Source organism: Thioclava sp. JE_KL1 (genome assembly GCF_009296265.1).
Classification (GTDB): Bacteria; Pseudomonadota; Alphaproteobacteria; order Rhodobacterales; family Rhodobacteraceae; genus Thioclava.
This window is the reverse complement of sequence record NZ_WBJS01000002.1, coordinates 445,442-501,480: the sequence shown is the minus strand read 5'-3', so window position 1 is coordinate 501,480 and position 56,039 is coordinate 445,442. Positions and strand designations below refer to the sequence as shown.

53 protein-coding genes and 3 tRNA genes (2 of these 56 running past the window's edge) are annotated in these 56,039 nt (G+C 64.0%); 20 read left to right on the top strand and 36 right to left on the bottom strand.

What is annotated here, in order from left to right; translation table 11 throughout:
- Both F8R15_RS05185 and F8R15_RS05180 read left to right on the top strand, forming a co-directional pair.
- Positions 1-362, top strand: the 3' portion of a protein-coding gene (locus tag F8R15_RS05185; RefSeq protein WP_216644105.1) for an MFS transporter. Its footprint begins 934 nt before the window's first position; 362 of the gene's 1,296 nt are visible here — the last part of the coding sequence; its start codon lies beyond the left edge, outside the window; it ends in the stop codon at positions 360-362.
- Positions 363-494: 132 nt separating this feature from the next.
- A complete protein-coding gene (locus F8R15_RS05180) occupies positions 495-2,333 on the top strand; it encodes a heavy metal translocating P-type ATPase (RefSeq protein WP_152843811.1) in 1,839 nt (612 codons plus the stop codon).
- Positions 2,334-2,381: 48 nt separating this feature from the next.
- On the opposite strand, the gene F8R15_RS05175 is transcribed toward F8R15_RS05180, so the two are convergent.
- The 5 genes from F8R15_RS05175 to F8R15_RS05155 form a co-directional block, all read right to left on the bottom strand.
- A complete protein-coding gene (locus F8R15_RS05175; protein ID WP_152843810.1) occupies positions 2,382-2,855 on the bottom strand; it encodes a glycine zipper 2TM domain-containing protein in 474 nt (157 codons plus the stop codon).
- Between the two features lie 147 nt (positions 2,856-3,002).
- Positions 3,003-3,079 (bottom strand) — tRNA-Arg (locus tag F8R15_RS05170).
- Between the two features lie 41 nt (positions 3,080-3,120).
- Complete coding sequence (locus F8R15_RS05165; RefSeq protein WP_152843809.1) at positions 3,121-3,588, bottom strand: GNAT family N-acetyltransferase; 468 nt, start codon at positions 3,586-3,588, stop codon at positions 3,121-3,123.
- A gap of 68 nt (positions 3,589-3,656) precedes the next feature.
- The gene (locus tag F8R15_RS05160) at positions 3,657-4,478 is read right to left on the bottom strand and encodes a lytic transglycosylase domain-containing protein (RefSeq protein ID WP_253732395.1); all 822 of its coding nucleotides are present in this window, start codon (positions 4,476-4,478) and stop codon (positions 3,657-3,659) included.
- Between the two features lie 128 nt (positions 4,479-4,606).
- A complete protein-coding gene (locus F8R15_RS05155; RefSeq protein WP_152843807.1) occupies positions 4,607-5,455 on the bottom strand; it encodes a hypothetical protein in 849 nt (282 codons plus the stop codon).
- Positions 5,456-5,614: 159 nt separating this feature from the next.
- On the opposite strand from F8R15_RS05155, the gene F8R15_RS05150 reads away from it, so the two are divergent.
- From F8R15_RS05150 to F8R15_RS05135, 4 genes are all read left to right on the top strand, one after another.
- Positions 5,615-7,687, top strand: coding sequence for a [FeFe] hydrogenase, group A (locus tag F8R15_RS05150; RefSeq protein ID WP_152843806.1), 2,073 nt, complete (start codon positions 5,615-5,617; stop codon positions 7,685-7,687).
- Between the two features lie 190 nt (positions 7,688-7,877).
- On the top strand, positions 7,878-9,128 hold the full coding sequence (locus F8R15_RS05145) for an efflux RND transporter periplasmic adaptor subunit (RefSeq protein ID WP_152843805.1): 1,251 nt from the start codon (positions 7,878-7,880) through the stop codon (positions 9,126-9,128).
- Entirely contained in the window at positions 9,125-9,829 is a 705-nt protein-coding gene (locus F8R15_RS05140) for an ABC transporter ATP-binding protein (protein ID WP_152843804.1), read from the top strand. The genes F8R15_RS05145 and F8R15_RS05140 overlap by 4 nt, the downstream gene beginning before the upstream one ends.
- The gene (locus F8R15_RS05135) at positions 9,829-11,034 is read left to right on the top strand and encodes an ABC transporter permease (RefSeq protein WP_152843803.1); all 1,206 of its coding nucleotides are present in this window, start codon (positions 9,829-9,831) and stop codon (positions 11,032-11,034) included. Before F8R15_RS05140 ends, F8R15_RS05135 begins: the two co-directional genes overlap by 1 nt.
- A 70-nt stretch (positions 11,035-11,104) precedes the next feature.
- On the opposite strand, the gene F8R15_RS05130 is transcribed toward F8R15_RS05135, so the two are convergent.
- Both F8R15_RS05130 and F8R15_RS05125 read right to left on the bottom strand, forming a co-directional pair.
- Positions 11,105-11,635: a hypothetical protein gene (locus tag F8R15_RS05130; RefSeq protein WP_078570066.1), complete on the bottom strand. Its 531-nt coding sequence runs from the start codon at positions 11,633-11,635 to the stop codon at positions 11,105-11,107.
- A gap of 355 nt (positions 11,636-11,990) precedes the next feature.
- Positions 11,991-12,302, bottom strand: coding sequence for an ETC complex I subunit (locus F8R15_RS05125; RefSeq protein ID WP_078520323.1), 312 nt, complete (start codon positions 12,300-12,302; stop codon positions 11,991-11,993).
- 413 nt (positions 12,303-12,715) lie between these two features.
- On the opposite strand from F8R15_RS05125, the gene uvrB reads away from it, so the two are divergent.
- Complete coding sequence (gene uvrB / locus F8R15_RS05120) at positions 12,716-14,899, top strand: excinuclease ABC subunit UvrB (protein WP_152843802.1); 2,184 nt, start codon at positions 12,716-12,718, stop codon at positions 14,897-14,899.
- Positions 14,896-15,654, top strand: a complete 759-nt coding sequence (locus F8R15_RS05115) for a DUF6782 family putative metallopeptidase (RefSeq protein WP_152843801.1) — start codon at positions 14,896-14,898, stop codon at positions 15,652-15,654. The genes uvrB and F8R15_RS05115 overlap by 4 nt, the downstream gene beginning before the upstream one ends.
- 3 nt (positions 15,655-15,657) lie before the next feature.
- Here F8R15_RS05115 and F8R15_RS05110 read toward each other — a convergent pair whose 3' ends face one another.
- On the bottom strand, positions 15,658-16,257 hold the full coding sequence (locus F8R15_RS05110) for a rhodanese-like domain-containing protein (RefSeq protein ID WP_078541906.1): 600 nt from the start codon (positions 16,255-16,257) through the stop codon (positions 15,658-15,660).
- Positions 16,258-16,333: 76 nt separating this feature from the next.
- On the opposite strand from F8R15_RS05110, the gene F8R15_RS05105 reads away from it, so the two are divergent.
- Entirely contained in the window at positions 16,334-16,798 is a 465-nt protein-coding gene (locus tag F8R15_RS05105) for a YdcF family protein (protein ID WP_152843800.1), read from the top strand.
- A gap of 15 nt (positions 16,799-16,813) precedes the next feature.
- On the opposite strand, the gene F8R15_RS05100 is transcribed toward F8R15_RS05105, so the two are convergent.
- From F8R15_RS05100 to F8R15_RS05085, 4 genes are all read right to left on the bottom strand, one after another.
- A complete protein-coding gene (locus F8R15_RS05100) occupies positions 16,814-17,086 on the bottom strand; it encodes a hypothetical protein (RefSeq protein ID WP_078570063.1) in 273 nt (90 codons plus the stop codon).
- Positions 17,087-17,188: 102 nt separating this feature from the next.
- Positions 17,189-17,506 (bottom strand): antibiotic biosynthesis monooxygenase, encoded by a 318-nt coding sequence (locus F8R15_RS05095; protein ID WP_078520328.1) that lies wholly within the window; start codon positions 17,504-17,506, stop codon positions 17,189-17,191.
- Between the two features lie 162 nt (positions 17,507-17,668).
- Positions 17,669-18,712 (bottom strand): TRAP transporter substrate-binding protein, encoded by a 1,044-nt coding sequence (locus tag F8R15_RS05090; protein WP_152843799.1) that lies wholly within the window; start codon positions 18,710-18,712, stop codon positions 17,669-17,671.
- 272 nt (positions 18,713-18,984) lie between these two features.
- Positions 18,985-19,173 carry a hypothetical protein gene (locus F8R15_RS05085; RefSeq protein ID WP_172976163.1) on the bottom strand — a complete coding sequence of 63 codons (189 nt, stop codon included), beginning with the start codon at positions 19,171-19,173 and terminating at the stop codon, positions 18,985-18,987.
- Positions 19,174-19,485: 312 nt separating this feature from the next.
- On the opposite strand from F8R15_RS05085, the gene F8R15_RS05080 reads away from it, so the two are divergent.
- Positions 19,486-20,790, top strand: a complete 1,305-nt coding sequence (locus F8R15_RS05080; RefSeq protein WP_152843797.1) for a UDP-glucose/GDP-mannose dehydrogenase family protein — start codon at positions 19,486-19,488, stop codon at positions 20,788-20,790.
- Between the two features lie 139 nt (positions 20,791-20,929).
- On the opposite strand, the gene F8R15_RS05075 is transcribed toward F8R15_RS05080, so the two are convergent.
- Entirely contained in the window at positions 20,930-22,120 is a 1,191-nt protein-coding gene (locus F8R15_RS05075; protein ID WP_152843796.1) for an NAD(P)/FAD-dependent oxidoreductase, read from the bottom strand.
- Positions 22,121-22,219: 99 nt separating this feature from the next.
- Between F8R15_RS05075 and F8R15_RS05070 the strand changes: the two genes are divergently transcribed.
- Positions 22,220-22,294 (top strand) — tRNA-Gln (locus F8R15_RS05070).
- 503 nt (positions 22,295-22,797) lie between these two features.
- Here the strand turns inward: F8R15_RS05070 and F8R15_RS05065 are convergent.
- The 4 genes from F8R15_RS05065 to F8R15_RS05050 all read right to left on the bottom strand — a co-directional run bounded on the left by F8R15_RS05065 (position 22,798) and on the right by F8R15_RS05050 (position 27,309).
- A complete protein-coding gene (locus tag F8R15_RS05065) occupies positions 22,798-23,838 on the bottom strand; it encodes an HlyD family secretion protein (RefSeq protein WP_152843795.1) in 1,041 nt (346 codons plus the stop codon).
- Positions 23,839-23,842: 4 nt separating this feature from the next.
- Positions 23,843-25,618, bottom strand: coding sequence for an MFS transporter (locus tag F8R15_RS05060; RefSeq protein ID WP_152843794.1), 1,776 nt, complete (start codon positions 25,616-25,618; stop codon positions 23,843-23,845).
- Complete coding sequence (locus F8R15_RS05055) at positions 25,615-26,094, bottom strand: MarR family winged helix-turn-helix transcriptional regulator (RefSeq protein WP_078541919.1); 480 nt, start codon at positions 26,092-26,094, stop codon at positions 25,615-25,617. Before F8R15_RS05055 ends, F8R15_RS05060 begins: the two co-directional genes overlap by 4 nt.
- A gap of 150 nt (positions 26,095-26,244) precedes the next feature.
- On the bottom strand, positions 26,245-27,309 hold the full coding sequence (locus F8R15_RS05050) for a putative sulfate exporter family transporter (protein ID WP_216644104.1): 1,065 nt from the start codon (positions 27,307-27,309) through the stop codon (positions 26,245-26,247).
- 115 nt (positions 27,310-27,424) lie between these two features.
- On the opposite strand from F8R15_RS05050, the gene F8R15_RS05045 reads away from it, so the two are divergent.
- Positions 27,425-28,321 carry a LysR substrate-binding domain-containing protein gene (locus F8R15_RS05045; protein WP_152843793.1) on the top strand — a complete coding sequence of 299 codons (897 nt, stop codon included), beginning with the start codon at positions 27,425-27,427 and terminating at the stop codon, positions 28,319-28,321.
- On the opposite strand, the gene F8R15_RS05040 is transcribed toward F8R15_RS05045, so the two are convergent.
- From F8R15_RS05040 to F8R15_RS05025, 4 genes are all read right to left on the bottom strand, one after another.
- Positions 28,305-28,685 (bottom strand): response regulator, encoded by a 381-nt coding sequence (locus F8R15_RS05040; protein ID WP_078600020.1) that lies wholly within the window; start codon positions 28,683-28,685, stop codon positions 28,305-28,307. The two genes, F8R15_RS05045 and F8R15_RS05040, sit on opposite strands and share 17 nt — an antisense overlap.
- On the bottom strand, positions 28,669-32,085 hold the full coding sequence (locus F8R15_RS05035; RefSeq protein ID WP_368731003.1) for a CheR family methyltransferase: 3,417 nt from the start codon (positions 32,083-32,085) through the stop codon (positions 28,669-28,671). The genes F8R15_RS05040 and F8R15_RS05035 overlap by 17 nt, the downstream gene beginning before the upstream one ends.
- A gap of 166 nt (positions 32,086-32,251) precedes the next feature.
- Positions 32,252-32,815, bottom strand: a complete 564-nt coding sequence (locus tag F8R15_RS05030) for a PAS domain-containing protein (RefSeq protein ID WP_078548156.1) — start codon at positions 32,813-32,815, stop codon at positions 32,252-32,254.
- A 106-nt stretch (positions 32,816-32,921) separates the two neighbouring features.
- A tRNA-His gene (locus F8R15_RS05025) sits at positions 32,922-32,998 on the bottom strand.
- Between the two features lie 130 nt (positions 32,999-33,128).
- Between F8R15_RS05025 and F8R15_RS05020 the strand changes: the two genes are divergently transcribed.
- Positions 33,129-33,338 (top strand): DUF6324 family protein, encoded by a 210-nt coding sequence (locus F8R15_RS05020; protein WP_078520339.1) that lies wholly within the window; start codon positions 33,129-33,131, stop codon positions 33,336-33,338.
- A gap of 3 nt (positions 33,339-33,341) precedes the next feature.
- Here F8R15_RS05020 and F8R15_RS05015 read toward each other — a convergent pair whose 3' ends face one another.
- From F8R15_RS05015 to F8R15_RS04990, 6 genes are all read right to left on the bottom strand, one after another.
- Entirely contained in the window at positions 33,342-33,800 is a 459-nt protein-coding gene (locus tag F8R15_RS05015; RefSeq protein ID WP_152843791.1) for an MmcB family DNA repair protein, read from the bottom strand.
- A 375-nt stretch (positions 33,801-34,175) separates the two neighbouring features.
- The gene (locus F8R15_RS05010; protein ID WP_152843790.1) at positions 34,176-34,520 is read right to left on the bottom strand and encodes a hypothetical protein; all 345 of its coding nucleotides are present in this window, start codon (positions 34,518-34,520) and stop codon (positions 34,176-34,178) included.
- Positions 34,521-34,642: 122 nt separating this feature from the next.
- The gene (nusB, locus tag F8R15_RS05005; RefSeq protein ID WP_232621793.1) at positions 34,643-35,083 is read right to left on the bottom strand and encodes a transcription antitermination factor NusB; all 441 of its coding nucleotides are present in this window, start codon (positions 35,081-35,083) and stop codon (positions 34,643-34,645) included.
- Between the two features lie 74 nt (positions 35,084-35,157).
- Positions 35,158-35,703: a 6,7-dimethyl-8-ribityllumazine synthase gene (locus tag F8R15_RS05000; RefSeq protein WP_078600026.1), complete on the bottom strand. Its 546-nt coding sequence runs from the start codon at positions 35,701-35,703 to the stop codon at positions 35,158-35,160.
- A 3-nt stretch (positions 35,704-35,706) separates the two neighbouring features.
- Positions 35,707-36,864 carry a 3,4-dihydroxy-2-butanone-4-phosphate synthase gene (gene ribB / locus F8R15_RS04995; protein WP_152843789.1) on the bottom strand — a complete coding sequence of 386 codons (1,158 nt, stop codon included), beginning with the start codon at positions 36,862-36,864 and terminating at the stop codon, positions 35,707-35,709.
- Positions 36,861-37,484 carry a riboflavin synthase gene (locus F8R15_RS04990; RefSeq protein ID WP_152843788.1) on the bottom strand — a complete coding sequence of 208 codons (624 nt, stop codon included), beginning with the start codon at positions 37,482-37,484 and terminating at the stop codon, positions 36,861-36,863. Before F8R15_RS04990 ends, ribB begins: the two co-directional genes overlap by 4 nt.
- A 208-nt stretch (positions 37,485-37,692) precedes the next feature.
- Between F8R15_RS04990 and F8R15_RS04985 the strand changes: the two genes are divergently transcribed.
- From F8R15_RS04985 to F8R15_RS04975, 3 genes are all read left to right on the top strand, one after another.
- The gene (locus F8R15_RS04985; protein WP_152843787.1) at positions 37,693-38,979 is read left to right on the top strand and encodes a capsule biosynthesis protein; all 1,287 of its coding nucleotides are present in this window, start codon (positions 37,693-37,695) and stop codon (positions 38,977-38,979) included.
- A gap of 85 nt (positions 38,980-39,064) precedes the next feature.
- Positions 39,065-40,189: a polysaccharide biosynthesis/export family protein gene (locus tag F8R15_RS04980; protein ID WP_098411750.1), complete on the top strand. Its 1,125-nt coding sequence runs from the start codon at positions 39,065-39,067 to the stop codon at positions 40,187-40,189.
- The gene (locus F8R15_RS04975; RefSeq protein ID WP_152843786.1) at positions 40,189-42,204 is read left to right on the top strand and encodes a capsular polysaccharide biosynthesis protein; all 2,016 of its coding nucleotides are present in this window, start codon (positions 40,189-40,191) and stop codon (positions 42,202-42,204) included. The genes F8R15_RS04980 and F8R15_RS04975 overlap by 1 nt, the downstream gene beginning before the upstream one ends.
- Here F8R15_RS04975 and ribD read toward each other — a convergent pair.
- From ribD to dnaG, 8 genes are all read right to left on the bottom strand, one after another.
- Positions 42,174-43,277: a bifunctional diaminohydroxyphosphoribosylaminopyrimidine deaminase/5-amino-6-(5-phosphoribosylamino)uracil reductase RibD gene (gene ribD, locus F8R15_RS04970; protein WP_368731002.1), complete on the bottom strand. Its 1,104-nt coding sequence runs from the start codon at positions 43,275-43,277 to the stop codon at positions 42,174-42,176. The genes F8R15_RS04975 and ribD overlap by 31 nt on opposite strands.
- Positions 43,274-43,744, bottom strand: a complete 471-nt coding sequence (nrdR, locus tag F8R15_RS04965; protein ID WP_075774214.1) for a transcriptional regulator NrdR — start codon at positions 43,742-43,744, stop codon at positions 43,274-43,276. The genes ribD and nrdR overlap by 4 nt, the downstream gene beginning before the upstream one ends.
- Before the next feature lie 142 nt (positions 43,745-43,886).
- Complete coding sequence (locus F8R15_RS04960) at positions 43,887-44,303, bottom strand: secondary thiamine-phosphate synthase enzyme YjbQ (RefSeq protein ID WP_152843785.1); 417 nt, start codon at positions 44,301-44,303, stop codon at positions 43,887-43,889.
- Positions 44,303-44,626 carry a hypothetical protein gene (locus tag F8R15_RS04955; RefSeq protein WP_078570046.1) on the bottom strand — a complete coding sequence of 108 codons (324 nt, stop codon included), beginning with the start codon at positions 44,624-44,626 and terminating at the stop codon, positions 44,303-44,305. The genes F8R15_RS04960 and F8R15_RS04955 overlap by 1 nt, the downstream gene beginning before the upstream one ends.
- Positions 44,627-44,720: 94 nt before the next feature.
- Entirely contained in the window at positions 44,721-45,440 is a 720-nt protein-coding gene (locus F8R15_RS04950) for a hypothetical protein (protein WP_152843784.1), read from the bottom strand.
- Positions 45,441-45,629: 189 nt separating this feature from the next.
- Positions 45,630-45,998: a hypothetical protein gene (locus F8R15_RS04945; protein WP_152843783.1), complete on the bottom strand. Its 369-nt coding sequence runs from the start codon at positions 45,996-45,998 to the stop codon at positions 45,630-45,632.
- 63 nt (positions 45,999-46,061) lie between these two features.
- A complete protein-coding gene (rpoD, locus tag F8R15_RS04940) occupies positions 46,062-48,077 on the bottom strand; it encodes an RNA polymerase sigma factor RpoD (protein ID WP_152843782.1) in 2,016 nt (671 codons plus the stop codon).
- A 182-nt stretch (positions 48,078-48,259) separates the two neighbouring features.
- Positions 48,260-50,239: a DNA primase gene (gene dnaG / locus F8R15_RS04935; protein WP_152843781.1), complete on the bottom strand. Its 1,980-nt coding sequence runs from the start codon at positions 50,237-50,239 to the stop codon at positions 48,260-48,262.
- Positions 50,240-50,615: 376 nt separating this feature from the next.
- Between dnaG and F8R15_RS04930 the strand changes: the two genes are divergently transcribed.
- From F8R15_RS04930 to F8R15_RS04920, 3 genes are read left to right on the top strand one after another with little or no spacing between them, the layout of a single operon-like run.
- Positions 50,616-52,466: a TadE/TadG family type IV pilus assembly protein gene (locus tag F8R15_RS04930; protein WP_152843780.1), complete on the top strand. Its 1,851-nt coding sequence runs from the start codon at positions 50,616-50,618 to the stop codon at positions 52,464-52,466.
- 16 nt (positions 52,467-52,482) lie between these two features.
- Positions 52,483-53,067: a TadE/TadG family type IV pilus assembly protein gene (locus tag F8R15_RS04925; protein ID WP_152843779.1), complete on the top strand. Its 585-nt coding sequence runs from the start codon at positions 52,483-52,485 to the stop codon at positions 53,065-53,067.
- Between the two features lie 3 nt (positions 53,068-53,070).
- The gene (locus tag F8R15_RS04920) at positions 53,071-53,742 is read left to right on the top strand and encodes a TadE/TadG family type IV pilus assembly protein (RefSeq protein WP_152843778.1); all 672 of its coding nucleotides are present in this window, start codon (positions 53,071-53,073) and stop codon (positions 53,740-53,742) included.
- 21 nt (positions 53,743-53,763) lie between these two features.
- Here F8R15_RS04920 and F8R15_RS04915 read toward each other — a convergent pair whose 3' ends face one another.
- Positions 53,764-55,422: an NAD+ synthase gene (locus F8R15_RS04915; protein WP_152843777.1), complete on the bottom strand. Its 1,659-nt coding sequence runs from the start codon at positions 55,420-55,422 to the stop codon at positions 53,764-53,766.
- 228 nt (positions 55,423-55,650) lie between these two features.
- On the opposite strand from F8R15_RS04915, the gene F8R15_RS04910 reads away from it, so the two are divergent.
- Positions 55,651-56,039, top strand: partial view of an MORN repeat-containing protein gene (locus tag F8R15_RS04910; protein ID WP_152843776.1) — the beginning only. 1,099 nt of this gene lie beyond the right edge of the window; the window shows 389 of its 1,488 coding nt (coding positions 1-389); it begins with the start codon at positions 55,651-55,653; its stop codon lies beyond the right edge, outside the window.

The window sequence follows — 56,039 nt, the reverse complement described above, 5'->3', positions numbered from 1 at the left end:
CGATCGGGCTGCTGGCGCTGGTCGCATGGCCGCTGCACGAGTGGATGCTCGTGTCGGGCGGCGCATTGCTGCCCGTGGTCGTCGCACATGCCGTGACATTCCTGCTGTTGGCCGTGCCGCTGGGCTCCGGCCCCGCCCTGTTCGCGGAGATGTTCCCCGAGCGGGACCGGCTCTCGGGCTATTCCGTCGCCTTCAATATCGGCCTCGGCATTTTCGGAGGCCTCACGCCGATGATCGCCACGAGCCTCATCGCCGCGACCGGCATGGTCACCGCCCCCGCGCTCTACATGCTCGTGGCGGGTTTGATCGCTGTGGTCGCGCTCGTCTTCACTCCGGATCGCAGCCGCGCGCCCTTGCGCTGACCGAAGCACTCCCGCGAAACCGAATTGGAGGCTGGACCGATCACCGGGATGCGCTATCACGGTGACGGCGCGATCGGTTTGCAGATGTGAGGCGCCATCGACCGTGAGACGTGCAGAAGGACCACAGACCGGATGGAACAGCGCGGAACCGACCGTCTGAAACTCGCCCTCCTCGCGCTCGCCGTAGCGGCGCTGGTGGTGGGTCTCGCCTTCTGGGCGGTTGGCGCGGACGCCTTGGCGAAAGCCAGCTGGATCATCGGCGTCGTGCCCACGCTCGCCGCGCTTGTCTTTGAGATCTCCCGCAGCCTCCGGCGCGGCGAAGTCGGTCTGGATATCGTGGCCGCGCTCTCGATGACCGCCGCGCTTGTCTTCGACGAGACCCTCGCCGCGGCGGTCGTCGCGGTGATGTATTCCGGCGGCACCTTTCTTGAGAGCTTCGCCGAAGGCCGCGCCCGGCGCGAGATGCACGACCTTCTCTCGCGTGTTCCACGGACCGCGACCCGGCATCGCGATGGCGGGCTGGAGGATATCCCGCTCGACGAGATCGCCCCCGGGGATCGGCTGCTGATCCATCAAGGCGACGTGGTGCCGGTGGACGGAACATTGGCCTCCGAGACGGCCTTTCTGGACACCTCGGCACTGACCGGGGAGTCTCTGCCGGTACGTCTGGCGCATGGGGCCGACATAATGAGCGGCTCGACCAATGCAGGTGAGGCGTTCGATCTGTTGGCAGTGCGGCCTGCGAAGGACAGTACCTATGCCGGGATCGTCCGGCTGGTCGAGGAAGCGCAGGCCTCCAAGGCGCCGATGTCGCGCCTCGCGGATCGCTGGTCGCTGGGCTTTCTCGTGGTCACGCTCGCCATCGCCTTCGCGGCGTGGTGGTTCACCGGAGACCCAATCCGGGCCGTCGCCGTGCTCGTGGTCGCCACGCCCTGCCCGCTGATCCTCGCCGTGCCGGTCGCTCTGGTGGCGGGCCTTTCGCGCGCGGCGCATTACGGCGTGCTGATCAAGGGGGCGGGGCCGCTCGAGACGATGGCGCGCATCGGCACGCTGGTCCTCGACAAGACCGGCACCCTGACCGAAGGCCGCCCGCAGATCGTTTCCATCGATAGTCACGACGGGATGGAGGAGGACGAGATCCTGCGCCTTGCCGCCGCCCTCGATCAGGCCTCGAAACACCCGGTGGCACAGGCGATCGTCACCGCCGCGAAAGAACGCGGCTTCACCCTGCCCGTCCCGTCGGATGTGGCGGAAATCGCAGGCGAAGGTGTCGTGGGCCATGTCGAAGGGCGCAAGGTCATCGTCGGTGGCGACGACTTCGTGGCGGCACGCGTCGGGCGCAAACCGGGGGACCACCCGACGATGGCTGCCGGGGCGGTTCTCGTCGCCGTTGCCGTGGACGGGCGTATGGCCGGGCATCTGGTGATGGCCGATCCACTGCGCGACGATGCGGGCGCCATGCTCGACGGGCTGCGTCACGAGGGGATCGAACGGATTCTGCTCGCCACCGGCGACCGGACGGATGTGGCTGAACGCGTGACCGAGGGGCTCGGCCTCGACGGGCTGCGCGCGGGCCTCACACCGGACCAGAAGGTGCTCCTCGTGCTGTCCGAGCGCAAGCACGGGCCGGTCATGATGGTGGGCGATGGCGTGAACGACGCGCCCGCGCTTGCCGCGGCAGATGTCGGTGTCGCCATGGGCGCGCGCGGGGCCGCCGCCTCGGCCGAAGCGGCCGATGTGGTGCTTCTCGTCGACCGGATCGATCAGTTGCGCGCGGGCATCGAAATCGCCGCATCCTCGCGGCGGATCGCCTTCGAGAGCGTCGCCGCCGGGATCGGCCTCTCGGTGCTCGGCATGATCGCGGCCGCCTATGGCTACCTCACGCCGGTGGAGGGCGCCATCTTGCAGGAGGCGATCGACGTTGCCGTGATCCTGAACGCCCTGCGCGCCCTTAGGATCAGGCCCAAGTGAGGACGCAAAACGACGTCGCACCCTCACTCAAAGCTGTGCCCGTCGGCGTTATCGCAGGTAAACCTGATTGCCGCTGCGCACGACGCTCACCCTGTCGCCGACACGGAACTGGTTCGACATCTGGATGACGGTGATCGAGCCACCATTGTCGAGCCGCACGGTCCACGCATAGGACGTGTAGGTGCCGCCTTGGCTGGCGACGTTGCTGCCGATAATTGTGCCCGCGATCGCGCCCGCGCCGGTCATCACGTCCTTGCCGGTCCCGGAGCCGAACTGGTGCCCGATCACCGCGCCGACGAGGCCGCCCGTGACCGCGCCGACGATCTGGTCGCCGTCGGTGGTGCGGCGCATAGTGACCGGCTGCACCGAAACGATGCGACCATATTCGATGCTGTCATAGCTGTAGGTGGTGCGCGGGCCGGGACCCGGACCGGCATAGGGGCCATTCGCATAGGGACCCGGCGTCGGGTTGCAGGCGGCGACGCTCAGCGCCGCAGGCAGAACAAGAAGAAAAATACGCATTTTGAACCTCCATGGTAGCTCCGCCGCATGTCTGTGACATCCGGGCGTAAAAGAAGCTTGCCGCGATTCAGACCGCGTTTCCTTGTTTTCGGACAATGAGGTTGAATAAGTCGCAGGCGGAGGCCGCGTCGCAAGAAGCGAGGATTTTGGCGATCCCTCGAGGACTCGAACCCCGAACCTGCTGATTAGAAGTCAGCTGCTCTATCCAGTTGAGCTAAGGGACCGCGTGGCCCCTAAATGCGCGATCGGCGCGCGTGGTGCAAGTTCAGATCGCGCGCATCAGGAAGACGGAATTCGGATCGGGCTGGTAGCCGACATAGGGCCCGCATTCCGCAAAGCCCGCGCGCAGGTAAAGCTGGCGCGCCGGGGCGAAGGAGTCCTGCGATCCGGTCTCGAGATAGAGCCGCGCCATGCCTTCCTCGCGCGCGGCGTCGATCAGCTGCTCCAGCATCCGCCGCGCGAGCCCCTGCCCGCGCATCTCGGAGAGAATATGCATCGATTTGATCTCGCCTTCATCGGGCGCGATGCGCTTCAGCGCGCCCATGCCCACCGGGCGCCCCGCCTGACGCATCACGAAGAACGAAATGCCGGGCGCAGCCAGCGCATCTGGCGGCAGCATATGGATCGACTCGGGCGGCGTATCTTCGTGCATCGCCGCCGCGTGGCGGGCGTGAAGCTCTGCAAGATCCGCGCCCAGCGGGGTTTCGCGCGCGATTTCGATCGTGTCTTCCATGGGGCACCCTCATCCGTGTCGGCGGCAGATTAGGCGCGACGCGCACCAGCCTCCAGCGCGAAAACGCCTTAGTTGCGGATGACTTTGCAGAACCCGCCCTGTCCGCGAATTTTCTCGCAGGTCGCCAGCGCCTCCTTGCGCGAACCTGCCGGGACTTGCGCCGTGTATTGCGCGCGTCGGCCAAACCCCGGCATCACCGCGCGCACGAAACGCAGCTTGGCGTCACCAATCGCGCCGGAATGACGCGCGGCGGCCCGTTTCCCGAACACCTCGGCCGATCTCTGGGTGCGCCCGGCGGCCACGATCACGCCCCAGGGCGGGACAGGATCGCGGAATTCCCGGATCGCCCTGCCCTTCGCCAGTTTGGTGCAGGCCACAAGGAAAGGCGTCTCCCCGTCAAGCCGGTAATCCACCGTCTCGGGTGGTGCGTCGCGCCAATCCTCCGCGGAATGGCCAGTGATTGCGCGCACATAGGCGCGGGTCTCGCCCGCAAGCCCGCCGGTCTTCGCGATGAACCCCGCCGCGCGGTCCTCGCCGCCGTTATAGCCGATCGCCGCGAGACCGGGATTGCCGAAGCGCGTCGCCATCTCGGCCAGATAGCGCGCCGAGGCTTCGATCGCTTCGGCCGGATTGAACGGGTCTCCAAGCGCGCGCAGCCGCGCCGTGCCGGGCATGAACTGCGCGATCCCCTGCGCACCCGCCGGGCTGATTGCCGCCGGATCAAACCGGCTTTCGCGCCAGAGAAGCCGTGCGAAATAGCCCGGGTCGATCCCCGCCTCCTGCGCCGCGTTTTCGATAAGCCCGCAGGTATCGGCGAAATAATCTTTCAACCCGATGCAGCGGCGTCCGTCCTCGGTACAACGCAGGTCGGGCGCTGGAGGGCCGATCATCGCCCGCGCAGGTTGCGCGTTCAGCGCCCCCGCGAGGACACAGAAAAACAGGGCTGAGAGGAGGGCTTTCATCACTGAAAATTAGCGGGAATTCCGGCATGGCGCCAGAGCGACGTCGAGGCCGAGCCTTAGTCGCGCAGCACACCGGCGGCGGCGAGCACTTTGCGGTCCGGGCGCCAGATATCGCGGTGTGGCGTCGCGAAGGCGCGCGTGGAGAAGCTGGCCGTCACGCCGCGATCGCGCAGGAAGGCCCGGTCGATCGCCTCCTCTTTCGCGACGTCTATCGGCAGCGGATAGGCTTTCAAGCTATAGCCGTGAAAGCCCAGCTTTCCCTCCGGCCCAAGATCGCGATGCGCGCCCGCCATGAAGATCAGCGTGCAGGCGGAATAGCAGCGTTTCGTCACCTGCGTGTTCAGCCCCCGCGCCAGCACGCGTTGCGCCAGCGCCCGCGCGGCGAAAACCTGACCGCCGGCACTGTCGAGATCGACCGCCGAGACGCCCGTCGCCGGGGTTGCCTCGAACCGCCCCAGAAGATCGTAGCCGATATCGCCGGTCAGATAAGCGACGCCGTTGCGCACCTCCAAAGGCTGCGGCCCGGCATAGGCGATCGGCGCCAAGGCAGTGGTCTGCCGCGCGGCCTGATCGAGCGCATGGGCCACCGTCACAACCGCGACCGCCACCACCGCCACGCGCCCCGCGAGCAGCACATGGCCCCGCGCCTGCGCGTCGATCCAATGCGACAGGCTGCGCCACGCCCCCACCAGCTGCCACAGCGCCAGTGTCATATCCGCGAGGAACAGCAACGCGAAGAACGGCATCGAGAGCGGCGACGACAAGGCTTGCCACAGCTCGGCGACAGCCAACCGTCCGCCGATCAGCACCACGACGAGCGCGATCCAAGGCGGGCAATCGCCCTGCCAGTAGCTGCCGAGACCCCAGTGTGAGGCGGGCTGAAATATCCGGGTGGCTCGGGCCATTTACGCCGTCCTTTCGAGCACCATCGGCTTTCAGTGTAGCACGACTGACCCGAAAATTGGGAAACTGCTGGAAAGGACGCGATTGCGGGCGGGCCGAAGGCGGGACTTCTGCGGCGAGCCATGCCTCTGCTATACTAAAGAGACGGGAGGTTCCTTCGCATGATCACGCTTACGATCAACGGGCGGCACGTCGAAGTCGATGACGGCACCAGCTTGCTGGAGGCGGCGAAGCAGGCTGGCATCCATGTCCCGACCCTGTGCTATTACCCCGGCTTGCCCGCCCATGCCGTGTGCCGCATTTGCCTCGTGGAGATCGAGGGCACGCCGAACCCGCAACCGGCTTGTCGCACGCTGGCAAAGGATGGCGATGTGGTGGCGACGGATACCGAGGCATTGGCGGCCTTTCGGAAAGCCGATGCGCAATGGCTGCTCGCGCGTCACCCCAATGACTGCATGCGCTGCGAGGTGAACGGGGCGTGCCAGCTGCAGCGTCTCGTCCATGAGAACCAGTGGGAGGAGCGTTGGCCGAAGATGCCCGCCGGGGCGCCTGCTGCCTCGGAAGAGCTTGCGAGTGATCACACATCTCCCAGCATCTGGCGCGATCTTTCGAAATGTATCGAATGCGGGTTGTGTGCGGAGGTCTGCGGCGACGCCGTCCAGAACCAGAATGTCATAGGCTTCGCCAATCGCGGATTTGACCGCCGCCCTGTCACGGTCTTCGATGTGCCGCTGTCGCAGACCAATTGCATCTCCTGCGGCCAGTGCACGCTTGTCTGCCCTGTCGGTGCGCTGATTGAGGCGCCGCATTGGCACGCGGTGCTGCAAACGCTCGACGCCCATCGGCGCGTCTCCGTCGTTCAGGTGGCCCCGGCGACGCGCATCGCCATCAGCGAGGAATTCGGGCTGGAGCCGGGCACCGTCAGCACGGGGCGCCTGATCAATGCGCTGCGGCTTTTTGGGTTCGATTACGTGTTCGACACCAATTTCGCCGCCGATCTGACGATCATGGAGGAAGGCACCGAACTTCTGTCGCGGCTCAAAGCCGGGACGGAGCTGCCGCTGTTCACCTCCTGCTGTCCGGGTTGGGTGAATTGGGTCGAACTGAATCGCCCCGATCTTCTGCCGCATCTGAGCACGACCAAATCCCCCCAGCAGATGCATGGCGCGATCGCGAAACGGGGCCGCTTTGCACGGTCTCTGGGGCCCGATTTCGCAGAGGGCAAAGCCGAGCCCTATGTCGTGAGCGTGATGCCCTGCACCGCCAAGAAGGACGAAGCCCAGCGCCCCGGCGTCTCTGGCGACGTGGATCATGTGCTCACCACCCGCGAACTGGCGCGGATGATCCGGTCGCGGGGCATCCCGTTCGGGGCGCTCTCCGAGGACGGGCAATTCGACAGCCCGCTGGGCGAGAGCACCGGGGCCGCCCAGATATTCGGCGCCTCCGGCGGGGTCATGGAGGCGATGGTCCGCACGGCTGCGCATTTCAAAGGGATCGAGCACGATCTGCCGCTGGAATGGGAAGCGCTTCGCGGTGTTCGTGAGGGCGTGAAGACCGCGACCATTCCCGGCGTCGGCACGGTGGCCGTGTGCAACGGGATCGCGTCGGCCCAGCGCATGCTGGAAGACGAGGCCTGGCGCGACGACTATGTCGCCATCGAGGTCATGGCCTGCGTCGGCGGATGCCTCGGCGGCGGCGGCGAGCCGAAATCCATGGACCCGCATATTCTGCAAAAACGCGCCAAGGCGATCTACAGCGTCGATGCGAAGGCACCGCGCCGCCGTTCCTATGAGAATGCGGATGTGCAGGCGCTTTACGACTCGGAACTGGGCGCGCCGAACTCGCCGACCGCGCATCGCCTGCTCCACACCCATTACGCCGCCAGACATTCCAAGCGCTCGCTGCTGATGCGCTTTCTGGATTGCGTGGACCGGCGCGACGGTGCAGCGGCCGCAAAGCTGTTTCATCCCGACGGGGTTTGGTCGACCGCGTCTCCCTTCGGCGTTCTGACCGGCGCGGACGAGATCGCGGGGCTCATCAACGCGAAGCTTCCGCCGAACCTGCGCGGCGCGAAATATGCGCGTCACCAGATGGAGAGCGCCTCGGATATCGACGATCTCATGGTCCTCGCCCCCGACGGGAGCCGCAGCCGCTTCGATCTGGAGCTGAGCACCGTGGAAGCTGACGGCTATTCTCAGACGGTGATCCAGACCCTCACGCGCACCGTCCGTTGACACTCTCCTGCGCAGGCTTTCCGCGCAGCGGGCGAAGACAAGTCACAAATTCATCGCCCCAGCGATCACAAGCGCGTTTCTTTTTCCTTTCTTGTTCTAGAGCAAAGCCATAGCGGGCGACGGGGTTCATTTTCTCGAACGTAATACTCCCGCCCGAGCTTGCGGGGAGAGAAACCGGAACGGATGAACGATGCCAAGCCAGAGCCGCGACGAAATCGAGAAAATGCTGTCCACTGCGAAGAGTGGACGCCCTTGGCGGTTCTGGGCTTTCGGCGCGGGTGCTGTCGTGATCGCGATCGGCGCGTGGCTCTGGCTCGCGCCCTCCGGCGACACCACGGGCACGAGCTATGTGACGCAAGAGGTCACGCGCGGCGATCTGACCGTCACCGTCACCGCGACCGGCACGGTGCAGCCCACGACGGAAGTCGAAGTCTCCTCGGAGCTGTCGGGCACGCTGGAGAGCATCGATGTCGATTATAACGACGAGGTCAAAGTGGGTCAGGTCCTCGCGCGGCTCGACGATACGAAATTCAAGGCGCAGGTCGCCAATGCCGAAGCCGCACTTGCGGCCGCCAAGGCGCAGCTAGCACAGGCTGAAGCCACGCAGAAAGAAGCGACGGCGCTTTATGAGACACAGGCGGAACTGGACCGGCGCGGCGTCTCGACCCATAGCACCTTCGTCACCTATATCGCGCAGCGCGATCGTGCCGTGGCAGCCGTTCAGGCCGCGAAAGCGTCGCTGACGCTGGCCGAGGCGAACTTGGCGTTGGAGAAGGACGATCTGGAGAAATCGGTCATCCGGTCCCCGATCAATGGCGTCGTTCTGGACCGCAATGTCTCGGCCGGTCAGATCGTGGCCGCCTCGCTGTCCGCACCCACCCTGTTCACGCTGGCCGAGGACCTGCGCCGGATGCAGTTGCTGGTCGATATCGACGAGGCGGATATCGGTCAGGTGGCGGTCGGCAATGATGCGACATTCACCGTCGACGCCTATTCCGGTCGTTCCTTCCCGGCGACGATCACCCAGGTGCGCTACGCCCCCGAGACGACCGACGATGTCGTGACCTACAAGGGCGTGCTGGCGGTCGACAACTCAGATCTTCTCCTGCGCCCCGGCATGACCGCGACGGCGACGATCACAGTAGACGAGGCGAAGGACGCGCTCCTGATCCCGAATGCGGCGCTGCGCTACGCGCCCCCGCAAGAGGTCGCAGATGCGGGCAATGGCGCGAGCGGACTCATCGGCCTCGTGATACCGAGCCGCCCGAGTTCGGAGAGCGGCACGGCGAGTGGCAAATCCGTCTGGGTTCTTCGCGACGGCACCCCCGTCGAAGTGGCGGTCACGCCGGGCGCGACGAATGGCAAGTTCACGATTGTCACCGCGGGCGATCTGGCCGTTGGCGATCAGGTGATCACCGATCAGCGGGATGCATCGAAATGAGTGAGCCGCTTCTCGAGCTGCGCGGGATCGAGCGCCACTATGGCCATGACGAAACCCTCGTGCGCGCCCTCGATGGCGTCGACCTTCGCGTCGAACCTGGAGAATTCCTTGCGATCATGGGGCCCTCGGGGTCGGGAAAATCGACCGCGATGAACATCATCGGCTGTCTCGACCGGCCGACCGCGGGGAATTACCTGTTCAACGGTGTCGAAGTCGCGACCCTGAACCGCGATCAACGGGCCTTGCTGCGCAGGCATTACCTCGGGTTTGTCTTTCAGGGCTACAACCTGCTGCCGCGCACAACCTCGCTGGAAAATGTCGAACTTCCCCTGATCTACAAGGGGATGCGCAAGGCCGAGCGTGTGGCGCGGGCCCGTCAGGCTCTGGCGCGGGTCGGGCTGGAGGGGCGCGAGGATCACACGCCGTCGCAGCTCTCGGGCGGTCAGCAGCAACGCGTCGCCATCGCGCGGGCGCTGGCGGGCGAGCCGATGGTGATGCTCGCCGACGAGCCCACGGGCAATCTCGACACCAAACGCAGCGTCGAGATCATGAACCTGATGCAGGACCTCAACCGCGAGTCCGGGCTGACCATCGTGATGGTCACACATGAGGAGGACATGGCCGCCTATGCCTCCCGCCTCGTCGTCTTCACCGATGGCCGCGTCGTGCGCGACGAGAAGATGCACGAAGGAGCGCTGTGATGCTCTGGGAAACCATCCGCCTCGCGCTTACTGCGATCATCCGCAACGCGCTACGGTCCTTTCTCACCGTGCTGGGCGTGGTGATCGGGGTCGCCGCCGTCATCGCGATGGTGACCGTCGGGCAAGGCTCCTCCGAGCAGGTCTCGGCCAATGTGGAATCGCTCGGGACGAATGTGCTGGTCGTGCGCTCGGGGGCGCGGATGATGGGACCCGGATCGCGCGATACCGCCCCGCCCTTCAAGCTTTCGGATGCAGACGCGCTGGAGGACCTGAGCAGCCTCTCGGCCGTCGCGCCTGTCGTCTCGACCGCAGCCACGGCGGTCTTCGGCAACAACAATCGCACGACATCGATCACTGGCACGACGTCGCCCTATCTCGAGATCGGCGGCTGGACGATCGCGCTCGGGCGCAGCTTCACCCCGGCGGAGGACCGCAGCGGCGCCAATCTTTGCATCATCGGCGAGACCGTGCGGACAACCCTGTTCGGCGCGACCGATCCGACCGGCGAGAAGATCCGCATCAAGTCGATCTCCTGCGAGGTGATCGGCGTGCTGAAATCCAAGGGCGCCGGGTCCTTCGGGCAGGATCAGGACGACCTCGTGCTGATGCCGGTCCGAACGGTGCAAAGGCGGCTGATGGGCAGTCAGGACGTCTCTTCGATTTCGCTTCAGGTGGCCCGGACGGCCTCCGTGGAGCGGGCGACCTCCGATATCGAGGCCCTGATGCGCGAGCGCCGCCGCATCGCGATCGGCGAAGACGACGACTTCTCGGTCTTCGACATGGCCGAACTGAGTTCGATGCTCAATTCGGTCAATTCGGTTCTTACCGGCCTGCTCTCCTCCGTCGCGGCGGTCAGCCTGCTCGTGGGCGGGATCGGCATCATGAACATCATGCTGGTCTCGGTGACCGAGCGGACCCGCGAGATCGGTATCCGCCTCTCGGTCGGCGCGCAGGCCCATCAGGTCTTGATGCAGTTCCTCGTCGAAGCTGTGGTGTTGTCGGTTCTGGGCGGGATCATCGGGATCCTCTTCGGCCTCGGCCTCGCCTATGTCGCGGCGCAGATCATGGTGATCCCCTTCTCGCCCAGCCTGAACGTCATCGCCCTCGCCTTCGGCTTCTCCGCGGTGGTGGGCATGGTCTTCGGCTACTTTCCGGCGCGGCGGGCGGCCCGGCTCGATCCGATCGATGCGCTTCATTATCAGTAGATGTCAGGCACAAAAAAGCCCCCTGCCGCGTAGGACAGGGGGCTTCGGGATCATGTATCGTCAAAGGTGATCAGGCGTTGTTGTCGACCACGACGATCAGATTGCCTTCGGCGTTGATATACGCGGCAGCGACATCCTCGGGCGTGTAATCGGTGCCATCGAAGACGCTGGACGGAAGCTGGCTGTAATCGGCATCCACGTCAGCGCCCATTGCGTTCTCGAGAGCCGCGGAGCCATTCTCTGCGCCTTTACCCTTCAGGTCGGACAGAGCGACGATCTTGGCTTCGCCATCGGTTCCCACTTCATAATCGGCGAACTGGTCGGTGGACGCAGCGCCATTGGCCTGAAGGTCCGCGACGAGCTGACCATAGGTCTTCACCGACCCATCTTGGCCCATTCCACCATTCGAGCCCGCAGTCGTTGCGGCATCCGTCGATGCGCCCATATCCGCGCTTGCGCCGACATCAGCGCCTGCAGCCTGCGCCGAGACCGATGCGCCAGCGTCCGTTCCGGTGGATACGTCAGCCTGAGCCAGGGCCGCAACGGGCGCGGCAGTGGCCAGAATACCTGCGAGAGCGATCGACTTGATGGTGTAGGTCATAGTGTTCTCCTTGCATTTCATGCGCCGACCGTCAGCCGGCAGACAGAGAACACTGCAGAAAGATCACCGTTCCTGAGCGCGAGCAGGCTCGGAAAAACTCTGCTCAAACGTCGAAAATCGTGAGCGCGATAATGCCAAGGAACAAAGCGACGGGCTCTTGGGACGGAACGCAGAGCTACGTCGGAAATTCGGGCCACGTTGGAACCTGCGCGAGACCGTCGGTGGCACAGGTTGGAACGCAGGAAGAAACCGAAACGCAGCCTGACGCCCCAGCTTCATTCACGTGGAAAACGGGTGATCGCGGTGCGGAAAACTCTCCCTTGGCAGGGAAAGCTTTCGCCGCTGGCGCAGGTATTCAGTGCGTCCAGTTCGCGCGGCGGTCGGTGGCGAAGTTCTCGCCATAGCCGCGGGCGCGGACATTCGGGGCGCGCTTATGCGGCTCCGTCACGACGTAATCGATGCCCTTTTCCTTGGCATAGGCTTCGGCCGCCTCGCGGGTCTCGAAGCGCAGCCGCACTTGCGCCTGCGTGTCATTGGAGCTGGTCCAGCCCATCAGCGGGTCGATCTCACGCGCGTCGGAGGCGACATAGTCGAGATACCAGAACCGCGTCTTCGCGGTGCCCGATTGCATGGCGTTGCGGGCGGGTTGGTAGATGCGCGCGCGCATGGGCAAACTCCTCTGCGATACCTCTGACTTTTCTTAGTGCATCTGAGACAAATCGCAAGCCCCGGAGCGCAAAGCCGAAAGAGGCGCGGCGATCGTGCATGACATTCCAGCCCCTTCGATGACGCCGCCGCCCGCCGTGCCGGGAGGATACCGAAAGCACCGGTAAGGTGAGGAACTGCCGACCGGCTGGGGAGCAAAGGGTGGGGGTGGTGCGCCGGCCGGCAGTCTGATGCTGCTTGCAATAGGCAAGATGCGCGCGACCCGCCACGAATTCAAGCGAAACAGAGACGCAAGCCACTGTTAAATATAGACAATTCGAAACTCTGCGTTAAGCCTTCCGTAACGCCTTTCGCAAACCCTTGAATGCGAACGAAAAGAGGACAACTTTGGGGGGCAAGCAAAAGGTCTGCGCGATGCCTCACAACAATACCAATCTGCCCTCCGAACGCCCCGACGTGCTCACCCGCCCCAAGCTGGAAGGCGGCAAGCGGTTCGTGATGCAGACTCAGTTCAACCCGGCCGGCGACCAGCCGACCGCGATTGCGGAGCTGTCTTCCGGCGTCGAGGCGCTCGAACGCGATCAGGTGCTGCTGGGGGCGACCGGCACGGGCAAGACCTTCACCATGGCCAAGGTGATCGAGGAAACCCAACGCCCCGCGATCATCCTCGCGCCGAACAAGACGCTGGCCGCGCAGCTCTACGGTGAGTTCAAGAGCTTCTTCCCCGACAACTCGGTGGAATATTTCGTCTCCTACTACGACTACTACCAGCCCGAAGCCTATGTGCCGCGCTCGGACACCTATATCGAGAAGGAATCGCAGATCAACGAGCAGATCGACCGGATGCGCCACTCGTCCACACGGGCGCTGTTGGAGCGCGACGACGTGATCATCGTGGCCTCGGTCTCGTGCATCTACGGTATCGGCTCGGTCGAGACCTATTCGGCGATGACGCAGGATCTCAAGACCGGCGATCTGATCGAGCAGCGCAAATTCATCAACGAGCTAGTGGCGCAGCAATACAAGCGACTCGATGCGGCCTTCCAGCGCGGCGCGTTCCGCGTGAAGGGCGACACGGTCGATCTGTGGCCCGCCCACTTGGAGGACCGCGCCTGGCGATTCTCCTTCTTCGGCGAGGAACTGGAGGCAATCACCGAATTCGACCCGCTGACCGGGGCGAAGACCGACAGTTTCGACCAGATCCGCATCTACGCGAACAGCCACTACGTCACGCCGCGCCCGACCCTGCAGCAAGCCGCGAAGGGCATCCGCAAGGAGCTGGCGCTCCGGCTGAAGCAGCTGGAAGAGGAAGGCAAGCTGCTGGAGGCGCAGCGCCTCGAACAACGCACGAATTTCGATCTGGAGATGCTGGAGGCAACCGGCGTCTGCAACGGGATCGAGAACTATTCGCGCTATCTCACCGGTCGTGCGCCCGGCGAGCCGCCGCCCACCCTCTTCGAATTCATCCCCGACAACGCGATCGTCTTCGCCGATGAGAGCCACGTCACCGTGCCGCAGATCGGCGGCATGTATCGCGGGGACTATCGGCGCAAATTCACGCTGGCCGAACACGGCTTCCGCCTGCCGTCCTGCATGGACAACCGCCCGCTGAAATTCGAGGAATGGGACGCGATGCGCCCGCAATCGGTCTTCGTCTCGGCAACGCCCGCTGCATGGGAGCTGGAACAGACCGGCGGCGTCTTCACCGAACAGGTCATTCGCCCGACCGGCCTTCTGGACCCGATCGTGGAAATCCGCCCGGTCGAGACGCAGGTGGATGATGTGCTCGATGAGATCCGCACCGTCGCGGCGCGCGGCTATCGCACACTCGTCACCACGCTCACCAAACGCATGGCCGAGGACCTGACCGAATACCTGCACGAACAGGGCGTTCGCGTGCGCTACATGCACTCCGACATCGACACGATCGAGCGGATCGAGATCCTGCGCGACCTGCGCCTCGGGGCCTTCGACGTGCTGATCGGGATCAACCTCTTGCGCGAGGGTCTGGACATTCCCGAATGTGGGCTTGTCGCGATCCTCGATGCCGACAAGGAGGGCTTCCTGCGTTCGGAAACCTCGCTGATCCAGACCATCGGCCGCGCCGCGCGGAACTCCGAGGGCCGCGTCATCATGTATGCCGACAGGATCACCGGCTCGATGCAGCGCGCGATGGACGAGACCGACCGCCGCCGCGCCAAGCAGATCGCCTATAACGAAGAACACGGCATCACACCCGAGACGATCAAGAAGAATGTCGATGACGTTCTGGCCGGGCTCTATCAGGGCGACACCGACATGTCGCGCGTCACCGCCAAGGTCGATGCGGTCAAACCCGGTGCGAACCTGCAGGCGCATCTGGATGACATGCGCGCCAAGATGCGCAAGGCCGCCGAGGATCTGGAATTCGAGGAAGCCGCCCGCCTGCGCGACGAGGTGAAACGTCTGGAAGCGGTGGACCTCGCCGTCCACGACGACCCGCTCGCGCGGCAATCGGCGGTGGAGGCCGCGAGCGAGGCCGCCGTCAAGGCGCAGGGCCGGTCGACGGCAGGACGGCCGGGTCAGCGCGGGGGTGTGAAGGGGAAGAAGGGGCGGTGAGGCTCGTCCGGCACATCGTCCTGAGCGCCTGGCTCGGTGTGATGACCGGACCGGCGCACGCCCAGATCCTCACTTGCGCCGCCCCACCCTTCGATAAGCCACCCGAAATCGCAGCGCTCGTCACACAGCTGCGTCCCGCCCTCGACCGCTGGCCGAGCCTGCATGTCGCGCTCTTTCAAGACGCTGGCGAGCTGTGTCTCGCCGACACGCTGCACGATGCGCGGGGATATTTCGAGCCGCGCTCCTCCCGGCTCGTGATCGCCACCGACATGGCACCCGCCCTGCAAAAGGCAGTTCTGATCCATGAATTGCGCCATCTGGAGCAGAAATTCCACGGCTCCTGTCCCGATCCGAACCTGTCGATGAAGGAAAATGCCCGCGCGATCTTCGCGATGGAGGCGGACGCGACGACCTTCAGCCTCGCTGTGGCTTGGGATCTGCGCGAAGCCGGGATGCCCGACGCCTGGGACGCGCTTGCAGGATGGCCGATGCAGGACGATATCGCCGCAGCCTTCGAGACAGAAATGGGCCGCTCGGACGATCTCATCAGTGCGGCCAGCGCCGCTTTCACCCAGTGGTACGCGAATGACGAACGACGCGAGCTATACTACCTCGCGTCGTGCAGCGATTATCTCGAGTCCCGCGACCGGGAACACAGAATGCTCAGCTATGATCGGCTTTCCAGCAGCTTCTTCGACTCGCTTTGTCGGCTCCCCGATGGCGAGGCCTACCCTTGCGCAGAACCCGACAAATAGGGATCAGCCCCCGCTGACCGTCAGCCCCAGCAGCCGCCATTGCTGCATCCCGCCGCGGTAGTAATAAATCTTTTCCGCCGGGAAACCGGCTTCGATCATGCGGCGTGCGGCAGTAGGCGACTGGCCGCACCACGGGCCGTTGCAGTAAAGCGCGACCGATTTCACGTCCTCGCCGTCGCAGATGAAGCCTTCGAAATCGGGCTGACAGCCAAGCTCGCCCAGACGGTCGGGGGCTTCCATATAGGGAATATTGATCGCACCGGGGATCGCGCCGCCCTCGAAATCGCGGGTCACCCGCCCGTCGACGACCACCACGTTGGGATCCTTGAGAAACTCCAGCATCTCCAGCTCCCCCACTGGGGTCACGCCGGGGGCCGGGATCATCGGCTGGATGCAGAAGCTCGGACAGGGGCGCGAGGTCTTGGCCCAATCACCTTCCAGCTTGTTCTCGTTATCCTGAATCCGCTTGATCTCGACCGGGCCCTTGGCAGTGTCGACCGTGACGGACATCACGTCGGGGCGAATATTGACCGGCTCGGCGAAAGCGGGCTCGACCAAAACAGGCGCGGCAGCCAGCAGCGCGGCAAGAAAAATGAAACGCATGTTAACCTCCCTTTTTCGTGATCATAACACGACTGCCAGCCTTGTCGCCGGCAGTGTGAAACTTTAGCTCAACGAAATGAGAGCGATTTTGATCCTTGGTGCAGCGGTTTGGGCAGAGGGCCTCCCCTCACCCAGCTTGCAACGGCGCACACGGCACGCGGCGGCGCTGTGGCAGGCGGGCGCGGCGGAGCGGGTGATCTGTTGCGGGGGTGTCGGGCGGCATCCGCCGAGCGAGGCGGAGGTGATGGCCCGGATCTTGCGCGCGGAAGGCGTGGAGGCCGAGGCGATCTTTCTCGAAGATCGCTCGACCAGCACTTACGAGAATATCGGCTTCGCCCGGGCGCATCTGGAGAGCGACGAGGTGATTGTCGTCACCGATCCCTACCACGCGCCGCGCGCGGTGATGATCGCGCGGCAGATGGGGCTGCGGGCGCGCGCGGACTGCCCGCCGCATCGGGCGAGCGCGAAGGCTCGCGCCCGTGAAGGGTTCGCCTACCTGAAGCTGGGATGGTGGCTGGCGCGCGGCGGGCCTTTGCCCTAATCCGCGCGGCCCGCGTCAGTCGAGGATCATCTTGCCGATGACCAGCACGATGACTGCGCCGACAAGCGCGATGGCAATGATCGCAAGCAACCCACCCGCCGCGAGCACCGCCCCGCCCAGAAGGGCGACGATGAAGGGGGTGATGAGGGCGCCGACCACGCCGATCGCCAGATAGGCGGCCTTGTGACGCCCGCCCGAGACGACGCTCGCGATCCAGCCCGCCAGAAGACCTGCGAGCACGAGAAGGATCAGCCCGACCGTGCCGATAGCTTGCAGAACGCTTTCCATGATGTCACTCCGATATGTCTTTTCACAACAACGCGAAGAGCGCCCCGAAGTTCCCTCTCCACGCGACCAATTCGGCAGCGCAGCAATACGCATGCCGGTCCGTCAGAAATCGGCGGAAACCTCATACATCACCGGCTCGAAGTTGCGGCACAGCGTGTAGATCACGCGGTTGCGCGAGATCATCTCGGGGCTGCGCAGCATCGCCTGATAGTCGCCCCGCTCGTTCCATTTCGAATAGGTCGCGATCCGCGTGCGCGCGTCGTTCATATGCAGGCCCGCGCCGATGAAACCGGGCGCTTTCGAGATCACCTCGGAATAGGCGGCTTGCAGCTTCTCCATCAACTCGTCAGCTGTGGCGGGCGTCATCTCGAAGGTACAGATCACGGTCTGCCCTTTGAAATCGCTGGTAATCTCGGTCATGGGCGGTCCTCCTCGGCATCATGCTCGCACAGAAGCGCGCAGAAATCACCGCTCTTTTGCGGACCTGCGTCAGAGTGGCAAAAGCGCGAGCGCCGGGACCGCCACGATCAGCGCGATGCAGATCAGATCGGCGCCCACGAACCAGCTCACCGCGCCCCATCCTCAGAACGAATGTTTCTCGATCAGAGCGCGGGCGGAGCTCAGTAACTCTTCACCCGGCACCCCCTTCTCCTCCATCTCGGCAACCCATGCGTCAATCACCGGCTGCGAGGCGTCTTTCCAGATCGACGTATCCTCGGCCGGGATCGTGATGATCTCATTGCCCAGATCCATCGCGGCCTGACGCGAGGGGATATCCTCGGCCTGCTGCAAGTGTCCCGCCTGCGCCGAGAACTCAACGCCCGAGACGCTGTCGATCGCGGCCTGCAGATCGGGGTCGAGCGCGGCGTAGCGGTCCTTGTTCATCGCGAGAATGAAGCTCGCCGTATAGATCGAGGGGCCAGCGAATTGCGTGTGGTGATGGACCAGCTCGCCGATCCGCAGCGAGGCCGAGACCTCCCAAGGCAGGAGCGCCCCGTCGATCGTCCCGTGCGAGAGCGCCTCGGGGACAGCCGGAACCGGCATCTCGACAGCCGTCGCGCCGAAATGCTCGAGCAGCTTCGTCGTCACCCGCGACGGGCCGCGCAGTTTCAGCCCTTCGAAATCGGGGATCGCGCGAACGGACTTGTTCGCATGGATCACGCCCGGCCCGTGCACCCAGGTGCCCAGCAGGTGAATGTCGCGGAAATCCGTATCGACCATCTCCGCCTGCGCCAGCTCCCACAGCGCAGCAGACGCCGCCTCGGCTTCAGCGACCAGGAAGGGAAGCTCCATCACCTCGGTGCGCGGGAACCGTCCCGGCGTGTAGCCCGGCAGCGTCCAGACGATGTCGACAACCCCGTCAGTGACCTGATCGATAAGATCGGTCGGCTTCCCGCCCAGCTGCATCGAGGGGTAATGCTGGATGCGCACCCGGCCCTGCGACGCCTCCTCGACCGCCGCGATCCAAGGGGTGAGGATATGGGCGGGCACGAAGCTGGTCAGCGGCAGGAATTGATGCAGGCGCAGCGTGACCTCGGGCTCTGCGGCCAGCACAGGCGGCGCGGCCAAGGCGGCGGCACCGGCGGCAAGGGCGAAACTCTCACGGCGGGTAAATCTCTGGCTCATGCGGGTCTCCCTCTCACGCGGTCCAAAGCGGATTTACCCGGCGGATGCCCCCAACGTCCAGTTTTGCTTTTCGCGAGATGACGGGACCTGTCGTGCGGCCACAGCAGCGACACTCGACGCGTGGCAAAACCGCTCCTTCCCGCAAAAGAAAAACCCGCGCCAAGCGCGGGTTTTTCCTGTCCCCGGAGCGTCAGGCCCTACCCCGTATCTCCGGAAATGAAAAAGGCCGGAACGCGTACGTCCGGCCCCTTCCAATTCGGTGTTACCCGAAATTAGTTGTTCGAGGCTGCGACAGCAACGCCGAGCAGCAGCAGAACCGGGATGATGATGCCGGCGTTCGAGGACGACGACTGCTCAACCACAACGGGCTCGGGCTCGACGACCGGAGCGGTGTAGCCGCCAGCAAAAGCGGTCGAACCGGTGAGGCCGAGGGCCAGGGCGATGGTAGCGATCTTTTTCATAGTAATCTCCGTCATTACCGTAGGGAGCCGCCGGACTTTTCTGGCAGCTTCCCGGCGAGACTTACACAGCTTCCCGGGATTGCAAAGAGTGAAATACACGGCCCATTCACGCAGAGGCGAAGACTGTTGCACTTTGGCACTTTTCTTGCATGAAATGCCCAGAATTCGTGTCTAACGCGGCACAGGCTACCATTCCGCGCTTCTGGAGTGACGCGGATTCTGAGAAGAATTACGAGAACTTGTCCGGAACCGGCTTGCAATTTCGCCGCCCGGGAATCAAGGCACCGACACAGCACAGGCAAGGACGAGAATATGAAAATCGCGATGATCGGCACGGGCTATGTTGGCCTTGTTTCGGGGGTGTGTTTCTCGGATTTCGGCCATGAGGTCGTTTGCGTCGACAAGAACCCCGCGAAGATCGAAATGCTCGAGGGCGGCCGCGTGCCGATCTACGAGCCGGGGCTCGACGAATTGATGGTGAAGAACGTCGAAGGCGGACGCCTGACCTTCACCACCGATCTCAAGGCCGCGGTCGCAGGCGCCGATGCGGTCTTCATCGCGGTCGGCACGCCGACGCGGCGCGGCGACGGCCATGCGGATCTGACCTATGTGATGGCCGCCGCCGAGGAGATCGCCAACGCGATGACCGGCTATGCGGTGATCGTGACGAAATCGACAGTGCCGGTGGGCACGAACCGTCAGGTCGCGGAGGTCGTGCGCAAGACCCGCCCCGATATCGAATTCGACGTCGCCTCGAACCCCGAATTCCTGCGCGAGGGCGCGGCGATCGACGATTTCATGCGGCCCGACCGGGTCGTCGTCGGCACCACCTCGGAGAAGGCCGAGGCCGTGATGGGTGAGATCTACCGCCCGCTCTTCCTGCGCGAATTCCCGATCCTCTATACCGATCTGGAAACCGCCGAGATGATCAAATACGCGGCCAACGCGTTCCTCGCGACGAAGATCACCTTCATCAACGAGATCGCGCGGCTCTGCGAAAAGACCGGCGCGGATATCAAACAGGTCTCGCGCGGCATGGGGCTCGACGGCCGGATCGGCAACAAGTTCCTCCATGCGGGTCCGGGCTATGGCGGTTCGTGTTTCCCGAAGGACACCGCGGCGCTCGCGCGGATTGGTCAAGACTATTCCTGCCCGATGGAGATCGTCGAGACGGTGATCAAGGTGAATGACGACATCAAGCGCCGGATGATCGAGAAGGTCGTCGATCTCTGCGGAGGCTCGGTCAACGGCAAGACGATCGCGATCTATGGCGTGACCTTCAAGCCGAACACCGACGACATGCGCGAGGCCCCTGCCCTGACCATCGTGCCCGCACTGGTGGGTGGCGGCGCGAAGGTCCGCGTGGTCGACCCGCAGGGCAAGCGCGAGGGCGAGGCACTGCTGCCGGGCGTGTCCTGGATGGATGATGCCTATGCGGCGGCGGAGAAGGCTGATTGCGTGGTGATCCTGACCGAGTGGAACGAGTTCCGCGCGCTCGACCTGCAGAAGATCGCAGCGACGATGGAGACCGCGCGCATGGCCGACCTGCGCAACATCTACTCCGAGAAGGACGTCAGGAAGGCGGGCTTCGCGGATTACGTCGCGGTCGGGCGGTAAGGCCCGACGGCATTGAAACCGATCCGGGAGGGGGCTCTGCCCCCGTCGCTGGAGGGCGACAATCCACGGAGAAAGAGGGGGCCCTGCCCCCGCCCTTCGGCCCCCCGGGATATTTCTCCCAAGAGGAAGAGGCGCGTGGTCAGGCCACCTGCCCTGCGGCCCAGCCGGACGCCCAGGCCCACTGGAAGTTGTAACCGCCGAGCCAGCCGGTGACGTCCACCACTTCACCGATGAAATAGAGCCCCGGCACCTGCTTCGCCTGCATCGTCTTCGCATCGAGCACAGCGGTCGACACGCCGCCCAGCGTGACCTCCGCCGTGCGAAACCCTTCCGAACTGACGGGCCGCACCTGCCAGCGATGGATCTGATCATCGAGCTTGGCGAGGTCCTTGTTCGATTGCTCGGCCAGCCGCCCCGATAGCTTCGCTTCCGCCACCACGAAATGCGCGAGCTTCTCCGGCAGATGCCGCGCGAGCGCATTGTGCAGCGCCTGCCGTCCCGCCGCGTCGCGCTGCTCCGACAGGGCCGCCGCAATGTCATTGCCCGGCGCCAGATCGATCTTGAGCGTGTCGCCCTCGCGCCAATAGCTGGAGATTTGCAGGATGGCGGGCCCTGACAGCCCGCGATGGGTGAACAGCAGATCCTCGGCGAAATGCGTCTTGCCGAGGCGCAGATCGACGGGCCGCGCGAGACCCGACAGCGGCGCGGTGCGCGCCAGATCCTGCTCGGCGAAGGTCAGCGGCACCAGAGCGGGTCGCGTTTCCACGATATCGAGGCCGAATGTCCGCGCGATTTCGTAGCCGAGGCTGGACGCGCCCATCTTCGGGATCGACTTGCCGCCCGTCGCGACAATCACCGAAGCCGCGCGGATCGGGCCTTGCGAGGTCGTGACGAGGAAGCCCTCGTCCTCCCGCTCCACTCGCTCGATCTCCGTCTCGAGCGACAGCACGCCGCCTGCCGCGCGCAGATCGCGCAACAGCAGGTCGATGATCTGCGTGGCCTTCCCGTCGCAGAAGAGCTGCCCCAGATGCTTCTCGTGCCAGGCGATCCCCGCCGCATCGAGCCGCGCGATGAAATCCGCGGGCGTGTAGCGCGACAGCGCCGAGAGCGCGAAGCGGGGATTTCGCGACAGGAATCGTTCGGTCGCGTTTTGCCGGGTCAGCAGACGGTTGGTGAAGTTGCACCGCCCGCCGCCAGAGATTCGAATCTTCTCGCCCGGACGCCGCGCATGGTCGAGCACCCGCACCGAGCGCCCGCGTCGCGCCGCCTCGATCCCGGCCATCAGTCCGGCAGCCCCTGCGCCCAACACTAAAACATCGCAATTTTCCATGCCGTCTCGCTTGCCGTAGCGGCGCGCGACGCGCAATCGAAATTTGTCGGATTTTCCTCTTGAAGCCCCGCGCCCACTTGGCTACATACCCCCCCACGTTGGGGCGTAGCCAAGTGGTAAGGCACCGGTTTTTGGTACCGCGCACCGTAGGTTCGAATCCTACCGCCCCAGCCACTTTTCTCAGTAGAACTGAATTGTTTGAGGTTTCGCTGGCCGCTCAGGCCGTGAAATTGGCCTCTGCTCGGCTTGTTAACAGGCGGCGGCGACGCGACGTCTCCAGAGCTGCGCTCTCTCGACCCAAACGACGGCCATAAATCGCAGCACCTTTCGCTCGAGGACGAACGGCTTCACTTCGCCGCCGGAATCACGCTGACCAACTATTCCAACAGGACCTTCATGTGGTCGCGCCGATCAACAGCTCGAACGCGTTTTCACGATTGAAAACGGCGCCGTTTGGTGGCGCATGTCGGTCATCCAAGGGGAGGAGGAGGCGGTGACCTCAGGGAGGAGGAGAGAGGCCACCGCCAATTTCCGAGGCTCAGGGAGGAGGAGAGAGCCTCAGGAACTGTTGCAACGATTTGCTCGCTGCGTTGAAATCTTTTTCGCACAAATGCTGCGCCGCAGAAACAGCTTATTCGACATAGCCGCGCTGCGCTTTCCGCATAGCTGACGGCGGATCACGATCCGTGCTGCGGGGCGCTGACCTCGGCGGACAGACCCGGGGCCAGTCGTTGGGCCTGAAGTTGATCGGGGTCTATCGCGATCCGGACCGGCACGCGCTGCGCGATCTTGGTGAAATTCCCGGTCGCATTGGAGCCCGACAACAGGCTGAACTGCCCTGCCGTCGCGGGCGAGAAGCGTTCGATATGGCCTTTGAACTCGGTCTTGCCGAGCGCATCGACGGTGAAAGTCACCGGCTCGCCCATCTGCAGCCCCGCAAGTTGAGTCTCCTTGTAATTCGCGATCAGCCAGAGATCGGAGGGCACGAGCGACACCAGCGTCGATCCGGCGCTGACGAATTTGCCGACTCGCGCCGAGACCTGGCCCAGCCGCCCATCATCGGGCGCACGGATCACGGCATGGTCGAGAGCCACCTGCGCCGCATCCAGCGCGGCCTGAGCCGCATCGGTTTTCGCGGCGAGCGAGTGTTTGTTCAACTGTGCGGTCTGCACCGCCTGCTCGGCCACGTCGATGGCGCTTTGCGCCTCCTGTACGCCCGCCTTCGCCTGATCGAGCGTAAGCTGCGCCTGATCGGCATCCGATTGCGAGACATAGCTTTTCTTCGTCAGTTTCGACGCCCGGTCCCGCGCGGTCTGCGCCGTGGCTTGGGCTGCTTTCGCCGAGGCGAGCGAAGCCTGCTTCGCCTCGAGCGTCGCCTTCGCCGAATTCACCGCCTGCGCCCCGTTCGACTGCGCGGCCTTCGCCGTCTCGAGCGCAGCCTGCGCCTGCTCCACCGCCGCTTTCAACGCACGATCATCCAGCCGCACCAGCACGTCGCCTTTCTTGACCTCTTCGAAGTCGCTGACCGGCACCGCCGTGACCTCGGCGGCGACCTGAGCAGAGATCGGCGTGACCTTGCCCTGCAGATAGGCATTGTCGGTCCAGGCCACGTCAGAACGGAACGGCGGCAGGCGCCATGCATAGAGCACGGTCGCGACACCGGCGAGCGCAATGAGAAGGATCAGGGCGGAAGCGAGATAGCGGCGGGTCTGTGACATCGGATCAACTCGTAGAAACAGGGGTGGAGGGCGTGAGGCGCAGGCGCGGGAGGGGCCAGCTTCGGTGCAGGGCGACATGGGCGATCAGCCCGGCCAAGGCCGCCAGCGCGAACCAGAAAACGGCGCGGAACGCATCATCATAGGCGAGAATTGTGGCCTGCTGCTGCACCGTAGAGGCGACGGAGGACAGCGCGGCCCCTGCCCGCGCCCCGGCATCCGCAGTCTGGCTGCCCAGCGAAGCGGCACTCTGCGCGAGGGTCTGGCTCAACATCGGGTTGTCGGCCGAGATCTGCGGCGAAAGCTGCGCCATGTGATAGGCGGTGCGGTCGACCACCAAGCTCCGGAACAGCCCCGACCCGATGACCCCGCCGATGGATTGCGTGGCCAGAAACAGCACGACGAAGCTCAGCAGGTAATGCGGCCCCTTCGCGAAGGCGGCCCCCAACCCTTTCGCCATCGCAGGCGGTAGAAACAGGATACCGGCAAAGCCGATCATCGCTTGGCTGAGATACATCTGCTCAGGCCCGGTGAGCGCGGTCGATTGCGAGTCGAGCCACGCCCCTGCCGCGATCAGCACCAGCGCAATCCCGTGGAACAGCGGCGCGCGCGCTCCGCTATTGGTCAGCATCAGGACACCGGTCGCGGCCAGCATCGACAGCGCGATGATCCCGAACAGCAATTGCTCCTGCCCGGGCTGCAGCCCCATCGTGCGCAGGAAACCGACGGCGCCCGCGCTTTGTTCGGCCAGCGCGATGCGGAACACCAGCAGGGTCCCCGCCAGATGCAGGATCGGCGGACTTAGCAGCCAATGGAAATCGATCAGCGGATTGGCCCGCTGCATTTCGATCAGCACCGCGCCCGCGACCATCACGATCGCAGCGACGAGCGCCACGCCTAGCCATTCGGTCTGCGTCCAGTAGTCGAGCGCACCGAACATGAAGACGCTTGTGAACGCGCCGAAGCCAACCGCGAGCAGACTGAAGGAGACGAAATCGAGCGGCTTGAGCACCTTTTGCAGCGGGCGCGGCGTCAGTGGCAGCGCGAAGATCAGTGCCAGCGCCACAAGCGCCATGCCCATCTGGAACAGGCTCACCGCGTGCCAACTCGCATTCGCGGTGAGTTCGGGCAGCAGTACCCGCGCCAAGGGCCTGCCCACCATGATCATCGTCAGGACAGCGGGGATCGCGACCTTGAGGCGCTGAGCGGCGGGTATGGCCTCCAGCATGTAAAGAAAGCCGAGGCTCGACAACGGGGCGGCGGCGCAGCCGCTCAGGAAGGCCACGATGACCGCGGAATGCAGATCGTCCACCCAGAGATTGAGCACCATCGCTAGCACGAAGCAGACGATCCCGACCTCGGCGAAGCGGCGCAGGCCGAACTGGTCGCGGATGCGGATCAGCATCAGCGGCATCGAGGCGCGCGGCGCCATGAAGGCCGCCATCACCCAATAGGTGTGGTTCGTGGTGGCGTGCAGATCGCCCGCAAGCTGCGGCAGGTTGGCCGAGACGAAGCCGGTGGCCAGCGATTGCGAAAGGGCCACGAAGACGGCGGCGCTGGCATAAACGAGCCGCTTGGGCGTGGAATGGTCCGGCTCCGCAGGCGCGGCGGGCTGGGGCGCGGCCTCGGTCTCGGCGGTCTCAGCCTCTGCGGCCTCGTTCTGCGCGATCTCGGCGTCGTTGACCGGAGCCGCCTCGGGCCGCACGCGCTCGCGCGGCGATACCGGTTCGGCAGCCGTCGGACTCGCGTCCGGGCCGTTGATGTCGCGAATCTGGGAGTTCATTCGCCGCGCATCCTTTCGAGATTGGCCTGCATCCTCTCCATCGTCTCGCGGGCGCGGGCGACCTCCTCGGCGTCGATACCGTCGTAGAGCCGGGCGCGCAGAGCCTCGACGAAGGTCTCGATCTCGGAGGCATTTGCGCGGGCATGTTCGGTGAGGAAAATCTGGCGGACGCGTTTGTCGTCGGGATCGGCGCGGCGCTCCACGAAATCGAGCTTTTCCAGCCCGTCGAGCGTCCGGTTCAGCGTCGGCGTCTCAATCGCCAGCATCTCGGCCAGCTGCGTCTGGTTCAGCCCCTCGTCGCGGGAGATCGCAAGGATCGCCTGCGCCCGCGCGAAGGTCAGCCCCATGTCCCGCGCCTGCGCGTCGAACATCGCGCGCACCGACCGCGCCAGCAGCATCATTGTGCGCGTCAACTCGGCACGGTCGCGGCGGGCGGCTTCGGTGGGTGCGGATGTAATGGCGGCGCGGTCGGACATGGGGGCCTCGGGAATAAAGTTAGCCTGCTAACGTTTTCGTCCCATCCCACATATCCTCTGGGTCGCGAGGATCAACACAGGCAGCCCGCACAGGGGGCCGTGCGAAATTGCGAAAGCCCCCGGATCGCGCCGTGCATTCAGCGCGAGCGCTCAGGCGGAAAGCAAGGTCACAAGCCCGAGACCTGCGCCGACCAGCATGACGAGCGACAGCGTCACCGTCGCGATCACACGCGGCCCGGCGGCTGCCACCGCCCGCGCATCGACGCCAAGCCCCAGCGCCGCCATCGCGATCACCGTCAGGATGGATGCCCCCTGCCCCATGGGCGCAAGCGCAGCCTCCGGCAGCGCCCCGGCAGAGCGCAGCACGATCATCCCGAGAAACCCGAGGATGAAGAGCGGCGGCATCAGCCCGCGCCGCACACGTCCCTCCGGCGCGGCAGAGCGCCCATCGGTCGGCAGATGCGGCGCGAGAAGCGACAGCACCACCGTGATCGGCCCCAGCATCAGGACGCGCACCAGCTTCACCAAAGTGCCGAGCTGGATCGCCGCGGCCCCCATCGGCGCTGCGGCGGCCAGAACCTGCGGCACCGCGTAGACGGTGATCCCCGACAGGATGCCATAGCCATGCACGCTCATCCCCGCCACGTGGCCGACCACCGGCAGCAGCAGGACGACCGCGACGCCCAACACGGCAGTAAACGCGATTGCGGCGCTGACATCGTCGCTATCGGCGTCGATCACGGGGGCGACGGCGGCAATGGCGGAGTTCCCGCAGATTCCGTTGCCGCAGGCGATCAACAGAGCCATGCGGGCCGGCAGGCGCAGGGCGCGGCCCAACAGGTAGGCCGCAGGCACCATCAGCGCGACCACCGCGACGATGCCGCCCAGAAGCCCCGGCCCCACCGACAGAAGCGTCTGCGCACTCACCGAGGCGCCCAGCAATACGATTGCGATCTCCAGCACCGTCTTGGCGGAAAATCGGATACCGGCTTCGAAACGCGCAGGCGGCGTCCAGAGGGAGCGCACCACCGCGCCGATGAGGATCGCCAACACCAGCGGTTCCAGCCATGCCGCACCGAACAACGCGTGCTCAGCCAAACCACCCAAGGCCGCGAGCGCGGCGACGCCGATGCTCAACCCAAGCCCCGGCGCGAACGCGCGAAGCGCAAGCCGCGGGCGGGAAAGGCTGCAGGCAAGGGTCGAATGGTGCGGCACGGCGGCCTCCTATCGTCAAGTCTTGTCCTGTATTTGCCCGCGCCAATTCATTCTTCAAACGAAATGTTTTTGTCGATATGATCGTTTTTGTCGATCAATAGAGCCGGAGACATGCATGACCCCCGAACAACTCCGCGTATTCGTCGCGGTGGCGGAAGAGCAGCACATGACCCGCGCCGCGGCCCGGCTGAACATGACGCAATCGACGGCCTCAGCCGCCATCGCGGCGCTTGAGGCGCGTCATGAGATCGCGCTGTTCGACCGGATCGGGCGGGGGATTTCGCTGACCGAGGAAGGCCGCGCCTTTCTGCCCGAGGCGCGCGCGGTGCTGGCACGGTTTGCCGAGGCGGAGGCGATGCTCGCCGAGACCCGCGGCCTCGAACGCGGGCATATCCGCCTGATCGCCAGCCAGACCATCGCGGGCTACTGGCTGCCGCCCTACCTCGCCGCTTTCCGGCAAGCCCGCCCGGGGATCGAGGTCACGCTGGAGATCGGCAACACGCAGGAAGCGGCAGAGCGTCTGCGCGCGGGCCTGCACGATCTCGCGCTTGTCGAAGGCGATGTCGAGGATGCGAAGCTGGAGCGGGTTCAGATCGGGGCGGATCGGCTGATGCTGGTCAGTGCCGCGCCGCCCCCCGGCAAGCTGGATGCGCGGGCGTTGAGCGCGGCGAGTTGGGTGCTGCGCGAGCCGGGCTCTGGCACGCGCTCTACCGCGGAAGCGGCCCTCGCCGATCTGGGTGTCGCGCCGCACGCGCTCTCAGCGGCGCTGGTCCTGCCCTCGAACGAGGCGGTGCTGAGCGCGGTCGAGGCAGGGGCCGGGATCACCATACTCTCGGCCCATGTCGTCGCGCGGTCACTGAGCCTTGGAACGGTCCGGGACTGGGATTTGCACCTCGCGCCGCGGCCCTTCTATGCGCTGCGTCACCGCGACCACCATGTCAGCCACGCCACGCGCGACCTGCTGGCACGGATCGATCAGTCCCAGCTGGACGATCTTACTCAGACGGAATGAACCAATTCGCGAGCTTCGCCTCGATCTCCGAGGGAAGCGCGGGCTTCGGGCAGACCGCCGCGCCGGGATAGCGCTCGCGTAGCTGATTGGCTTCGGCATGGCCGGAATGGAACAGAAGCGGCACGCCCGCCTTGTGAAGATGATCGGCCAGTTCGTAGACTTCGCCATCGGCCAGCATCACGTCGAGGATCGCAGCGCCCGGGAGACGCTCGCGGACCAGGTCCAGCCCCGCGCGCACGGTGGCGCACGGCCCCCAGACCTCCATCCCGAGATCCTCGAGCATGAACTGAAGATCAAGCGCGACGACGGCTTCATCTTCGACAAGGAGCACCTCGCTCGGTGCTTTCTCAGTCAGCGTCGCCATCGATTTCATGCGCGAAGATAATCCTGTTGCAACGGCTTTCCGGTGTCTGACGCGTGTCGACCCGCGCCGATATCTGGCTCGCGGAAATATCGACCAACGTCGAGCCGAAGCCCTGTTTGTTCGTGTCGAGTTGCAACGCTTCACGGTACCGCTCGTTCCACGAAAGTATCACGGTATCGTCGTTTTCCATCGACCATGTGATCTCGAGATCACCCTCTCGCGGCCCCAATACCCCATATTTAGCGGCATTGGTGCTCCATTCGTGGAAAATCAGCGCAAGAGCCGTCAGGTGATGCGTCGGAACATCAACCTCCGGCCCATCGATCAGGAATTTCGACGGGTCGTCATAGGGGGCCAGAGTCGTTTCGATCACCTCGCGCAGCGGGATCGCCGCACCAGAGGTGCGAGTGCGGGCCAGATCATGCGAGCGCGCCAGCGCGTTGATCCGCTGGCCCACATCCTCGACCAACTCGCGCGGGCTGGCCGCCGAACGCCCCGCGATGCGCAGCATGCCCGAGACGATGGAGAACAGGTTTTTCACCCGGTGGTTCATCTCGCGCAGCATCAGCTCGCGCATCTGCGCCGCCTCTTCATCCGCGGTGATGTCGACGCTGAGCCCCAGCAGGCGGTTTTCATTCCCCTCGCCCATCGTCCGACCCGTCGCGCGCAGATGGCGCTTCGTGCCGGAGGGGAGGTCGAGCTCGTAATCGACTTCCAATTCGGAGCCAGTCTCGCGGGCCTCGCGCACCGCCTGCTCGACACGGGCACGGTCATGTTCCGCGATGCGTTCGAAGAACCGCGCGATCGGATAGGTGCCGGCCGCTTCGAGTTCGAAGAACGCCGCCACGGCCTCGTCGACCTCGACCTCTCCGTTCGGCTCGATGATCGACCAGATCCCGATCTGCGCGATTTCCAGTGCGAGTTGCAGCCGCTCGCCCTTCAGCGTCAGTTCAGTCTCGAGGCGCAGCGCCTCGGTGATGTCGGTAAAGACGAGCGTCGCGCCTTCCACCTCGCCGCGCGAATTCAGATACGGCGTCGCGGAGAGCGACCAGACCTTGCCGAGTTCGGTGGACTTGACCCGGCGCGGTCGCGGCAACTCGCCCTCAAGGACCACATTGATCAGTTCGATCATCACCTCGGGCGTGTCGAGCAGGTTCTGAATATCGTCGAGCGGACGTCCACGGTCACTGCCGCGCAGGCGGATCATCTCGCTCGCGCCATCGGTGAAGTTGCGCAGGCGCAGCTTGCGATCGACCGTCACCAGCGCATGCAGCTTGGAATCGAAGATGTTGCGCAGATCGGCATTCGCGGTCGACAGCTCCTCGACCTTGGTCTTGAGTTCGTCGTTGACCGTCGCGAGCTCTTCGTTCGTCGATTGCAACTCCTCGTTCATCGACATCATTTCCTCGTTCGAGGATTTCAGCTCTTCGTTGGCGGTCTCCAGCTCTTCGACCGTCGTGCGCAGGCGGTTGCGGGTCGCGCGCAACTCGGCTTCCAGAACCTGCACATGGCTTTCCGACGGCGCGATCTCGTCGAAATCATATTCGTCCAGCGCTTCGAACGGACCACGGTCGCGGAAAACGATCAGCAGCGTATCGTCGGAGAGCGGATCGGCCAGCACATCGACACGCTGCCGCCCGGTTTCCGAGATCACTTCGACATCGCGCACGATCTTGCGCGTGCCAAGTTCCGCCGACTCGCGGATCACGGCGGAGAGCGCCTCGCGCAGGCCAGCGCGCGCGAGCGATTGTGCATAGCCCTGCCCGGTCTCGGACGGGTCGATCTCAAGATACTTGCCCAAGCGCCCCGTCGCGGCGAGGATCGCCCCATCGCGATCGACATTCAGCGTCGCGGGCGCATAAAGATCGAGGATACGATTACTGGCCAAGGTCGTGTTCCAGTCTTTGGTTCTTCTGTCAGTCGTCTTCGGTCGGAGTGGCGCAAGTCGCGAATGAGGGTCGGAGCGCATCGGCAGTTCGGTCGGATAAGGAGACCGGGGCCCTATGCTGCGGAAGATGCGCATCGCGCCATCTATTGGATCGAAAAGTTCCTCATGCCGCCCGATCGTCTCGGAGGGGCCGAGGAAGAGAACGCCCCCCGGATTGAGCGCGTAATGGAAGATCGGCAGGGCCCGCGCCTGCAACTTCTCTCCGAAATAGATCAGCAGATTGCGGCACGACACCAGATCGAGCCGCGAGAACGGCGGGTCCTTGATCAGCGAATGCGGCGAGAAGCGCACCCGGTCACGCAGCGCGGCGGTGATCTGGAAATTGCCCTCGCGCCCGATCGTGTAGAGATCGCGGTACCTTTCGGGCAGGTCGAGCAGGACCGAGACCGGGTACCGCCCCTCACGTGCGATCGCGAGCATCCGCTCGTCGATATCGGTGGCGAAGATCTGAAAATCGATCTCCTTGCCGCTCGCATGGATCGCCCGGTCGATGAGCATCGCCAGCGTGTAGGCTTCCTCGCCACTCGAACACCCCGGCACCCAGATGCGCAGCGCGCCGCCATCTTCGGCCTTCTCGACCATCGGCTTGATCGCCGTCTCGTTGAGCGCTTCGAAATGCGCGCTGTCCCGGAAGAAGCGGGTGACATTGATCAGAAGATCGCCCAGCAGCGCCAGAGGCTCGTCCTCTTCGCGTTCGAGCCGTTCGAGATATTCGCGCGGGTGCAGAATGCCCACCACCTGCATCCGCCGCTGAATCCGACGCTCGAGGGTCGAGCGCTTGTATTGCGCGAAATCATGCCCCGTCAGACGGTTCAGCGCCGCGCAGATTTCATCGAGCGTTCCGGAAACCGGCGGCGCCGTGTTCACCTGATCCGGATCGACATTGCGGAACTCGGTGATCCGCGCGATCACGTCGGAGGGCGCGCTGACCACGTCGACCATCCCGGTCGCGACGGCCGAATTCGGCATGGAATCGTAACGCGCCGTTGCATCCTGCGCGATGCAGAAGCCGCCATGCTCCTTCACCGCGCGCAGCCCGACAGAGCCATCCGTGCCGGTGCCCGACAGGATCACGCAGACCGCGCGGCGCCCGAGATCCTGGCCCAGCGACACGAAGAAATCGTCGATCGGACGGCGCAGACCACGGGGCTGGGCGAATTCTGAAAGCTTCAGACGCCCGTTTTCGACCTCCAGCCCGTAGCCCGGCGGGATCGTGTAGACATGCCCGGCCTCCAGCTTCGCGCCATCTTCTGCCTGCAACACTTCGAGCGAGGTCGACCGGCCGAGCAATTCCGCCAGAAGCGACTCGTGGTTCGGATCGAGATGCTGAACCACGACATAGGCGCTGGGGTCGTCCACCCGCGCGGGCTCCAGAAGATCGCGAAGCGCTTCAAGCCCACCAGCGGAGGCGCCAATGCCGACAACGTATAGATCCTCGGGGGCGTCCGTCACTGCACGGCCCGCCGATCCGCGCAGCGCGCGTCCAAAAGGGCGCGGCCTGCGCGCCCTTCTCTATAGTTCTCTTTGCAGTTCATCCGGAGATCGGTGTCACTAGCCTCAGGGCCCTGCAATAACATTTGACATAGTACTGAACACATAACCGTGGCCGCAGCCATTCTTAGCCCTCGCGGTAGATAATCGTGGCCATTGTGGAGAGGCTCTCCGACAGAACCTTGGCAGAGCCGATCATCGCCAGACCGAAACCGCGCGACATCGCGGCGAGATCGTCGGCATTGCGCAGCAGGCTCTCGTCATGCGCAGCGATGTCGACCTTCACGTTCTGACGTTCCGCCGCGGAAGTGAGGTCGAACTGCGACCCGAGGAACAAGCGCGTCTCTCCATTGGGTTCGCGCAGACGCGTCATGAAGACGAAATTCTGGAAGGTTTCGCCATTCGCGCGGCTGTTGGTGACGCGGAAACGGCCCGCGGAGATGTCCTCGTCGTCGATGAACTCCCGCATCGCAGAGCGTTCTTCCTCGGTCGCGGCCCCTGCCTGGAGGAAGCGGCAGTTCTGCCCCAGCACCTCTTCAGCGGAATACCCGGTCAGATTGAGAAACGCCTGATTCACGTAGACAAGCGGCACATCCTCACGATCAGCCGCGGCAATGGTCAGTGCGACATTCGACTTGTCGCAATAGCTGACCAGCGCATCTGGCAGTTCGTAATCTGTGTAAACGGGCATGAAGCCTCCGCTGCGTTTGAGAAAACAAGATTGATCATTGCGCGGAAAAGTCCAGCGCGCGAGGCGAAATACCACCGATAACCGATTTGAAGGGGGGGGGGGGGGATGGTACCGCCTCCCCGGCTTGAACGGGGGACCTCTGGATCCACAATCCAGCGCTCTAACCAACTGAGCTAAGGCGGCACTGGCGCGGGATTTAGACCCCTCGCGCGCGGAATGCAAGTGTCCGATGACGAGAAATTCGCACCAAGTCTTGCCTGTGCACGTCGCGGGGGTTAGGTGCATTTTCCATCCAACCTCTCAGGAGTTTTCGATGAGCATCGACAAGGAAAGCGACATCTCCGCGAATCTGCAAATCGGCCCGACATCGCTCGGAATGGTGCGGATCTATGTCGAGGGCGAAGGCGTCGAGCTACCGCTCGATTTCGATCCCGACGAGGCGATGGAAATCGCCGAAGAACTGCAGGCAGCCGCGGAAGCTGCGCGTGAAATGAGCAAAGGCGGCAAGGGCAAGAAGCGCTGAGCCTCAAAATCCGGGCGGAATCGCGCCCGGATCGCACAGCCGCTGCAACCGCCGCGCCGACGCGCGCGCGAAATCGAGCGTCAGCGCCTTGCGCCGCGCCGGCGCAAGCTTGGACAGCGGCGCCTCGCGGATCATCTCGGCCCCGTAGCCATCCGCGATGAACAACCCCGTCCCCTCGGGCAGAAGATTCGTGGGGAAATCCTGGTCCACCGCCCAGAAATAGCGGTCGCACCACTCCAGATAGCCGTCCCATTTCCGATCCGAGGTGAAATCGGCGCGGCTCGACTTGCACTCCACGATCCAGATTTCGCCCTTCCGGTCGATCGCCATCAGATCGGCGCGCAGCCTTGGGCGCAGCACCATCTCCGGCAAACTGTCGAGCCCCAGCTCGGACAGCGCGCGGGCCGTGCCACGCGCGAGCACCTGGCCCGGCTGAAGTTCGGAAAGCGGAATCTGCGTCATGCGGACAAACATGAACGAAGTGTGAACAAAAGTCCAGTCGCCCAGCACACGCGCCCTTCCCCGCCGCACATAAGACGCGCGAGACGCGCTGTTCATTCTCCCCCCTTGTCGGAACCCAATTTCACCCCTATTTGGGGGTCTGACGGTTACTGCTCTTTCTGTGAAAGACCCTTTTCCAGTGGCCTATACCATTCCTGAGGGAGCTGGCTCTGCCGGGGTCCTGGCCTCGGTATCTGGCGCCCACCTGACTTTTCAGGTCTCCGGGAACTCTCGTCTACACGTCTGCTGCGGTTTCCGTCACTCTACCCTTCGCAAGACAGCAAAAAGCCCCGCCGGATCGGTCGGGGCTTTTGTCGTCTTGGGAAGCGGATGCGGTCAGCGGCGAAGCTGCATCTGCTTGCGCGACTTGGGCGTATCGACCGGAACCGGGATCGCCAGATGCTCGGCCGCCATATTGGTGGGGATGCCGTCGCGTTTACCGCCGCCGGAGCTGTCGTCATCCTCGGCCATGCGCATCACCGCGATCGCGAATTGCACACCGGAGAAGACGATCGTGTTGAACACGATCAACAGTGCCATCGCGATATAGCCGATATCGGACGTGAAGATCAGATGGCGCAGGTTGCCGACATTGAAGCCGAGAAGAAGGCCAACGAAGGCGAGCGCGATGAAGAAGCCAATGATGACGTTCTTGATGTAGAGCCGGACCAGTTCGGGCATGAAAAATCCTCCTGCTTACCTCACAATCTAGTGCATATTCCCAAGTTTCAAACAGGGAAACGGGCGGCGATTGAGAGATAAGCGGGTGTTTGCCCGTGGCATGGTGTCGCGAGTGAGCGCGCTCAGAACGCGTCGGGCTGCAGCGCGCGCGCCATGTGATCGAGCACCGCGTTGACGAATTTCGGCTCTTTGCCTTCGGGGAAGAAGGCGCGGGCCACGTCGACGAACTCGGTGATGACGACACGCGGCGGCGTCGCGGGGGTGATCAGCTCGGCCCCGGCCGCGCGGAACAGCGCGCGCAGCACCGGGTCGATCCGGTCGATCGGCCATTTCGCGACCAGCGCGCGGTCGGTCGCCTGGTCGATCTTCGCCTGCCAGGTCACCGCATCGTCGATCAGACGGCGGAACAGGTCGAGATTGCCCTCGGCCATTTCGGTGCCGTCTTCATCCACGGCGCCAAAGCGGAAATCCTCGAACTCGCGGCGCACCTTGTCGGCGCCCTGCCCGGCCGCTTCCATCTGAAACAGCGCCTGAACCGCGTAAAGACGCGAGGCGGATTTCATCTGGCGCTTCTCCTCTTGGGTGAGCTTGCGCGGTTTCGGGGCGTCTTGGGGCGCGTCGGAGGAGGCGTCGTCGGTCATGCGTTGTTCGATCCGTCAGTGTCGCCGGCGATACGGAAGGATTCGGCGGGTTTGAACCCGATACCCTTCGTCCGGCGCGCCCATTTGCGCGACAATGAGATGAGATGCAAGGCCGCAGCCGCCGCACCGCCACCTTTGTTTTGATCGGCAGGGTCGGCGCGCACGGCGGCCTGCTCATAATTTTCGACCGTCAGGATGCCGTTGCCGATGCAAATCCCTTCGAGCCCCATCAGCGTCAGCCCGCGCGAGCTGTCGTTGCAGACGGTGTCGTAATGGGTGGTCTCGCCACGGATCACGCAGCCAAGGGCGACGAACCCGTCGTAATCGGCCATGCGCGCGGCCATCGCGATCGCGGTCGGGATTTCCAAAGCGCCGGGCACCTCGATCACATCGACATGGGCACCCGCTTCTTCAGCCGTGGCTTTCGCGCCCGCGATCAGATTGTCCGCGATATCCTTGTAATACGGCGCGACCACGATCAGCAGCCGCGGCGCGCTGTCGAATTTCGGCAGGTCGAGCGTGTAATGCGAGATTCCGGCCATGTCTTACTCCGTGATGGGGCGTGTGCCGACGATGCGCAGGCCATAAGCGTCGAGGCCCACATATTTCGTCTGCGGATTGTCGGTGAGAAGGATCATGTCATGCAGCCCCATCGAGGACAGGATCTGCGAGCCCAGACCGATCTGCTTGATCGTGCGCGGCCCCTGATCCTCTTCGCGCAGAAGGCGGTTCGACGGGTCGCGGAACAGGCAGACGAGGCCACGGCCTTCCGCAGCCACGATCTCCATCGCGCGGCGTACTTCGTCGGCGGGACCGGGGCCGATCCCCAGCACGTCGTCGAGGATGTTGAGCGAGTGGGTGCGCACCAGAACCGGCTCCGGCGTGGAAATATCGCCCTTCACAAGCACGATATGATCGACACCCTCGGCCATATCGGTGAAGACACGCATCTCCCACTCGCCGCCATGGCTGGACGTGACCATCTGGCGCAGACCCTCGCGCACGAGATTGTCGTGACGGCGGCGGTAGGCGATCAGGTCCGAGATCGTGCCGATTTTCAGCCCGTGTTTCTTGCCGAACTCGATCAACCCCGGCAGGCGCAGCATGTGGCCGTCATCGCCCATGATCTCGCAGATCACGCCGGCGGGCTTGAGCCCGGCAAGGCGCGCCACATCCACGGCGGCTTCGGTATGGCCCGCACGCACCAGCACCCCGCCGTCGCGCGCGCGCAGCGGAAAGATATGGCCCGGCGAGGCGATATCCTGAGGACCTTTGCTCGGGTCGATCGCCACCTTGATCGTCTGCGCCCGGTCATGGGCGGAAATCCCGGTGGTGATGTTCTCGCGCGCCTCGATCGAGACGGTGAAGGCCGTCTCGTGGCGCATCGAATTGGCGCGCACCATCGGCGCAAGGCCCAGTTGGTCGACGCGATCGGAGGTGAGCGGCAGGCAGATCAGCCCGCGCCCGTAGGTCGCCATGAAATTCACCGCCTCGGGGGTGCATTTCTCGGCCGGAATATACAGATCGCCTTCGTTCTCGCGATCCTCGTGATCGACGAGGATCACCATGCGCCCGGCCTTTGCCTCGGCGATAATGTCCTCAGCGGGCGCGATCACGTGGCGCAGGCTTTCCTCGACCTCGCCGGGCACGTCATGGGTGCCGGATTTGTCGACCGGGGTCAGGGGTTTGCCGTCGGTGGTCATGCGTTCCACTCCTGCAGCCGCGCGACATAGCGCGCGAGCGTGTCGATCTCGAGATTGATCCGGTCGCCCGCCTTGGCATGGCCCCAGTTGGTGACCTGCTTGGTATGCGGGATGATGTTGACGCCGAACGTCGCGCCTTCGACCTCGTTCACGGTCAGCGAGGTGCCGTTCAGCGCGACCGAGCCTTTCGGCGCGATGTATTTCGCGAGGCTCTCCGGTGCGCGGAAGGTGAAGCGGGTGCTGTCGCCCTCATCCACCATCGCCACGATCTCGGCCACGCCATCGACATGGCCCGACACGATATGGCCGCCCAACTCGTCGCCCACTTTCAGCGCGCGTTCGAGATTGATCTTTTGGCCCACCTGCCAGCCGCCGCTGGCATCGTTGCCGCGACCGCCGATATTCGTCTTGGCCTGGCTCTCGGCGGAGATTTCCACGTCGAACCAGTTTTTCGGCTCAGAGCCCGTAGCGATCACGGTCAGGCAGCAGCCGTCGCAGGCAATCGACGCGCCCAGCTCGATGCTGCCCACGTCATAGCTTGTGCCGATCCGCGCGCGCAGATCGCCGCGCTGCTCCAGCTCCAGAATTTCTCCGATATCGGTCACGATCCCGGTGAACATGGCATATCCCCTCAGATTTCGGACCTTAGCTAGCCCGCAGGGCGCGCCTTCGCAAGAGATGAGCGCCCCGCCGTCCCGTCACACTCTTCGCGGCCCCGCACAGCGCCTGCCCTAAAATTGTCCAATATTTAAGGGATTACCCCACAAACTCCGTGACTTCGCGCGCTTCCTGCGCAATCACGGAAGCAGGCCAAGGACCCACGACCGGATGAACCGTTTCGAAAATCGCCACTTCCTGATGCTGCAGGGGCCCCACGGCCCCTTCTTTCATCAGCTTGGCGCGATGCTTCGGCAGGCAGGGGCGACGGTCTGGCGCGTGGGATTCAACCGCGGGGATGAGGTGTTCTGGTTCGACCGCGCCTCCTATCTGCGTTTCGACGCCCCGCCGGAGGATTGGCCTGATCACCTGCGCGATCTGATCGCCGAGAAAGGCATCACCGATCTCGTGCTCTATGGCGACACCCGCCCGATCCATGCGCAGGCCGTCGAGGTCGCGAAGGCGATGGGCCTCAGCGTACATGTCTTCGAAGAGGGGTACGTCCGCCCCTACTGGGTGACTTACGAGCGTGGCGGCTCGAACGGGCATTCCCGGCTGATGGAGATGTCGGTGGCGCAGATGCGCACGGCGCTTGCGCAATCCGAGATCGAGTTTCCCGACGCCCCGCCCCGCTGGGGTGATATGCGCCACCACGTGTTCTACGGCGCGCTCTACCATTTCTTCGTGATGCTCCGCCCCGGCCCCTATCGCCGCTTCCGCCCGCATCGCGACATCACGGTGTTTCAGGAATTCCGCCTCTGGCTTCGCCGCCTGCTGCTGATGCCGCTGCATATGCTGGAGCGCAGACGCGCGACGCGGCGCATCCGGCATGGCGGTTTCCCCTATCATCTCGTGCTGCTGCAGCTCGAACACGATTCCAGCTTCCGGATGCATTCGCCCTTCGCGAGCCAGACCGAGTTCATCGATCTGGTGATGGAGAATTTCGCGAAAGGCGCGCCGCCCCATCATCACCTCGTCTTCAAGGCCCATCCGCTCGAAGACGGGCGCGCGCCCATCCGCGAGACGATCCGCAAAGCGGCCCGCGCGCATGGGCTGGCGTCGCGCGTGCATTTCGTGCGCGGCGGCAAGCTGGCCGGGCTTCTGGCGCAGGCGCGCTCCGCCGTCACGGTCAATTCGACCGCCGCGCAGCAGGCGCTCTGGCGCGGGCTGCCGCTGAAATCGCTCGGTCGTGCGATCTTCGACAAGCCGGAATTCACCTCCGCGCAACCGCTCGAGGCTTTTTTCGCAAGCCCGGCCCGCCCCGACAGCCGCGCCTATCGCGACTACCGTCACTACCTTCTGGAAACGAGCCAGGTGCCGGGCGGTTTCTACTCCGCGCGCGGACGCCGGGCCCTGCTGCGACAGGTGGTCGACATGATGCTGGCCGCCGAAGACCCCTATGATGCGCTGGTCGCAGGCAACGCGGCCCCACGGCAACAGTTGCAGGTGGTACGATAATTTTTCTCGTTTTTTTCCCGAGGCTTCGGTAGCTTGGTCGCAAAACGATAAGCAGCATCCCGAACGAGGAGCTCGAGCAGTGACCATGACCCCTTCCCGTAGGGCCGTTTTGACGGGCCTTTCCGCCACGCTTTTGACCGCATCTTGTGGTCTTCCGCGCTCCGGCCCCAACAAGCGCGAACTCTTCGCGGGCTCCGTGATGCGCCAGGGCGATGCGTTCGTCGTCAAGGTGAACGACTTCGTCACCCGCGCGACCGCCGTGCAACCGGCGCTCGGTTTCACCTCCGCTTTCATCAATGCCGGTCAGATCGGCTCCGACACGATCCGTCCGGGCGACACGCTTTCGCTGACGATCTGGGAGAACGTCGATGACGGGCTGCTCGCCAGCAAAGGCGCCAACGCGACCCAGCTGCAAGAGGTGCAGGTCGATGGCGCGGGCTTCATCTTCGTTCCCTATGCGGGCCGCATCAAAGCCGCCGGCAACACGCCCGACGGGCTGCGCCGCATCATCACCACCAAGCTCGACGCGCAAACCCCGGACCCGCAGGTTCTCGTGACCCGCGTGGCAGGCGATGGTGCGACGGTTTCGGTGATGGGCGCGATCAACGGCCAAGGCGTCTACCCGATCGAGCGGCCCACCCGGACGCTTTCGGCGATGATCGCCAAGGCGGGCGGCGTATCGATCCCCCCCGAGGTCGCCAAGATCACCGTGACGCGCGGCGGCATGTCGGGCTCGATCTGGCTCAAGGATCTCTACGAGAACCCCAAGATGGACATCGCGCTGCGCAATGGCGACGTGATCCTCGTCGAGAAGGACCAGCGCGCCTTCACCTCGCTCGGCGCGACCGGCAAGCAGGCCCGCGTGCCCTTCGAGACCCAGACGCTTTCGGCACTGGAGGCCATCGCAACGGTGGGCGGCTTGCAGTCGAACCTCGCCGATCCGACCGGCGTCTTCGTGCTGCGCAACGAGCCGGCCGATATCGCGATGAAGGTGCTTGGTCGCACCGATCTGGTCGGCGATCAGCGCATGATCTACGTGCTCGACCTGACCCAGCCCAACGGCATGTTCATGGCGCGCGATTTCGCGATCCGCGACGGCGACACGGTCTATGTCACCGAGGCGCCCTTCGTGCAGTGGCAGAAGACGCTCTCGGCGCTGACCCAGCCGCTGGGCACGGTGAACACGCTCAATACGCTCGCCGGGAACTGATGCCCCGTGACAATGACCACAAGGCCGCCGGGGCGATTCCCCGGCGGCTTTTTTTCTACAATGGCGGCGTGTTGCGCCAGACGCGCCTGCGCGAGATTTTGCGGGCCGCAGGCCATGCCCCGCGCCTCGGCTTGCCCGGCCCCGACGATGGCGTGATGGTCTGGGGCCGCTCGCCCTATGCGGCGCGCGGTGAGGCGGTGGCCGCCAAGCGCGACGTGCCGCTGATCCGGGTGGAGGATGCGTTTCTGCGCTCGATCCATCCGGGCCGGACCGGCGCGCCGCCTTTGGGCCTGATCCTCGATCCAATGGGCGTGCATTTCGACAGCGCCCAGCCCTCGCGGCTCGAACATCTCCTCGCGACCGAGCCGCTCGACGATAGCGCCGTCTTGCAGCGGGCCCGCGACGGGATCGCTCGGCTGAAAGCCTCGGAGCTTTCGAAGTATAACGATTTCGACCCGGACCTGCCCGTCCCCGATCCGGGCTATGTTCTGGTGATCGACCAGACGCGAGACGATGCCTCGCTCACCCACGGCGGGGCGAGCGCCGCCACGTTCCGCGAAATGCTGGCCTATGCGCGGATCGAAAATCCCGGCGCGCGCATCCTGATCAAGACCCATCCCGAAACCCGCGCCGGGCTACGTGGCGGCCATTACGGGCCGGAAGACTGCGACGCGAATGCCGAGATTTACGACGCGCCGGTCTCGCCGTGGAAGCTGCTCGAAGGCGCAATCGCGGTCTATACGGTGTCGTCGCTCATGGGCTACGAGGCGATCCTCGCAGGCCACAAGCCGCGTGTTTTCGGCCAGCCGTTCTATGGGGGCTGGGGGCTCACGCAGGACGAAAACCCCGTACCCCGCAGATCGCGCAGCCTGACCCGCGCGCAGATTTTCGCGGTGTCGCATATCCTTGCGCCGATCTGGTTCGATCCTTGCCGCAAGCGCCTGTGCAGCTTCGAGGAGGCGGCGGATCAGCTCGAAGCCGAAACCCGCGCCTACCGCGAAGATCGGCAGGGCTATGTCGCGGGCGGCATGTCCCTGTGGAAGCGCCCGCATCTGCGGAAATTCTTCGGGCGGCACGGGTCGCTGCGGTTCAGCGAAACACCCGACCCTGCTCGGCCCTTTCTTTACTGGGCCACGCGCGCGGCCCCAGACGACGACCGCGACCCGATCCGCGTCGAAGACGGGTTTCTGCGCTCCCGTGGCCTCGGTGCCGAACTCGTCCCGCCGCTCTCGTTGATCGCGGATCGCACAGGCATCTTCTACGACCCGACCCGTCCGAGCGATCTGGAGGCATTGATCGCGCAGCCAGTACCGCCGGAGGGCGAGGTGCGGGTGCGCAAGCTCATCCAACGGATCACGATTGAGGGCCTGACGAAATACAATCTCGGCGGCGCGCTTCCCGAACTGCCTAAAGGCCATAAGATCCTCGTGCCCGGACAGGTCGAAGACGATGCCTCGATCCGGCTCGGCGCGGGGGAGACTTGCACAAATGCGATGCTTCTGGAGAAAACCCGGGCCGAGAACCCCGATTCAGTTATCCTTTTCAAACCTCACCCCGATGTCGTCGCTGGTCTGCGCCCCGGCGTCGTGCCCGATGAGGTGGCGAAGACATATGCGGATCTGATCCTGCCCGAGGCCAACACCGCTGCGCTGATCGACGCGGTGGACGAGGTCTGGACGATGACCTCCGGCCTCGGCTTCGAGGCGCTCTTGCGCGGCAAAGCCGTCACCACCCTCGGCACACCCTTCTATGCCGGCTGGGGCCTCACCCGCGATCTCGAGCCTGTTCCGGCGCGCAGAACGGCGCGCCCGGATCTGCTGCAGCTCACCCATGCCGCGCTCATCGCCTATCCGCGCTATCTCGACCCGGTCAGCGGGTTGCCCTGCCCGGTCGAGGTGGCGCTGGATCGTCTGAGCGAAGGCCGCACCCTGCCCCGGGGGCCGCTCAACCGGATCGGTGCGAAGCTGCAAGGCGTGTTCGCGTCCTACGCGTGGCTCTGGCGCCGCCAGCGGTGAAGCAGGTCGTCGCCGATGGGGCGGCTTTCGACCAGCGTGTAGCGCGGCGCAGAGGCCAGCGCACTCAGCCCCATATCGCCGACCCCGGCGCGACCATCCGCGCCCAGCATCATGCCCGCCGTGAAGCCGATCAGCTCGTCCACCAGCCCCGCATTGATCAGAGAGGCCGCGAACTTGCCGCCGCCTTCGCAGAACACGCGGGTCAGGCCGAACCCGGCCAGAGCCTCCATCAGCGCCAGCGGATCGAGACCGCCGCCGCTCGTCTCGGCCACCTCGATCAGTTCCGCGCCCGCTTCGCGCCAGAAGTCTTTCGCCTCATCGGGAGCCTCGGCCCCATGGATCAGCCAGAGCGGCGCGACGTCCAGCGACCCGGCAAGCCGATTGCGCGGCAAATCCAGCATCGCCGAGGCCACGATCCGCAGAGGTTGGCGCAGTGGCGTGAAGCTGCGCACGGTCAGCAGCGGATCGTCGGCCCGCGCGGTACCGCCGCCCACCATCACCGCGTCGAACTCGGCGCGCATCGCATGGACGAGCGTGCGCGACTGCGGCCCGGTGATCCATTGGCTTTCACCCGTGGAGGTCGCGATGCGCCCGTCAAAACTGCTCGCAAGCTTCAGCGCGAGCCACGGCCGCGCGCGGGTCACGCGGCTCAGGAACCCGGCCTGCAGATCGCGCGCCTCCGCCTCCATGAGCCCGGTTTCCACGTCGAACCCCGCGTCGCGCAGCATCGCATGACCGCCGCCCGAGACCCGCGGATCGGGGTCTTCCATCGCCGAGACGACCCGCGCCACCCCGGCCTCGCGCAGTGCCATCGCGCAGGGCGGCGTCTTGCCGTAATGGGCGCAGGGTTCAAGCGTGACATAGGCCGTAGCGCCACGCGCCGCCTCCCCCGCCTGCGCGAGCGCACGCACCTCCGCATGGGGTCGCCCGCCCGGCTGGGTCCAGCCGCGCCCGACGACGCGGCCCTCATTCACGATCACGCAGCCGACCGCCGGGTTCGGCCAGACGTTGCCAAGGCCCCGGCGCGCGAGCGTCAGGGCCATCGACATGAACCGCCGGTCTTCTTCGGTCACTCGGGGTCGCCCGCCCCCGGCGGACGCAATTCGGAGACGAACTTGTCGAAGTCGTCCGCTTCCTGGAAGTTCTTGTAAACGCTGGCGAACCGGACGTAGCCGACCGTGTCGATCCGTGCGAGCGTCTCCATCACGATCTCACCGATCACCTTCGAGGAGATGTCGGTCTCGCCCATGCTCTCCAGGCGTCGCACGATACCGGAGATCATCTGATCGATCCGCTCGGGTTCGACCGGGCGTTTCTGCATCGCGATCCGGATCGAGCGTTCAAGCTTGTCGCGATCGAAATCCTCACGCTTTCCGGAGGTCTTGATCACCACGAGGTCGCGCAGCTGGACGCGTTCGTAAGTGGTGAAACGACCGCCGCAGGCCGGGCAGAACCGACGTCGCCGGATCGCAACGTGATCTTCCGCCGGACGGCTATCTTTCACCTGAGTATCGACATTTCCGCAAAATGGGCAGCGCATTCGCTTTCCCCCGTTCGTTGTCCCGCCTCACGATAGGGTCTGCATGCCCCTCTTATCCACAAGACCTTAGCCTAGCGTCGATGGTTTGGGTAGGAAAAATCTTTCGACCCCAGATGTGGCGGCTGCCTGTGGCGAATGAGACTCAGCGCAGAAGCGCCACGACCTCGCGGCGATGCGCGCGGCTGCGATGTTCGAAAAGGTAAATTCCTTGCCACGTTCCGAGCACCATACGCCCCGAAATGACAGGAATCTGCAAGCTGACCGGCAAAAGCGCCGATTTGATATGGGCCGGCATGTCGTCCGGCCCCTCATAGGTATGGGTCAGGTAGGACATGCTGGGATCGGTCGTGGGCGGCACGAGCCGATGGAAGAATTCCTTCAGATCGGAGCGCACTTCCGGGTCGGCATTTTCCTGGATCGCGAGACTGGCCGAGGTGTGACGGATGAACAGCGTGAGCAACGCCTCCTCCGCATCGGCGCCCGCGACCCAAGCCGCCACGTCACGCGTGAATTCGTAAAGACCGGGGCCCGATGTTGCGATCTCGAAGCGGCGATGCATCAGCTTTTCGGCGCGGGACGCGCCTCGGAGCGATCCGTCGCGACGATCGCGAGGCATTCGGGGTTGATGTCCATGATCTTGCGCTCTTTCGCCCACACCGCATCGGCCTGCGCGCCGCTTAGCCCGCGCTTGACCATGGCCTTGGGTTGCGGCGTGCCGTCGCCCACGCCCGAGACCACCGAATAGGTGCCGCCTGCCTCTTCCTGCACATAGAGGAAACAGGTGCCTGCTTGATCCATGCGCGGCGTGCCCGATTGCATCGTGCCGACCTGACAGGCAGCGAGAACGAGAGGGGCGAGCAAGGCAGGCGCAAACTTGAACATGGTATCTCCGGTTATTGGGTCGCTTCAATTTGGACCGCCGCAAGACGACAGGCAACGCCTTTTGCCCACGCGCGCCACACGAATTAGGCCGCCACTACGCGTGGGAAACCTCGGCACTCTGGAACTGCGCGAGCAGGTAACTGAAACCGTAGCCGCAGGCGATGGAGGCGAAGATGATCTCACCGCCATCTTCGATCAAGCCGAGAAGCCATGAGAGCGGAGCGCCGTCGAACACGCTATGGATGGCGTCGAACCCCACTCCACAGATGATGAGACCGAAGATCGAAGCGGAAAAGCGAAGCACATAGAGGCGCTGCTCCGGCGATCCGAAGCGATAAGCGAGCCACAGAAGCGCGACCACGATGACGCCCTGCCCCGCAAGATAGACGAGCTCTCCGATCGTCTGCGCGGCATGGGGATCGGCGATGACTTGCCCGAACACCCCTTCTCTCAAAAAACGGCCCGCATGCTCATGCAACTGCTTGCTGTCATCGGCAAGCAGAATGGCGAAGACGGCGAATATGAACACGCTCGTGGCGTTCGGCTTTTTCAGGAACGACGCGAGCATGAACACCATGATCGCGGTCCATTTGAAGAACCCGAAATTCTCGGAAAAACTGAGGTCGAGACCGATATCGAACCGCCAGAACTGTTCGGCGATCAGCCCGTCGCCATGATTGAGCCCCAAAACGTTGTAAGTGATGAAAATAGCCAGCAGCACTGCATCCACGAAAAGCAAAGCGAACAGAAACTTTCGCGTTAACTCGTCATTGAACGGCTTCAGCAGGGCTGGCGCGTAATTGCGCAGCCGCATTTAACTCCCCCCAACGAACACACCAATTGCCCGTAAGGTGACGATAACACGATCAGGGAAATTTCAAACTTTCCAGCAACTTGAGGGACGAAAAAGCCGTTCCACCCCCCGAAATGCTCAAGAAATGTGCGAAATATGCGGCTTAGGAACCACCGCCTTGACGCAGCAATGCAAGCGGACCGCCCTCCGTCACGGCACGTGAACGAGACCGTTCATCTTGCAGCCCAGCGGAGCAAGATCGGCTTCGACCGCGGCTTTATGCGCGTTGAATTCGACGTTATGCGCATCGATCGCCTCTTGGCTCGGGGCATGGCCGGACTCGCGCTGCGCCGTGGTTTTCGCCTCCAGACGCGCAGCCTCTTCCTGATGATCGCTGGCGAAGACGGCCTTGGCCTTCTCCCAATTCTCGGCGATCGCCTCCTGGCTCTCTCCTTCGCAGGTGAAGAGATAGACCAGCTTGGCGGGCTTGTCGGGAATGTAGAATTGCGCGCGCTCGGCGGCGCTGGCGGACCCAGCGGCCAGAAGGGCTACAGCCACGAACGTAGTGAAGACTTTCATGCTCCCCTCCCCCGGATGACATGAAAACGCCCCCGAAACCGGGGGCGTCCTGATCGAATGCTATTACTGGTCGAGGAACGAACGCATCTTGCGCGACCGGCTCGGGTGCTTGAGCTTGCGCAGCGCCTTCGCCTCGATCTGACGGATACGCTCGCGGGTGACCGAGAACTGCTGGCCCACCTCTTCGAGCGTGTGGTCGGTGTTCATGCCGATGCCGAAGCGCATCCGCAGAACCCGCTCCTCGCGCGGGGTGAGCGAGGCCAGAACCCGCGTCGTCGTCTCCTTCAGGTTCTCCTGAATGGCGGAGTCGAGCGGCAGAACGGCGTTCTTGTCCTCGATGAAATCGCCAAGCTGGCTGTCTTCCTCGTCGCCGATCGGCGTCTCGAGCGAGATCGGCTCCTTGGCGATCTTCATCACCTTGCGGACCTTCTCGAGCGGCATCTGCAGCTTGTCGGCCAGTTCTTCCGGCGTCGGCTCGCGGCCGATCTCGTGGAGCATCTGGCGACCGGTGCGGACCAGCTTGTTGATCGTCTCGATCATGTGGACCGGGATACGGATGGTGCGCGCCTGATCCGCGATCGAGCGGGTGATCGCCTGACGGATCCACCACGTCGCATAGGTCGAGAACTTGTAGCCGCGGCGATACTCAAACTTATCCACGGCCTTCATGAGGCCTATATTGCCTTCCTGAATGAGATCGAGGAATTGCAGGCCGCGGTTGGTGTATTTCTTCGCGATCGAGATCACGAGACGCAGGTTCGCCTCGACCATCTCTTTCTTGGCCTGACGGGCTTCTTTTTCGCCCTTCTGGACCTGCTGCACGATGCGGCGGAATTCGGAAATATCGACGCCGACATACTGTCCGACCTGAGCCATCTCCCCGCGCAGCTCTTCCACCTTGTCGGCGGAACGCTCGAACAGGGACTGCCAAGCGCGGCCCGACTTCGCCTGCATCCGCTCGGACCAGCTGGGGTCCAGTTCGTAGCCGCGATACTCTTCGATGAACTCACGACGGTTGATGCGTGCCTGATCGGCGAGCTTCACCATGCCGCTGTCGATCGACATGATCTTGCGGTTGATGCCGTAGAGCTGGTCGATCAGCGCTTCGATCCGGTTGTTGTGCAGGTGAAGCGAGTTCACCAGTTCGACGATCTCGGAACGCAGCTTCTGATAGGCGGCTTCCTCGGTGACCGAGAAGGAGCCATCCTCGTTCAGCGTCGCCGACATCCGCAGGTCCTGCATTTCGGCAAGCTGAGCATAGTCGCGCGCGATCAGTTCGAGCGTCTCGAGGACACGCGGCTTCAGCGCGGCTTCCATCGCGGCGAGCGAAAGGTTCGCGCCTTCGTCCTCGTCGTCATCGTCGGATTGGATCGGGTTGCCGTCCGCGTCGAGCTCGGGCTCCGAATTGCCGCTATCCTCGGATTTCTTGCTGCCCTCTGTCGTCGCCTCGGCTCCGACGGTGGGCGGTGCGATCTCTTCTTCTTCGCCTTCGACCCCTTCGAGCGAGTTGCCGAAGGTGGTCTCGAGGTCGATCACGTCGCGCAGCAGAATCTCTTCGTTGAGAAGTTCGTCGCGCCAGATCGTGATGGCCTGGAAGGTCAGCGGGCTCTCGCAGAGCCCCGCAATCATCGTGTTGCGGCCAGCCTCGATGCGCTTGGCGATCGCGATTTCACCCTCGCGCGACAGCAGCTCGACCGAGCCCATCTCGCGCAGATACATCCGCACCGGGTCATCGGTACGATCGAGCGTTTCCGAGCTGGTGGTCGAGACCGCGACTTCGCGCGACCCCGAAGCCGTCGTCGCGACTTCGCCGCCCTGGCTGTTGCTTTCTTCCTCATCGGCCTCTTCGGCTTCAATGACGTTGATGCCCATTTCGGAGAGCATCGACATGACATCTTCGATCTGGTCCCCGGAGACCTGATCTTGCGGCATCACCTTGTTGAGCTGGTCATAGGTAATGAACCCGCGTTCCTTCGCCTCGGCGATCATCCGCTTCACGGCGGCCTGACTCATATCGAAGGACGTCGCGTCGTCGCTCGGGGTGTCGGATTTATTGTCGTCGATGTCTTTGGCGGCCATGTGGGCTCCTCGGTCAGGGCTTGGTTGGGCTCAAGCTATGACGAAAGCGAATCATATCTCGTCTGTGTATCGAATCGCGGCGGCGAATCACAGGGGCGCGAGGGCTGTGGACAGAAAGTTGATTCTGAATGTGTCCGCAACAATTCGCTTTTCCGTAATCCGTTGGCCCGCAGCCATCCGGCTCAATGTTTCTTACGCCAGATTTCTCCGTCGATCATGGCCTGAAGCGTCGCGGACAGCGCCGCTTGGTCTTCGCCCATATCGGAGGAGTCCTCCAGTTTCGATCTCTCTGCGCGATGGCGAAGCGATGCTGCTTGCGCCAGACGCCATGTCACGCCTTCGTCGGCAAGCCCCGCCAGATCCTCCATCGCATCGGCGACCTCTTCGCGCACGGCGCGAGCGGCGTCCAGCTTAGCCAGTTCCTCGGTCAGGCACATCCGCGCCAAATCGAGGTTCTCAGCGTTGCGAACCGGAGGCGCAGAGCGCAAATGGGGCAGGTTCAACAGTTTTTCAAGGTCGGTCGCCATTTCTGCGTAAAGGTTTTTCGCGATTTCCGGGGCGGGCGCGGCGACATGGGCGAGCATCCGGTGGCGCAGCTGATCATGCGTTGCATCGCGCAGCGGCACGGCCTCCAGTTCCGCCTCGAATTCGGCGATCAGCGCCGGGTGGGTGACGCAGATGCCGAGGATCATCGCTTCGCGCAGATGCTCGGCCACGTCGCTCGGCGCGGTCGCCAGAAGCGAGGAGCGCGTCTCGGGCAAGGCCGGCGGCGGCGCACCGAAGCGGCCCTTGCCGCGCTTGCCGCCGGGGCCGAAACCGCCCGGCGTGAAGCCCCCGCGGGATCCTTGCGCGCCGCCCTGTGGGCCAGCCTGCGGACCGGTGCCGAACAGCTCCCAGCGCAGGCGTTTGATCTCGTCCCCGTAATGGCCGCGAATCGAGGGATCCTGAATGCGCGCAATCGCGGCGCGCAGGCTCTTGTCCAAGGCCGCCCGGCGCTCGGGACTGTCGAAGACTTTCCCCTCGGTCTCGCGTTGCCACAGCAGCGAGACCATCGGCTTTGCCTCGGCGAGGATCGTCTCCATCGCATCGCGGCCCTGCTTGCGGATCACGTCATCCGGGTCGAGCCCCGGCGGCATGATCGCGAAACGCACGCCCTTCCCCGCCTCCAGCAGCGGCAGCGCGAGATCGATCACCCGCAGCGCCGCGCGCAGACCCGCCGTATCGCCATCGAGCGCGATGATCGGCTCGTCATGGATGCGCCACATCAGGCGCAGCTGATCTTCGGTGATCGCGGTGCCCAGAGGTGCGACCGCCCCGCCGAAGCCGCCTTCGACCATGGCAATCACATCCATATAGCCTTCGCAGACCACAAGCGGCGCACCCTTGCCGCAGGCTTCGCGCGCGGGGCCATGGTTATAGAGCGAGCGCCCCTTGTCGAAGAGCGCGGTCTCGGGCGAGTTGAGATATTTCGCCGGATCGTTCGGATCCATCGCCCGCCCGCCGAAGGCGATGCAGCGCCCGCGCGGATCGCGGATCGGGAAAATGATACGGTTGCGGAAGACGTCGAAGGGTTCGCGCCCCTTCTGGCTGTCCTTCGCAAGCCCCGCGCCCTTGATCAGCTCGTCGGAAATCCCCTTCGCCTTGAGCGCATCGCGCAGCCCCTGCCAGCCGGGCGGGGCAAAGCCGATCTCGAAGCGGTCCACGGCGGGTTTGTTCAGGCTGCGCCCGGCCAGATAGTCGCGCGCGGCGCTCCCGGCCTGCGTGTTCAGATGGAGGCGGAAATACTTCACCGCCTCTTCCATCACATTGGCCAGCTCGGTGCGCAGATCGGCCTTCTCCTGCGCCATCGGATCGCGCGCGGGCATCTGCATTCCGGCCTCACGGGCGAGGATTTCCACCGCCTCCATGAAGCTGACATTCTCGGTCTCGCGCACGAAGCTCAGCGCGTCGCCCTTCGCGTGGCAGCCGAAGCAATAGTAATAGCCCTTGCGGTCATCGACATGGAACGAGGCCGATTTTTCCTGATGGAAGGGGCACGGCGCCCACATGTCGCCCTTGGCCTGGTTCGACTTGCGCATGTCCCAAATGACCTTGCGCCCCACGACCTGAGCGATCGAGGAACGGCTGCGCAATTCGTCGAGAAATCCGGGTGGCAGGCTCATGCTCTCTATATTGTCTCCATGTGCGGCAGAGTCGAGAGGACCCGCTGAGCTACCCACAGCTTTCGGCCTCGCGCGCGCCGAGAACTTCGCGTCAGCCGCGGGTGAGAAATCCGCCCCTCGAGGCGAGTTAACCTAGTTTAAACGACTCAGTCTCCAAGACGGCGCCCAGCGTCAGAAGCCCCTCAGATTGGTAGCCGATTGGGAAACTATCTCACACCCACTGCGGCATTCCACATTTAAAGCACAACAATTCCATGAAGTTAGACACTCTTTTGCCTTAATTTCGCCTCAGGAATTATGCAGTTTCATCCGGTGATTTTTTACGAGTTTTCTCCGCTGGCGGCGAGGCCATGGGACAAGGAGAAGGAGGTCGGGGATGAGGGACAAAACCGAACAAAACGGCTTGGCACGCCGTATCGAAGCCGCGCGCGCCCGAATGGGGCGGTTCGCGCAGGACGAGGATGGAGCGGTTTTCATCTTCAGCCTGCAGGTTTTGATCGTGCTGATGGTCATTGGCGGCATTGCGATTGATTTCGTCCGCCAAGACGAACGCCGTACGCTTATCCAAAGTTCGCTCGACCGAGCCGCGCTCGCCGCGGCCAATCTGGATCAAACGCTCGATCCCGCGACCGTGGCGAAAGACTACCTCTCCACCAGTGGACTCGACTATCTCAATATCGAGCCCGTGGTCGAAGAGGGCGCGCAGAAGGAATACCGCCGCGTATCGATGACCGCGCAGGATGACATGCCCACGATCTTCGGTGACCTGATCGGCTTCGGCGTCGATTCCTTCCGCTCCAACACCGCAGCCAAAGCCGAGGAATCGATCGGCAATGTCGAAATCTCGATGGTGCTCGACGTCTCCGGCTCCATGGGCCAGACGGATTCCGGCTCCTACTATGGCGAGACGAAGATCGCCTCGCTGCGCGATGCCGCGACGAATTTCACCAACAAGATGTTCGACAACGTTCAGCCTCCGGGCGCGCCGGCCGGTCGCCTTTCGATCTCGATCGTGCCCTACAACCAGCAGGTCTCGCTCGGGCCGGATCTGGCCGCGGCCTACAACCTTTCGACCGATCACAGCTACAACACCTGCGCCGACGTGCAGCTTCAGGGGTTCAACAGCGTAAGCCTGCCCACCACTGGCCTACAGCGCACCATGTATGGCTGGAGCTATGATCTCGTCGGTCAAGGCTACGGTGTGTACAAAACACTCTCGGAATCCTCCGAGAACTGCTACGAGCACAGCTATTCCGACGTGATGGCCTTCGAGGACAACCAGAACGACGTCGTGAACAAGATCGCGGCGCTGCGTGCAGGTGGCGATACCGCGATCGACATCGGCGCCCGCTGGGGCTTCGCGCTGCTCGACCCTTCGGCCAAACCGGTCGCCGCTGCTCTGGTCGAGAACGGAACGATCTCCGCCGATGTGGATGACCGCCCCCTGCCCTATCCGGCAACCGGTCAGAGCATCGATGAACGCTCGATGAAAGTGATGATCCTGATGACCGACGGTCAGAACACGCGCACCTTCTCGATGCGGATGCAGTACCGGACAGGCGATTCCGGTTTGTTCTCGATCGACAGTTCGACGGCGTTCAATGACGACAGCACGACGATGTCGAAAATGTACTGGTTCTCGCAAGACCGCGCTGATCAGGGCGAGAAGCCCTATTACTCCTTCGCCGATCGCAACTGGTATGCCCCCGAAGAGATCGGCGAGACCGTCGCGACGAAAGTCTATGAAACCAAGTGCTACACGGATTGGCGGGGCCGCGAGCGTTGCTACAAGGATTCGCACTACGAGTACCAATTCGAGCCGCGTGACCTGCATGCGATCGACTGGCGCACCGTCTGGAGCAAGGGATGGACGCTGCAATATGTGATCCAGACCTTCCTTCTGCCGCCGCGCCAGCGCCTAGACCCGGAGGAATCCGTGGCGTCGATCTATGACGAGATGGCGATCTCCTCGATGTATTATGGCAGCGATCCGACGAAGGACATCTTCTCGCTCAAGGACGACAACCTCTCGAGCGTGTGCAAGGCCGGGAAAAGCAAGGATATCATCGTTTTCACCGTGGCCGTGGACGCACCTCAAAGGGGCAAGACCGCGCTCGCCGATTGCAGTTCGGGTCCGAGCTATCAGTACGACGTCGACTCCGCCAATCTCGCGGATGCATTTTCCTCGATCGCGACGCAGATCTCTACCCTGCGCCTGACGAACTGACCGGAGAGCGCAGAGCATGGCACTGAGGCTGACACATAAACGAGCCTTCCTGAGGGCGGAGGACGGGGCGGTGACGATCCCCGCCCTGCTCTGGATCGTGTTCCTGATCTTCTTCATGTTCGCCGGCATCGAGCTGGGCGTGATCTTCATCAAGCAGACCCTGCTGACCCGCGCGACCGAAGCCACGAGCCGGATTATCCGTATCGGGAATTACTCCAGCATCGACGAGAAAACGCTGCGCCACGAAATCTGCAAACAGGCGGGCTTCTTCGGGAACACCTGCATGAACCGGGTTTCGGTTGAGATGTTCCAGGTCGACAAGACGAACTGGACCTCCTCGATCGCCAATCACCCGGTGCGCTGCGAGGATTTCTCGGACGTGACCAAGCCTCCGCCCTCCGGCACGCTGGAATCCGCCGCCCCGGATCAACTGATCCTCGTGCGGGTCTGCCTGCGCGAAAAGCCGATGCTGCTGGAAGATTTCATTGCACAAGCCTTCCTCGAAGCATCGCCGGTGGGCGCGGATGGCGATTACGCCTTGGTGGCAACGACCGCGATCGTGATCGAACCGGCGGTCGCCTCTGCTGCAGGAGGGACCTGAGCGATGGTCATGGCAAAGATGCGCAATGTGTTCCGCCGCTTCCGCGACGACGAGACCGGATCCATCCCGATCGAAGGGCTGATGGCCTTCATCATGCTGTCGGGGTGGCTGATCCTGTCGATCGAAATGTATGACGTATTCAAAATTCGCGGTGCCGCGACACGGGCCAATGTAACGGTCTCGGACCTGATCTCGCGCGAACGGGATCCAATCGGCCCGAAATTCGTCGCAGGCATCAAGCAGGTCTACGATTTTGCGACCGGCAACGGCGACCCTTCGCGCAGCTGGATGCGTGTGACCTTGGTGAGTTGCTGGGACGATCCGCAGGATTTGAACCACGCCTGCAACGATCCCACCGAAGGCAGCGACGCAAAAAAGGTGAAGCTGGACGATTCCTTTGCGACCGGCCTGGCGCAAAAGTACACGCAGGAGGCGCTCGATCTCGAGGCGGACCGCATTCCGGTCCTCGCGGCGGGCGACCAGGCGCTGATCGTGGAGACGTCCTACGCCTATGATCTCCCCTTCAAGCTGTCGGAAGCCTATAAAGCCTATCTGACGTCAATCGGGAAAGATCCGACCAAGCATTTCGTCGGCTTCCGCGATGCGATTTCGTTCGACAATTTCATCGTCACCCGGCCGCGCGTCGCCCGCCTGACGTGGAGCGACGCAGACTGAGCGGCAGCGCGAACGCCGCTCTCAGCCGTGATCGCGCCAGCGATTGACGATCGGATAACGGCGATCCAGCCAGAACGCCTTGCTCGACAGGCGCGTGCCCGGCGCGGACTGGTGGCGCTTCCATTCCGAGATATAGAGCAGATGCTCGACCTTCTTGATCGTCTCGCGCTCGTAGCCCTCGGCCACGAGATCGGCGACCGAAGCATCGCGCTCCACCAGCCCCTCGAGAATACCGTCGAGCACCGGATAGGGTGGCAGGCTGTCCTCGTCCTTCTGGTCGGGCCGTAGCTCTGCCGAGGGCGGCTTGTCGATGATCTCGCGCGGGATCACCTCGCCTTCCGGACCCTTCATCCAGTCGCGGTAATTGGCGTTGCGCCAGCGGCACGTCTCGAAAACGCGGGTCTTGTAGAGATCCTTGATCGGATTGTAACCGCCCGCCATGTCGCCATAGATCGTGGCATAGCCCACGGCCATCTCGGACTTGTTGCCGGTGGTTAGAAGCATCTCGCCGAACTTGTTCGACAGAGCCATCAGCATCACACCGCGCAGGCGCGACTGGATGTTTTCCTCGGTCACGTCGGGCTCGGTGCCCTCCATCAGATGGGCGAGCGCATCCGAGACCGCATCGCGCGCACCGTCGATCCGCACCGTATCGAGCCGCATCCCCTGCCGCTTTGCCAGATCGGCCGCGTGATCGAGCGAGCCCTGCGAAGTGTATTCCGAGGGCAGCATCACGCAATGCACCGCCTCCGGCCCCAGCGCATCCGCCGCGATCGTCGCGACCAGCGCGGAGTCGATCCCGCCCGACAGGCCGAGCACGACCTTGGAGAAGCCCGACTTGCGCAGGTAATCGCCAAGGCTTTCGACCATCGCGCGGTAATCCTGCTCCCATTCCGAGGGCTGCGGATCATCACGGCCCGCGATGCAGGCCCAGCCTTCGCCGTCGCGCTCGAAATCGACATGGTCGATGATCTCGTCGAAAGGCGCGAATTGCGCGGCCAGTTGGCCGTGACGGTTCAGCACGAAGCTCGCCCCGTCGAAGACCTGATCGTCCTGCCCACCGACCGAATTGAGATAAGCCAGCGGCAGCCCCGTCTCGACCACGCGCGCGACCATATGGGTCATCCGCACGTCGAGCTTGCCCCGGTGATAGGGCGAACCGTTCGGCACGATCAGGATCTCGGCCCCGGTCTCGGCCAGCGTCTCGGCCACATCCGGGTGCCACGCATCTTCGCAGATCGGAGTGCCGACCCGCACCCCGTTGACCGCATAGGGCCCCGAGATCTGACCGGTATCGTAGATGCGATACTCGTCGAAAATCCCGTGATGCGGCAGATCGTGCTTGAGCATCCGCGCGACCAGCGCGCCGTCCTTCCAGACCCAATAGGCGTTATACTGCCCCTGCTCGGTCCAGTAGGGCCCGCCGATGCCCAGCGCCGGGCCGTCGGTGATCCGCGCACCCAGCGCCTCCATCGCGGCGACCGCGTCGCGCACGAAAGCGGGCTTCGCGATCAGGTCCTGCGTCTGGTAGCCGGTCAGGAACATCTCGGGCAGCACGACCATGTCGGCGCCCGCGCGCTTGCCCTCTTCCCAGGCAGCAAAGGCCTTCTCGGCATTGGCCTCCAGCGCGCCCACGGTGGGGTTGAGCTGGGCCATGGTGAGGCGGAAACGATCGGCCATAAGCGTCCTCGGGGCTGTTATCGCCCTCTCATTTAGCAGAAAACGCTGGGGTGAAAAGGGGATGGCTGCCCTGCATTTGCCGCCCCTCTCCGACATGACCGCCCCGACACCGCCCCCTGCCCGCTTGTCAGGCTACCCCCACGCAATTAACCTTTCCCCAAGCACGGCAGAGCGCGAATCCACGCGCTCGCGAGACCGGAGCACAGGCAGCACCATCAGGGGGCACGCATGGCAGGCGCGCAGCTTCGCATCGCGACATTGGCAGTTCTGATCGGCTGGACCGCGCAAATCGCGCCGGCGCAAGAGGTCATCACCAAGCAATACGATGACGGCGGCCTCTACGAGGGCACCTTCACCGATGGCAAACAGGACGGCTATGGCAGCTACAAGCTGCCCTCGGGCTACGAATACGAAGGCCAATGGGTGATGGGCGAGATCAAGGGCAAGGGCCGCGCGCGCTTCCCCAATGGCTCGATCTACGAGGGAGAGTTCGACCACGGCAAACCCAACGGCAAGGGCAAGATCACCTTCGCCGATGGCGGCACCTATGAGGGCGACTGGCTCAACGGTCAGATCACCGGCACCGGCACCGCGCATTACGCCAACGGCTCGGTCTA

Excerpts from the sequence above, each read along its gene's own strand:
- F8R15_RS05180 (WP_152843811.1), top strand. The coding sequence starts at position 495 with ATGGAACAGCGCGGAACCGACCGTCTGAAACTCGCCCTCCTCGCGCTC.
- F8R15_RS05175 (WP_152843810.1), bottom strand. The coding sequence starts at position 2,855 with ATGCGTATTTTTCTTCTTGTTCTGCCTGCGGCGCTGAGCGTCGCCGCC.
- F8R15_RS05165 (WP_152843809.1), bottom strand. The coding sequence starts at position 3,588 with ATGGAAGACACGATCGAAATCGCGCGCGAAACCCCGCTGGGCGCGGAT.
- F8R15_RS05160 (WP_253732395.1), bottom strand. The coding sequence starts at position 4,478 with ATGATCGGCCCTCCAGCGCCCGACCTGCGTTGTACCGAGGACGGACGC.
- F8R15_RS05155 (WP_152843807.1), bottom strand. The coding sequence starts at position 5,455 with ATGGCCCGAGCCACCCGGATATTTCAGCCCGCCTCACACTGGGGTCTC.
- F8R15_RS05150 (WP_152843806.1), top strand. The coding sequence starts at position 5,615 with ATGATCACGCTTACGATCAACGGGCGGCACGTCGAAGTCGATGACGGC.
- F8R15_RS05145 (WP_152843805.1), top strand. The coding sequence starts at position 7,878 with ATGCCAAGCCAGAGCCGCGACGAAATCGAGAAAATGCTGTCCACTGCG.
- F8R15_RS05140 (WP_152843804.1), top strand. The coding sequence starts at position 9,125 with ATGAGTGAGCCGCTTCTCGAGCTGCGCGGGATCGAGCGCCACTATGGC.
- F8R15_RS05135 (WP_152843803.1), top strand. The coding sequence starts at position 9,829 with ATGCTCTGGGAAACCATCCGCCTCGCGCTTACTGCGATCATCCGCAAC.
- F8R15_RS05130 (WP_078570066.1), bottom strand. The coding sequence starts at position 11,635 with ATGACCTACACCATCAAGTCGATCGCTCTCGCAGGTATTCTGGCCACT.
- F8R15_RS05125 (WP_078520323.1), bottom strand. The coding sequence starts at position 12,302 with ATGCGCGCGCGCATCTACCAACCCGCCCGCAACGCCATGCAATCGGGC.
- uvrB (WP_152843802.1), top strand. The coding sequence starts at position 12,716 with ATGCCTCACAACAATACCAATCTGCCCTCCGAACGCCCCGACGTGCTC.
- F8R15_RS05110 (WP_078541906.1), bottom strand. The coding sequence starts at position 16,257 with ATGCGTTTCATTTTTCTTGCCGCGCTGCTGGCTGCCGCGCCTGTTTTG.
- F8R15_RS05105 (WP_152843800.1), top strand. The coding sequence starts at position 16,334 with ATGAGAGCGATTTTGATCCTTGGTGCAGCGGTTTGGGCAGAGGGCCTC.
- F8R15_RS05100 (WP_078570063.1), bottom strand. The coding sequence starts at position 17,086 with ATGGAAAGCGTTCTGCAAGCTATCGGCACGGTCGGGCTGATCCTTCTC.
- F8R15_RS05095 (WP_078520328.1), bottom strand. The coding sequence starts at position 17,506 with ATGACCGAGATTACCAGCGATTTCAAAGGGCAGACCGTGATCTGTACC.
- F8R15_RS05090 (WP_152843799.1), bottom strand. The coding sequence starts at position 18,712 with ATGAGCCAGAGATTTACCCGCCGTGAGAGTTTCGCCCTTGCCGCCGGT.
- F8R15_RS05085 (WP_172976163.1), bottom strand. The coding sequence starts at position 19,173 with ATGAAAAAGATCGCTACCATCGCCCTGGCCCTCGGCCTCACCGGTTCG.
- F8R15_RS05080 (WP_152843797.1), top strand. The coding sequence starts at position 19,486 with ATGAAAATCGCGATGATCGGCACGGGCTATGTTGGCCTTGTTTCGGGG.
- F8R15_RS05075 (WP_152843796.1), bottom strand. The coding sequence starts at position 22,120 with ATGGAAAATTGCGATGTTTTAGTGTTGGGCGCAGGGGCTGCCGGACTG.
- F8R15_RS05065 (WP_152843795.1), bottom strand. The coding sequence starts at position 23,838 with ATGTCACAGACCCGCCGCTATCTCGCTTCCGCCCTGATCCTTCTCATT.
- F8R15_RS05060 (WP_152843794.1), bottom strand. The coding sequence starts at position 25,618 with ATGAACTCCCAGATTCGCGACATCAACGGCCCGGACGCGAGTCCGACG.
- F8R15_RS05055 (WP_078541919.1), bottom strand. The coding sequence starts at position 26,094 with ATGTCCGACCGCGCCGCCATTACATCCGCACCCACCGAAGCCGCCCGC.
- F8R15_RS05045 (WP_152843793.1), top strand. The coding sequence starts at position 27,425 with ATGACCCCCGAACAACTCCGCGTATTCGTCGCGGTGGCGGAAGAGCAG.
- F8R15_RS05040 (WP_078600020.1), bottom strand. The coding sequence starts at position 28,685 with ATGGCGACGCTGACTGAGAAAGCACCGAGCGAGGTGCTCCTTGTCGAA.
- F8R15_RS05030 (WP_078548156.1), bottom strand. The coding sequence starts at position 32,815 with ATGCCCGTTTACACAGATTACGAACTGCCAGATGCGCTGGTCAGCTAT.
- F8R15_RS05020 (WP_078520339.1), top strand. The coding sequence starts at position 33,129 with ATGAGCATCGACAAGGAAAGCGACATCTCCGCGAATCTGCAAATCGGC.
- F8R15_RS05015 (WP_152843791.1), bottom strand. The coding sequence starts at position 33,800 with ATGACGCAGATTCCGCTTTCCGAACTTCAGCCGGGCCAGGTGCTCGCG.
- F8R15_RS05010 (WP_152843790.1), bottom strand. The coding sequence starts at position 34,520 with ATGCCCGAACTGGTCCGGCTCTACATCAAGAACGTCATCATTGGCTTC.
- nusB (WP_232621793.1), bottom strand. The coding sequence starts at position 35,083 with ATGAAATCCGCCTCGCGTCTTTACGCGGTTCAGGCGCTGTTTCAGATG.
- F8R15_RS05000 (WP_078600026.1), bottom strand. The coding sequence starts at position 35,703 with ATGGCCGGAATCTCGCATTACACGCTCGACCTGCCGAAATTCGACAGC.
- ribB (WP_152843789.1), bottom strand. The coding sequence starts at position 36,864 with ATGACCACCGACGGCAAACCCCTGACCCCGGTCGACAAATCCGGCACC.
- F8R15_RS04990 (WP_152843788.1), bottom strand. The coding sequence starts at position 37,484 with ATGTTCACCGGGATCGTGACCGATATCGGAGAAATTCTGGAGCTGGAG.
- F8R15_RS04985 (WP_152843787.1), top strand. The coding sequence starts at position 37,693 with ATGAACCGTTTCGAAAATCGCCACTTCCTGATGCTGCAGGGGCCCCAC.
- F8R15_RS04980 (WP_098411750.1), top strand. The coding sequence starts at position 39,065 with ATGACCCCTTCCCGTAGGGCCGTTTTGACGGGCCTTTCCGCCACGCTT.
- F8R15_RS04975 (WP_152843786.1), top strand. The coding sequence starts at position 40,189 with ATGCCCCGTGACAATGACCACAAGGCCGCCGGGGCGATTCCCCGGCGG.
- nrdR (WP_075774214.1), bottom strand. The coding sequence starts at position 43,744 with ATGCGCTGCCCATTTTGCGGAAATGTCGATACTCAGGTGAAAGATAGC.
- F8R15_RS04960 (WP_152843785.1), bottom strand. The coding sequence starts at position 44,303 with ATGCATCGCCGCTTCGAGATCGCAACATCGGGCCCCGGTCTTTACGAA.
- F8R15_RS04955 (WP_078570046.1), bottom strand. The coding sequence starts at position 44,626 with ATGTTCAAGTTTGCGCCTGCCTTGCTCGCCCCTCTCGTTCTCGCTGCC.
- F8R15_RS04950 (WP_152843784.1), bottom strand. The coding sequence starts at position 45,440 with ATGCGGCTGCGCAATTACGCGCCAGCCCTGCTGAAGCCGTTCAATGAC.
- F8R15_RS04945 (WP_152843783.1), bottom strand. The coding sequence starts at position 45,998 with ATGAAAGTCTTCACTACGTTCGTGGCTGTAGCCCTTCTGGCCGCTGGG.
- rpoD (WP_152843782.1), bottom strand. The coding sequence starts at position 48,077 with ATGGCCGCCAAAGACATCGACGACAATAAATCCGACACCCCGAGCGAC.
- dnaG (WP_152843781.1), bottom strand. The coding sequence starts at position 50,239 with ATGAGCCTGCCACCCGGATTTCTCGACGAATTGCGCAGCCGTTCCTCG.
- F8R15_RS04930 (WP_152843780.1), top strand. The coding sequence starts at position 50,616 with ATGAGGGACAAAACCGAACAAAACGGCTTGGCACGCCGTATCGAAGCC.
- F8R15_RS04925 (WP_152843779.1), top strand. The coding sequence starts at position 52,483 with ATGGCACTGAGGCTGACACATAAACGAGCCTTCCTGAGGGCGGAGGAC.
- F8R15_RS04920 (WP_152843778.1), top strand. The coding sequence starts at position 53,071 with ATGGTCATGGCAAAGATGCGCAATGTGTTCCGCCGCTTCCGCGACGAC.
- F8R15_RS04915 (WP_152843777.1), bottom strand. The coding sequence starts at position 55,422 with ATGGCCGATCGTTTCCGCCTCACCATGGCCCAGCTCAACCCCACCGTG.